This is a genomic window from Novosphingobium guangzhouense, from assembly GCF_002896965.1.
GTDB lineage: Bacteria > Pseudomonadota > Alphaproteobacteria > Sphingomonadales > Sphingomonadaceae > Novosphingobium > Novosphingobium guangzhouense.
Genome location: NZ_LYMM01000002.1, coordinates 115,343 through 171,405, shown reverse-complemented (window position 1 = coordinate 171,405; position 56,063 = coordinate 115,343). Strand labels below are relative to the sequence as shown.

Genomic DNA, 56,063 nt, shown 5'->3' with positions numbered 1-56,063 from the left:
CGGCGCCGTGTCGATGACGCTGGAAATGCCCTTCAAGGACCACAACCCTGCGGCGGACAAGGCGCAGGGGTGGAGCCCGGAGCGTTCGGCACAACTTGGCCGCGATTGCATGGCCGCGCTGCTTGAATGGCTGGTGGAGCGCGAAACAGCCTGATGAGGGTGGTCCCGGATCTGCTCCGGGACCACGCCAGGCCCTAGAACGCGGCCCTGCGCCGTTCCGCCTGCACTGCGCCGCGTGCCCAGTGCGGTTCGGCCAGTTCCACCCCCAGCGCACCGACGATGGACTGAAGCAGCACCCAGCCTCCGGCCCAGTCGCCGCGCGGCTCGTCCGCGATCGGGCAGGCGCCCCAGTCGCTCGCCAGCCGCAGCATCGAACGCTGCGCCGAACCGTCAAGGTCGGCGACAAGGAACGAAGTGAACGGCAGCACTGCGCGCGGGCAGGCCCCGAAGGCGGCAAGGCGCGGGTCGGCGCCGGCCAGGTCCACGTTCGGCGCATCGACGATCAGCGCGCCGATCACCGGGCTTTGTGCGTCGGCCGCCTCGAATTCCACCCACCATGCCAGAGCCAGCGCGGCGATATCGTCGGTCACCACCACCACCGGCCGGTCCGCGCGGCGGATCGCAAGGTTCAGCTTGTTGACCCAGGTATTGCGGTGCGGCTCGTCCCAGAGGCCGAGTTCCACCACGCGGCAGTCCTCGCTCCACTGCGCCCACCGGCTCATCCAGTGCCCCGGCGAAAGCGGGGTGCCGGGCACCAGCAGGATCAGCGGCGTGTCATGTTCAGGCGAATTGGGAAGGGTAGCCATGGGAATCTCCAGTTGATCGAAGTTCCGCCGGTCGACTCTGGATGAGTTCGAATGAGCTGGCCGACTGCCCTGGAGATTATCTCAACTCAAAAGATAGACAATAGGCCATGCGACGGACGGAGCCTGCCGCTGGATGTGTGGTCATGAGGGTTCAGGCAGACTCAGCCCAGGTTTGCAGGTCCAAAAGCATACGGCAGCAGTTCGGAAAGCCGCGTTTCCAACACGCCTTCGGCGCCGTCGCACCATACCACCGGGTCCGTGCCGCCAAGCTGCGCGATCTCGTTGATGACCTGACGGCAGCGGCCGCACGGGGTCACTTGCGGCCCCTGCCCTGCCGCGCCGGGGGCACCGCCGGTGACCGCCACGGCCTGCAGCTGCGGCCGGTCGCCCTTCGCCAGAATGCCCGCGATCGCAACCGTTTCGGCGCAGAGCGACAGGCCGTAGCTGGCGTTCTCCACATTGGCGCCGGTCACCACGGTGCCGTCACCCAGCAGCAGCGCAGCGCCCACGTGGAAGTTGGAATAAGGCGCATAGGCACCGCCAGCGGCGGTGCGGGCGGCGGCCATCAGGGTGTCGCGGGTATCGCCGTTGATCTCGGTCGTCATGGCAGCACGACTACCCAGCGCAGCCCCCCTTGCGCAACCTCGTTGGCAAGCGAATGGTTCGCCGTCCACATCGTCCACGGCCGCCCGGCATAGCCCGGCTCGAAACGGTCCTGCACCAGCCACAGGTTGCGGTCCAGCTTGTGCGCGATGGTGTAGCGCGACTGGAACGCGGGCGTGACCTTGAGGATCACCGGCTTGCCTGCGTGTGTCTCCACCTGGTTGAGAAACGTCATCAGCTCGCTCTCGACCCGCGCGTCGGAGACTTTCACCGGGCAATTGTCGGCCAGCATGTCGAGTTCGACGGCGGGCGGCAGCAGCTTGGCATCGCGCGGTACGGTGGTGACGAAGTTCGCCGCCTGCGTCCCCGCCGGCTGGCACGGATCGTAGCGGTGCAGCGCGCCCACCTGCATCCCGGCCGCCTTGGCCGCATCGAAATTGTCGACGAAAGCGGGATCACGGGCAAATGCACTGGCGCTGGCATCGATATAAGCGAAGTCGGCGCCGATCGCCTTCAGCGATTTCCAGCTGACTTCGCCGTCATCGACGCCGATTTCCACGCCCTGCAGCGGATAGATCGATCGCTCCGGCGTCCAGTGGCGCAGATGCCACCAGCCCCACGCCCCGGCGATCATCGCCAGCAGCAGCAACGCCCCTGCCGCGCGCCACAACAGCCGCCTGCCGCCCGAAGCGGTCCTTCCCTTGCGTGCCACGATATCCCCTTCAGCCGCGGATATGCAGGACGCAGATCAGCGTGAACAGCCGCCGTGCCGTGGGATGATCGGTCTCCACCTTGCCGTGAAGGCGTTCGAGCAGCAGTTCCGAAGCCTCGTTGTGGATCGCGCGGCGGGCCATGTCGATGGTTTCGATCTCCTGCGCGGTGGCCTTGCGAATCGCCTGATAATAGCTTTCGCAAATCGCGAAATACTCACGAATCGGACGCCGGAACCGGGCCAGGCCAAGCACCAGCGTCTCCAGCTGGGTGCCGTCCTCGGCCGTGATCTGCAGCGAAAGCCGCCCGTCCTGCACTGACAGGCGCAGCCGATAAGGCCCTTCGTTGCCCGCGTCGGTGGAACGCAAGGGCTTGAAGACATTGTCTTCTATGAGATCGAAGATGGCGATGCGCCGTTCCTGTTCGATATCGGCATTGCGCCACAGGATGGTCGCATCGTCGAGTTCGATATGGGATATGCGCGGGTCGGCCATTACGGCATGCCCTTTACGCGGTTGCAGCGGGCGCGGGCAAGTGGGCATGGCGCCCAGCGCCCCCCAAGCCGCGCCCCAGGCCGCCTCCCAGGCATCCCCCTGCCGTCCCGGCACCGGGCATGTCCCCACGCATCCACAGCTTGTGGATTAATATCCCGCCCCGTCCGACTTGTTCGCGCCACGCTGGCGGCGCATTGTCCCGCGCTTATGGTCCAGCCTGTTGCCCTTGCCCGCCCCGACGATGCGGAAGTCCGCACCCTGCCCGCAAACGTGGAGGCGGAAGCCGCTTTCCTGGGCGCCGTCCTGATCGACAACCGCGTGATCGAGGAACTGCAGACACAGCTTGGCCCCCAGCACTTCTTCGAGCCCGTCCACACCCGCATCTATGAGCGGATCCTGCAGCTGCTGGACCGCAAGGCCGTGGTCACCCCGGTTACCCTGCGCCCTTACTTCGAGGCCGACGAATCGCTCAAGGCACTGGGCGGCGTCGCCTACCTTGCGCGGCTGACGGCCGATGGCCAGGGCCTGCTCGCCCCGCGCGAACTGGCGGACCAGATCTACGACCTTGCGCTGCTGCGCGAACTGATCTCGGTCGGTCGCAACCTTGTGTCCGAAGCGATGGACACCTCCGAATCGGTGGAGCCGCAGGAGCAGATCGAACGCGCCGAAGCCGCGCTTTACAAGGTGGCCGAAGGCGCCGCGACCGCGAACGAAGCCAAAAGCTTCGGCTCCGCCACCCGCGTTGCGATCCAGGCCATTGAAAAGGCGTTCAATTCGGGCGGCCACATCTCGGGCAAGACCACCGGCCTCACTTCGGTCAATCAGAAGATCGGCGGCCTGCACGATTCCGACCTTATCATCCTTGCCGGACGTCCCGGCATGGGCAAGACCTCGCTCGTCACCAACATCGCCTTCAACACCGCGCAGCGCTACGTCGACGACACCGTGCGCGACGGCATGCCGCATGAAAAGTCGGTGGGCGCGCCGGTGGCCTTCTTCAGCCTTGAAATGAGCGCGGACCAGCTGGCCACGCGTATCCTTGCCGAACAGTCGAACATCAGTTCCGAAGCGCTGCGCATGGGCAAGATCAGCCGCGAGGACTTCCAGTCTTTGTCCTTCGCCAGCCAGCGCCTTGCCGAACTGCCGCTCTACATCGACGATAGCCCCGGCCTGACGATCGCCGGCCTGCGCACCCGCGCGCGCCGCCTCAAGCGCCGCCACAACATCGGCCTCGTCATCATCGACTACCTGCAGCTGCTGTCCGGTTCGGGCCGTGCCACCGACAACCGCGTGAACGAAATCTCCGAGATTTCGCGCGGGCTGAAAACGCTGGCGAAGGAACTGGGCGTGCCGGTAATCGCGCTTTCGCAGCTGTCCCGTGCGGTGGAACAGCGCGACGACAAGCGGCCGATGCTGTCCGACCTCCGCGAATCGGGATCGATCGAGCAGGACGCCGACATGGTCTGGTTCGTGTTCCGCGAAGACTACTACGTAAAGGCGACCGAGCCCAAGTTCCCCAGCGACACCGATGGTCCCGACGTCAAGGACAAGTGGGAAACCTGGCGCTCCAAGATGGAGGAAGTCACCGGCCTGTCGGAACTGATCATCGCCAAGCAGCGTCACGGTGCCACCGGCAAGGTGCGCCTGCGCTTCGAGGCGCGCATCACCAAGTTCTCCGACCTTGCGCCCGATGACATGCGCGCCGCGTTCGAAAGTGACTGACGGCAGGGTTATCCTCATCGCCGGCGGCTCGGGCTCGATCGGCAGCGCCATCGCCCGGCTTGCGCTGGAACAGGGCTGGAAGGTGGCGCTCCACGGCCGCGACGCCGAAAAGCTTCAGGACGTGGTCGTCGATTTATCCGATTTCGGCACGATAGACGGCTTCGCCGCCGACATCCGCGAAGACGATGCGGCCGAAACGCTGATCGCCGAAGTGGCCGAGCAATACGGCCGGATCGATGCCGTGATCGACTGCACGGCCACCGGCCCGCAAGGGATAACCGGGCTGTTTCCAGGCACTTCGCCCGAGGTCTTCGGCGATTTCCTCAGGGTATCGGTGGGCTGGACCCAGCGGCTGGCCCATGCCGCATACGAACTTCTGGCGCAGCAGGGCGGCACGCTGATCGCCTTCGTTTCGGATGCCGGCATCTACGCCGCGCCGCGCCAGACGCTGATCGGGGCGGCGCGGGCAGGGACGATCGGGTTCGTCCGCAATTTCGCGGTAGAGGCCGCACGCGACGGCATCCGCGCCCATGTCATCTCCCCCAGCTATGTCGAAGGCAGCGAAAGCGCGCGACGGATGGGGTCGGAACGGATGGCAAAGGCAGCACAACGCGCGGGCCTTGGCCTGCCCACCGCCGACGATATCGCCCCGCTGGCGCTGTTCCTGTGCAGCGACGGCGCCCGCCGGATGACCGGGCAGGTGCTCAGCATCAATGGCGGTCTTAACGCCTGAGAATTGAGGGTCTGACCAATCAGGCCGCCTGCGGCTCCAGCGTCAGCGGCGGCGCGGTGCGGCCGCGCATCATCAGCGCGTAGGACACCAGCGCAACGCCCACGCCCACGAACCACGCATACGTGTAGATCACGGACCACATTTCACCCACGCTGCCGAACAGGCCCGGCGCCGACACCTTGAGGAAGCCCGGCACATTGGGGGCAATGCCCAGCGCCAGCGCGATAAGCGCGCGCGGGTTCCAGCCGTTGCCGTAAACGTAAGGGCCGCTTTCGCTGTAGAGCCCCTCGACGTCCAGCTTCGTTTCGCGCACCAGCCAGTAGTCGGCGATCAGGATGCCGGTGATCGGGCCCAGCAGCGCGCCGTAGCCGGTCAGCCAGGTGAAGATGTAACCTTCGGTGCTGGCCATCAGCTTCCACGGCATGATGACAAGGCCGATCACCGCCGTGATCAGCGCTCCGGTGCGATAGGATATGCGCGAAGGGCTGAGCGAGGCGAAGTCATAGGCCGAACACACAAGGTTCGCGGCGATGTTGCACGATACCGTGTCTACCGCGATCACGATCAGGCCCAGCAACACGAACGGCCCCGAAAGCGTGCCCGCCAGCGCCACCGGATCCCAGATCGCATGGCCGTAGATGACGACGGTGGCAGACGTGGTCATGACGCTGATCAGCGCGATCAGGCCCATGGTCGGCGGCAGGCCAAGGGTCTGGCCGATCATCTGGTCCCGCTGGGTCTTCGCAAAACGGGTGAAATCCGGGATGTTAAGCGCCAGCGTACCCCAGAAACCCACCATCGCCGTCATCGAAGGCAGCCATACCGCCCAGAACTGCCCTTCCTTCGCCCCGCCCGGCCCGAAGGCGGACGGCGCGGAGAAGATCGGGCCGATCCCGCCCGCAGCGTCGATCGCCCACCACAGCAGCGCCACGCAGGCCACGATCTTGAGCGGCGCGGTCCAGGTTTCCAGCCGGCGGATCGTCAGCAGCCCCTTGCGCACGAACAGCAGCTGCACCAGCCAGAAGGCCATGAACGCAAGCAACTGACCGATACCGATGCCGAAGAACGGCAGCGGCGCGCCGCGCAGGTCCGCGCCAAGGAAAATGCCCAGCAGCGTCAGCAGCGCCTCGCCGCCGATCCAGGTCTGGATACCGTACCACCCGCAGGCCACCAGCGCGCGGGCAAGCGCGGGAAGCCGCGCGCCGACCGTGCCGAACGAAGCGCGTACCAGCACCGCGAATGGCACGCCGTAGCGCGTCCCGGAATGCCCGATCAGCAGCATCGGCACCAGGATCACGACATTGCCGAGAACCACCGTGACCGCCGCCTGCGTCGCCGACATGCCCTGTTCGATCAGGCCCGCCGCCAGCATCCAAGTCGGCACCGCAACGACCATGCCCACCCACAGCGCCGCGAAGTGCCACCAGCGCCAGTTGCGCTGCGCGGCATCGGTCGGGGCAAGGTCCGCATTCCAGAGCGTGTCGTCTCCGGCCGCGCCACTGACCCCGGCTGCATGTGTCTGAACGTGATCCATCCGGCCCCCACCTGAAACTGGAAAGGACGAAGGATGCCGCAGCGCAGCATGGCGTCAAGCCCCTGATTTCATCGCTCTCCGGCAGACGGTCAGGCGCTGAATCTGCGCAGTCAAAGCGCTCTGCGCATGTATCGCGCATCCGGCCCATAACTTGCCAGCTTGCGCTGCAGCGCGGCATCGGGCGGCACGGCGGCAAAGCCCTGCCCCTGCCAGAACGCTGCGGTGTCATTGACCGAAACCAGCGCCACTTCGTCCCCGCCAAGACCGCGCAATACGGCGAACAACTGCCTGACGGCGGGGGAAGCATGGCCCTGCCCGCGCACATCGGGATGGAGTGCCAGATCGTGCAGGTAGTATGCCGTCCGCGCCTGCGGCACGCTGCCCAGCAGGCTGTCGAGCGGCGGGATAGCGCCCAGCGGCCAGGGATAGGCGATGAGGTAGCCCCTGACCGCTTCATCCGCCGGGTCCGCCAGCACAGAACAGCCTTGCGCGAAGAGGGCCAGCCGTTCCTCGAAACAGGCGCGGGCCTCGAAGTGATCGGGGAACGAAGCGCGGGCCACGTCCACCACCCCGTCGATATCGGACGCGCGCATCGCCCGCCATTGCAGCCCGCTCACAAGCTGCGCACCCATGCCGCGATGCGGGTGAGCGCTTCGTCCAGCACCGCATCGGGCTTGGTGTAGCACAGCCGCACGATATGCGTCGGCGTCCGTTCGCTGCCGCCCGCATAGAGCGCGCTGACCGGCACCGTCGCCACCCCCGCTTCGCGCAAGGCCCTTTCGCTGAATTCAGCATCACTCAGCGCGATGCCCGATGCGGCAAGGTCGATGCAGAGGAACCACGTGGCCGCATTGGGCAGCACGACGAGGCCCGCCGCTTCCAGCCCCCGCTTCAGCCGATCGCGCGATGCGGACCATTCGGCATGAAGCGCATCAAGGATGTCCCCCCGCCCCAGCCCTTCGGCCACGGCCCATTGCAGCGGCACTGCCGTGGTGAAGGTCAGGAACTGATGCACCCGGCCCAGCGCGACGGCGAGATCTCCCTGCGCCGCCATCCAGCCGATCTTCCACCCGGTCAGCCCGAAGATCTTGCCCGCCGACCCGATCTTCACCACCCGCCCCGCCATGCCTTCGCAGGCCATCAGCGAACGGTGGGTCCTGCCGTCGAAGCGTACCTGCTCCCATACCTCGTCACATATGGCGACAAGATCGTGCGCGATGCAGAACGCGGCGATCGCCGCCAGTTCCGCCTCGCCGGCGACAGTTCCGGCAGGGTTGAGCGGGTCGTTGAGCATGATCACCCGCGTGCGCGGCGTAACCGCCGCTTCCAGCGCCGCCGCCTCGTAGCGGTAATGCGGCGGCTCCAGCAGGACGCTGACCGGAACGCCCCCGGCCCGGCGCACCATCGGCGCATAGGCATCGTAGGCGGGCTGGAACAGGATCACCTCGTCCCCCGGCGCCACAAGCGCAAGCACGGCTGCGGCGATCGCCTCCGTCGCGCCCGATGTGACCGTCACCTGCGCCGGGGCAAGGTCCAGCCCCTGTGTGCGGGCGTAATGGGCGCAGACCGCCGCACGCAGTTCGGGCAGCCCGGCGCTGGGCGGGTACTGGTTCGACCGTTCGTGCAGCGCGCGCGATGCGGCATCCAGCAGCGCGGCAGGCGGCGGCCCATCCGGAAAGCCCTGCCCCAGATTGATGGCGCCGACCTCCCGCGCCAGCGCCGACATCCGCTCGAACACGGTGGTCCCCATCTCGGCATAGACGGGATGGATGCGGCTGATGGTCTTCATCGAGGGGGCGGCTCCGGCACGGCTTCTCGGCAAGGGCGATAGCGGCCCCTTTCGCAAATTGCACGTCGCCCCGCGCGCTTTGTCGAGAAGCCCGCCGCCGCCGGACTTATTCCCGAACCGTCCGGGAAGAGGAACACACAAGGCATGTCCTACGAACTTAACCGCGCGCTGGCTGCCCGCCGCGCGCCGTTGCCGACCGACGCGCACGTCGATGCGGTCACCGCCGATATCATCCGCGGCGCGTTCGAGACGGTATGCTTCGAAAGCGCAACTTACCTTGGCCGCGCGGCATCTTCGCCGATCATCAACCAGTCCAACGAACGCAATGCCGCCATCGTCGATGCGCATGGCCGGCTGGCGATGGGCGCGGTGGGCACGCCGCACCTTACTTTCGTCAACCAGATGGAGACGCGCTGGGGCCTGATGAACCAGGAGCGTTACGACTGGGGACCGGGTGACGTCTTCCTTGCCAACGACCCCGACCATGGCGGTGGCCACCTGCCCGACTATTGCGTCTATGCGCCGGTCTACGATGCACAAGGCAAGCTCGTCTGCATCCAGACCCTGCAGGCCCATCAGGGGGACACCGGCGGCAAGGACCCCGGCGGCTTCTCGCTCGACGCGACGGACCTGTTCACCGAGGGCGTGATCTATCCCTGCCTCAAGCTGGTCCACCGGGGGGAGTTGCGCCGCGACGTGTTCGACGCGGTGGTGCGCAACAACCGCTTCGCGACCTTCGGCGGGGATATCGCGGCCATGATCGGCGGCGTCCAGCACGCCGTCGCCATGCTCGACCGGCTGGTGGAAAAGTGGGGGGCCGACGTCATCCGTGCGGCGATCAACCAGTCCATCGCGCAGACCGAGCGCCGCGTGCGCGAGGAAGTGGCCAAGTGGCCCGACGGCACGCACGAAGCCACCGTCTTCATCGACCATGACACCGCCGGCACCCGGGACGTGCGGGTCCACGTCACCTGCACGATCGCCGGGGACCAGCTGACCGTGGACCTCACCGGCACTGACGACCGGCCCGAACTGGTGGGCGTGTGGAACACCTTCGCCAACACCCGCAGCTACGTGATGTGCCAGGTGGTGGCCGCGATGGACCCCACCATCGTCAAGAACGAAGGCTACTTCGACGCGGTGGAGATCGTGGTTCCCGAAGGGTGCATCGCCCAGCCACCGCCGAACAAACCCGCCGCGCTCGGCTCCTTCCACCCCGCCTGCGAAATCACGGAAGCGGTGTGCATCGCCCTGTCCCACGTCGCGCCCGAACGTTCGCAGCCGCAGCTCTACAAGATCGGCATGCCCAACATGGTGGTCGGCTTCGACGATGACGGCATGATGTGGATGGATCAGGGCGTGGACTGCCGATCGATGGACGTGTCGGCGGTGGCCGGGCTCGACGGCTGGGGTTCATGCCCCAGCGCGCTGGGCAGCCTGATCCTTTCCGAAGCGGAGGACGCCGAAAGCCGCTTTCCGATCCTCAACATCAGCCGCGAGATGACCACAGACGGCGGCGGCGCGGGTCAGTGGCGCGGGGCGCCGGGATCGCTCAACGTCAAGCAGGTGCTCAAGCCCACGTCGGCCACGGCATGGATGGTTTCGGCCGAGCACCCGCTGAGCGGCATGTGCGGCGGCGATGATGCCATCCCCTATACCAACCGTTTTGAAGTGGGCTCCCCTGCGGAGCGGCCGATCCTCCACACCGCGCAGGACCTGCTGCCCGCGGGCGCCGTGATCGCGTACCAGCACGGCGGCGGCGGCGGTTTCGGACCTGCGCTGCGGCGCGACCCGGAAAGCGTGAAGGAAGACGTGCTCGACGAATACGTCAGCCCGGAGGCGGCGCGCGCGAAATACGGCGTCGTGCTGACCGGCAGGCTGGAAGACTACACGCTCGCCGTCGACCACGCAGCCACGCAAGCGCTGCGGGCGCAGATGGCGGCGTAGGAAAGGCGCCTCACCCCGAAACGGGGGAGGACAAGGGTCATAGTGCCGGGGGAGAAGAATGGCTTATCGCGTTGGTATCGACATCGGCGGCACGTTCACGGACTTCGCGCTGCTCAAGGGCGACGAAGTGGTGGTTCACAAGAACCTTTCGACGCCCGAAGACCGCTCGCTGGGCGTGATGGAGGGATTGGGCCGACTGGCGGAACAGGAAGGTCTGTCACTGCCGGATTTCCTCTCCCGCTGCGATGCGATCGTCCACGGCACGACGGTGGCCGACAACACCCTGATCGAGATGAACGGCGCGCTGACCGGGCTGATCACCACCGAAGGTTTCCGCGACGAGATCGAATACCGGCGCGGCTTCAAGGAGGATATCTGGGACGTCCGGCTGGAACCGCCCCGGCAGATCACCCCCCGCCGCCGCCGCCTGACGGTTCCCGAACGCGTCCTGCACGATGGTTCCGTCCACCGCGCGCTTGACGAGGACGCCCTGCGCGAAGCCTGCCGCAAGCTGCGGCTGCAGAACGTCGAGGCGGTGGCGATCAGCTTCCTGTTCTCTTTCGTGAACCCCGATCATGAACGCCGCGCGCACGAGATCGTGCGGCAGGAAATCCAGAATGCCTACGTCTGCGCCAGCCACGAAGTGCTGCCCCGCGCGCCCGAATACGACCGTACCTCCACCACCGTGGTCAACGCCTATGTAGGCCCGCGCGTCACCGGCTATCTCGAAAAGCTGGTCCAGCGGCTGGCCGATGGCGGCTATCGCAGGCAGCTGATGGTCATGCAGGCGTCGGGCGGGGTGATGAGCCGCGACTATATCGAGGGCGCGCCGATCCGCGTTCTTGCCTCCGGCCCGGCGGGCGGCGTAATCGGCTCTGCCCACTGCGGCGCGGCCAAGGGATGCCCCAACCTGCTCTGCGTCGACATGGGCGGCACCAGCTACGACATGTCCCTGGTGATCGACGGGCAGGCCCCGGCCGAAGCGGGCTGGAACATGCACCACCGCTACCTTGTCGGCGTACCGATGGTGAAAGTGGAGACGCTGGGCGCCGGCGGAGGCTCCATCTGTCACGTAAACGGAGGCATGCTGCAGGTCGGCCCGCGCTCTGCCGGGTCGGAACCCGGCCCGATCTGCTACGGGCGCGGGGGAACCGAGCCCACCGTGACGGACGCCCTTGTCATGCTGGGCATCCTTTCCACCGACCAAGGGTTCGCAGGGGGCAGCTTCACCCTATCGCGCAAGGGTGTGGTCGAGGCATTTCGCGCGCTGGCCCGCGATCTTGGCCATGCCAATGACAAACAGGGCGCCAACGACGAACAGGGCGCCGAACAGGCCGCATTCGACTGCTGGCGCGTGGTCAATGCCGCCATGAGCCAGGGCGTGCGCCGCACCACCGCCGGCAAGGGGATCGACCCGCGCGACCTCGTGATGCTGGCCTACGGCGGCAACGGCCCTGCCTTCGCGGCGATCCAGGCAGAGGAGCTGGGCATCGAAAAAGTGCTGATCCCCAAGGCATCGCCTACGTTCTCCGCCCTCGGCACGCTGGTCGCGAACCCCACCATCGACGAGGAACGCTCCTACATCGCATCCTCTGCCGCGCTCGATCTTGACCGCATCCGCGCCTTGTGGAGCCAGCTGTGCGAGCGGGCGGACCGGCACTTCAGCGCCGCCGGATTCTCCCCCGGATCGGTGCAGGCCAGCTACCAACTCAACATGCGCTATCCGGGCCAGAACTTCTCGCTCTCGTTCCCGGTAGAGGGCGATGCGCCTCTGCATGACCTGGGCTTCGTCGACGAAGGCTTCCCCGCCCGCGCCATCACCCTGTTCAACGCGCGGCACATGGCGGAATACGGCCACGTGCGTGAGAACGAGGTGCCGGAGATCTCCGGCGTGCGCCTTGCCGCGCGGGTGGAAACACCCTCGCCCAAAGCCGCCGGCGGCTTCGTAAGCAAAGGCCCGCCGCCGCCGCCGCAACGTACCCGACGCGCCAACCTTGGCCGTGGCTTTGCGATGGTGCCGATCCACTCCGGCCGCAGCCTGTCGCCCGGCATGGAACTGCAGGGTCCGGCCATCATCGAGGAGACTTTCACCACCATCGTCGTCTACCCCGGCTGGACCGCGCAAGTCGACGACGCGGGAGACTATCAGCTCGTCCGCTGCTGAACCATTTGCGCCGGATCGCAACCGCCGCCTCTTTCGCGCGTCTCTGTCATGCGATATCCCGCAATGGGCGCGGATCGCGCGAAGAGGTGATTGAGGTCCGCGTTGTACAGCCTGAGCCGATTCACCGAACGCCTCCCCTTCCTGCCGGACAGGCCGGGTGTGCGTTACACGGCAACCATCGCGCTGTGCCTGTTCGCGCTGTGGCTGCGCTGGGCGCTCGATAGCGCATTCCCGCCGGGCTATCCGTTCCTGACGTTCTTCCCGGCGGTGATCCTCAGCTCGTTCCTGTTCGGGCCGCGTCCCGGCGTTCTTGCCGCGATCCTTTGCGGCATCTTCGCATGGTACGTGTTCATCCCGCCGCGCATGACCTTCGGCTTCGACCACGGCACGATCACCGCGATGCTGTTCTACACCGGGGTCGTGGCGGTAGACATCGCGCTTGTCCATTTCATGCAGGCCGCCAACGCCCGCCTCCACCACGCAAGAGAGGAAGTGCGCACACTGGCCGAGGAACGCCGCCAGCTTGCAGAGCGGTCCGAACTGCTGTTTCAGGAAATGCAGCACCGGGTCGGCAACAACCTGCAGATGGTCGGCGCCGTATTGTCGCTGCAGATGCGCAACCTTCAGGAGCCGGTCGCCCGCCGCGCCCTGTCCGATGCCGCCGCCCGCCTGCAGGTGATCGGCAACATCCAGCGCCAGCTCTACCATCACGATGGCCGCCTGGTTCCGCTTGACCGATTCCTGCAGGAAGTCTGCGCCAAGACCATGTCCTCCAGCGCCCGCCCCGGCATCACCTGCTCCGTCGAGGCGCTGGGCGACATCGTGCTGCGGCCGGACAGCGCCGTACCCGTGGCGCTGATCGTGACCGAAGCGATCGCCAACGCCATAGAACATGGCTTTGCCGATGACCGTGACGGCACCATCACCGTGCGCGTCACCCGCCAGAACGGCGGCGTGGTTCTGCACGTGGAGGATGACGGGCACGGGCTGCCGCCGGGCTTCGACCCGGCTTCGGCCGACTCGATAGGGCTGCGCATCTCACGCGTGCTCAGCCGTCAGCTGGAAGCACGCATCGCCCTCGAAAATGCGCAAGCCGGCACCCGGATGACGCTGGAACTGCCGCCTTCCCGCCTTGCCGAAGGGGCATAGATGCGCGGCTTGCGCCTGTTATGGCGGATATCGCGCCGAAACGACCGAGGTTGCTCCCGCGCTAACTTGTGATTCAGCGCCATGCGCCTACATTGGAGCGCGAAAGGACGGATTCCCGCAAAATGAACGACGACCAGCCCAACGGCAACCCATGGGTCAAGAGCCTGCTTGTATGGGGCGGCATCTTCCTCGCCCTTCTGATGGTGGTCTCGATGTTCGGATCGCGCGCCACCACGGGCCCCGCGATTCCCTACTCCGATTTCCGCGGAAAGGTCGCCGAAGGCAGCGTCGCCTCGGTGGAGATTTCCGAAGACCGCATCGACGGCAAGCTCAAGAACGGGGACAGCTTCACCACCGTCCCGGTCCCCGGCGACACCACGCTGACCGACCTGCTCCAGCGCAACGACGTCAAGTATTCGGGCAAGGAAGCCGAACAGGGCAGCCTGCTGCTCTACATCCTTGCGCAGACCCTGCCGTTCCTGCTGATCGTCGGCATCGCCTTCTTCGCGCTGCGTCAGGTCCAGAAGGGCGGCGGCTCGGGCGCGATGGGCTTCGGCAAGTCCAAGGCCAAGATGCTGACCGAACGTTCGGGCCGAGTCACCTTCGATGACGTCGCCGGCATCGACGAAGCGCGTGAGGAACTGGAGGAAATCGTCGAATTCCTGCGCGATCCCACCCGCTTCTCCAAGCTGGGCGGCCAGATCCCCAAGGGCGCGCTGCTGGTCGGCTCGCCGGGCACCGGCAAGACCCTGCTGGCCCGCGCCATCGCCGGTGAGGCCGGCGTGCCGTTCTTCACGATCTCGGGCTCCGACTTCGTCGAAATGTTCGTCGGCGTTGGTGCATCGCGCGTGCGCGACATGTTCGAACAGGCCAAGAAGAACGCGCCCTGCATCGTCTTCATCGATGAAATCGACGCCGTCGGCCGCCACCGTGGCCATGGCCTCGGCAACTCGAACGACGAACGCGAACAGACGCTCAACCAGCTGCTGGTCGAGATGGACGGCTTCGAAGCGAACGAAGGCATCATCATCATCGCGGCAACCAACCGTCCCGACGTGCTCGACCCCGCGCTGCTGCGCCCCGGCCGCTTCGACCGTCAGGTCGTGGTGCCGGTGCCCGACATCGAAGGGCGTGAAAAGATCCTCGCCGTGCACATGAAGAAGGTGCCGCTGGCGCCTGACGTGAATCCGCGCGTGATCGCACGCGGTACTCCGGGCTTCTCCGGCGCCGACCTTGCCAACCTGGTGAACGAGGCTGCCCTGCTCGCCGCACGGCGCAACAAGCGCCTTGTCGCCATGCAGGAATTCGAGGACGCCAAGGACAAGGTCATGATGGGCGCGGAACGCCGTTCCATGGTCATGACCGAAGACGAAAAGAAGATGACCGCCTATCATGAGGCCGGTCACGCCATCGTCTCGCTGAACGAAGCCGCTTCGGACCCGATCCACAAGGCCACCATCATCCCGCGCGGCCGCGCGCTGGGCATGGTCATGCGCCTGCCTGAGCGGGACAGCTATTCCTATCACCGCGACAAGATGCTGGCGAACCTGTCGGTCGCGATGGGCGGCCGCGTGGCGGAAGAGATCATCTTCGGCTATGACAAGGTGTCTTCGGGCGCATCGTCCGACATCCAGTACGCCACCAGCCTGGCGCGTTCGATGGTGACCAAGTGGGGCATGTCGGACAAGCTTGGGCCGATCCAGTACGAAGACAGCCAGGAAGGCTATCTCGGCATGGGCGGCACCCAGCGCACGATGGGTTCGGGCGAAACGAACAAGCTGATCGACAGCGAAATCCGCGCGCTTGTCGAAAACGCCCATGCCCGCGCAACGCAGATCCTGAACGACCAGAACGAGGCGCTGCACACGCTGGCGCAGGCGATGCTGGAATACGAAACCCTGTCCGGCGACGAGATCAAGCAGCTTCTCGAAACCGGCAATATCGGCCGTCCTTCGGAACCGCGCGGTCCGTCGGCTCCGCGGCCGCTGACCGGCTCTGCGATCCCGAAGGCAGGCCGCCGCTTCAGCGGAACTGCACCGCAGGGCGCGTAAACCCCCGGTCCACGGGTTCTCCCCCAAGGGAGAATGCAGGAGGGGCGTCAGGGCAGGACCTGACGCCCCTTTTTTGTCGCCCGTCTTGCCGCCGCCCTACAGGCTGGTCTGGGCCATGATCATGGTGAAGAACATGGCAAGGGCCAGGCCCGAAAAGACAAGCAGCATTGCCCCGCGCCACAAGGCGCTGAACCGGCTGATGCCGTAGGCTCCACGCAGCTGGCGATACATATGCAAAGGCGGCACGAAGATCAGGAATGCCGCGATCTCTGCGGCACCCAATGCCCCCCCGATCATCGCCACGATGGCCAGCAGTGTCATGAAGCACAGCGAATACGTCACGAAGACGGTATGATCATACAAGTGGAAGCGGCGGCTGAACGGAAACAAAAGCCACAGGAACGGCACCGATATGGGGATCAGCGCCCAGCTGTATTTGTAAGCGTATGTCTGAAGCTTGTAGCTTGCGAGATCGGGATTGGACCGGAACTTCTTGATCGCCTTGTCCAGCGTGGGAATATCGCTGACCCGCCGGTCCGGGTCCACCTTCAGATCGACACCCTCTGCCTCCACGTCGCGCAACGTATTCAAAGCCTCGCGCTGCGCGCTCAATTGCGCGTCGACGCCTGCAATCGTCTGCCCCTTTGCCGCGGCCGCCTTCTGCCTCGCCTCCAGGGCGGCGATCTCACCTTCGATCCGCTTGATGCTGTGCTCCACGCCCTGCGCATTGCCCGTGTGCGTCGAGGGTTCCTCATGCCCTTCGGTCGCGTGAAAAACCGCGAACATCAGGAAGATGCAGAAAAGAAACAAGGCGATCGGCGACACGTAACTGGCGCGGCGGCCATCGATATACTCACGCGTGAGGCGTCCGGGGCGCCACGCCAGCAGCGGTAGCGTGCGCCAGATCTTGCCTTCGAAATGAAAAACGCCGTGTAGCAGGTCATGGAAGAATGCCCCCAGGCTTCGGTGCACGTGCGCTGCCTGACCGCAGGCATGGCAATGCGATCCCACAAGATGCGTGCCGCAATTCAGGCAGTCCGTTTCATGCGTGTGGCCATCCTGCGCCGCCCCATGCCTCGGTTCGACCGCCATGGCAGCTGCGGTGCCCTGCCCAAGCTCCGCCAATCCTTCACTGATCCCGCTCATCTTCGCCCCCCGTTTGAAGATCGACGAAACCTATGCCGGGATCGCCATCCGTGCAATGCGGACGGGGATAGCGCCTATCCGCGCTTCAACTGCGCTGACCGAGCTTCTTTTCAATCGCGCCCCACAGCCGCGCAAACGCCTGCGCTGCCGTGCTTTGCGGTGCCAGCGCCCCTACCGGCTGGCGCTGGACGGCGCATTGTTCGACGGCGCTGGCATAAGGGATGGCAGGCCAGTTCGGGTTCGTTTCATGCGCCTGCTTGTGCAACGCCCGGCGCATGTCGAGCATCGAGAGCACCGGCAGGATCGGCGGATGCCGCTTAGTGTTCCCGGCGATCTCCCGGACCACGAGGTCGAAGGCGCGCGATGAAAGCGGCGATGGCGGCAACGGCACGATCACAAGGTCCGCCGCGCGCACGACTTGCGCCGAAAGTTCATTCATCACCGGCGGGCAATCCAGGATGATGCGCGGGTAATCGGCCGAAAGTTCTTCGGTCAGCTTTGCCAGTCGCTTGCGCTTGCCGATCTTTACCAGCTGCGCATCGAGCGTGCGGATCGATTCATCGGCGGGAAGCACGTCGAGCCCGTCGAACGCGGTGCGCTGGATCAACCGCGTCGGCGGTCTTTCGCGCGCGAAGACTTCTTCTGCCAGCCGCGTTTCCTGCGGTTCGAGGCCATAGAGGAAGGCCGATCCGCCTGCTGCATCAAGATCCCACAGCAAGGTCCGATGCCCGCTCTGCACGGCAGAGCACCATGCCAGATTGGCGGAGAAGGTCGTTTTCCCGACGCCACCCTTGACGCTGTAGATGGCGATGGTGGCGCCGCTGCCGGCTGGAGAACCCTGCTCCCCCTCGGACGCACGAAGGGGACCGGCCCTTTTGGGCGGTCCCCCGGTCAATCCGATGATACGTGGCAATTTCGATTTAGCGGACACATCCGCATCGTTGCCTGCCGAAAGCCGGCAGTCAACGGTTACGATCAGCCGTCGTAATCACCGCCCAGCGACGTGTTGCGGGTCGGAGCCGACGCAGTGATGCGCAGGGCTTCGGCCGACTGGCTGAGCGAACCGATATCGTCCATTTCGTCATCATCATCGGGCAGCACGCGCTGCATCGAGGTGACGAGCGTTTCCTTGAGGTTGCTCGGCGTGACGGTCTGTTCGGCGATTTCGCGCAGGGCCACGACCGGGTTCTTGTCACGGTCGCGGTCGATGGTCAGCTCCGCGCCGCCCGAAATCTCACGCGCACGCTGCGCTGCGAGAAGGACGAGGTCGAAGCGGTTGGGGATCTTGTCGACGCAATCTTCGACAGTAACGCGCGCCATGGGCACTCCCGGTAAAGAATCTGTGGGATCGGAAAGGGCCGCAATTAGGGCCGCAGGCGGCGAAAGTCAAGGAAATGGCGGCGCCGGGCGGCATGGCCTAGAACGCCTCCGCAATTCCCAGATACAGCCCCGACGAATCGCGGCCCACGGCAAAGTCGAGACGCACGTTGATGTTCGTATCGCGTGATGGCTGGAACCTGAGCCCGGCCCCGGCTGCGGGCAGGAAGCGGCTATCGTCGATACGGCTTAGAGACGGCGCGATGCCTCCGACCCCGGCAAAGACCACTGCGCCCAGCCGTCCTTTCAGCCGTCTACGCAGTTCGCCTTGCATCGCCCAGCTGGCGCGATCACGATAGCGCCCGGTCTTGTACCCGCGCAGATCGTTGTTCTGGCCATACAGGCAAAGGCCATAGAACGGCGCATTGGACGAGGCCGCGCAAATTCCGGCATGAAACGCCAGAACCGACCTTTCCGCAACGGGGCGGTAGTAACTAACCCCCGCAGTCAGCCGGTTCGATCCGAAATCGCCACCCAGCGCCTTCAGGTCGAACAGCCATTCGGCATGGGCATAGAGCCCCGATCCGGGGTTGAGGCTATCATCGCGCGAGTCATACGTGACGACCGGACCAAGCTGCACCAATCGGCTGTCAGCCATGCGGTCCGGCACGACGAGGTCCGGATATTCAGGCTCGGCATCGCCTGACGCGTCGATATCGAGATACATCAGGCGCGCCCCCAGATACGTACGGTTGGCAAGCCGCGTCTGTGCCTGCAGACGGATCACCGTCATCCGCTGGTCCAGCTCGGTCGACACGTTCCGGTCACCGGCCTGCGCGCCGATACCGTAATAATCGGCCACGATCTTGCCCGTGGCGACCAGCCCGTTCAAGCGGATGCGGTCGTCGTCAAGCGACATGGAATGAAAGCCGCCCACCAACCAGTTGCCGTTGCTGGTCTTCATGACTGCCCCGCCCGAAATCCATGGCGAAGGCGCGCCGTTGGGATTGTAGAACGCCACCCCCGCCGCGACGAGGCCCGTGCCCAGCGACGGGCTGGTGATCGGCAACGGCACTGCAAGAATGTCCCTTCCAGGCGTTATGGCGATGTCCGTCGCCTTTGCTGCGGCTTCGATCTGCTCCTCGATCTCCGAAACGTCATCGCCGGGGCCTGCGGCGGATGCGGATGCGGCACTGCAAAAGGCCGCCAGCACAGGCAGAAACGCTGCGGTACGCCACGCAAAAGCGGACAGGAAGCGAGGCAAAGGCGAAAGTGCTTGCATGCAGGGCACAAGCCTATGTGCTTCGCGTTTGCAGTGTATCGGCAATTACCCCGAGAGATCGCGGCCCCTCGCCTCACCCCGAAAGGGTTACCCCCGCGTGAAGCTGAGCGCGAGCCTTGCCAGTTCGGGGAATGCCTCTGCCCGCTCCTTCGCCTGCGCGTTGGATGCGGTGCCCCGGATCACGCGGCCCTTGATACCGTGGAAGATCGCGGCGAGGCGGAAGAAGTTGAAGGCCATGTAGTAGCGGTAGTCCGGCAGCCCATCGCGCCCGGTGCGGCGGCAATAGGCGGCGACGTACTCCTCCTCGGTCGGGATGCCGAGGGCGGTGATGTCCGCCCCGCCCAGCCCCGCAACGATGTGCGGGGGCATGTGGTACATCATCGCGTTGTAGGCGAAGTCGGCCAGCGGATGGCCCAGCGTCGACAGTTCCCAGTCCAGCACCGCCAGCACGCGCGGCTCGTGAGGCGCGAAGATCATGTTATCAATGCGAAGGTCGCCGTGGATCACGCTGGAGGCGCCATCGTCCGCAGGCATGTTCGCCTCAAGCCAGGCGATCACCGCGTCCATATCCGCGTTGCGGCCCGCCGCCTCGTCCTCGAAGTACTGCTTCGACCAGCGGCCGACCTGCCGCGCGAAATAGTTGCCGGGCCTGCCGTAATCGCCCAGCCCGATCGCCTCAGGATCATGCGAATGGAGCTGTGCCATCGTGGCGTTCATCGCATCGAACAGCGCCGCGCGTTCGTCGTTGGAGACACCGGGGACGGTCGCATCCCAGAAGATGCGGCCTTCCACCATTTCCATGACGTAGAACCACGTCCCGATGACGCCATCGTCTTCGCACAGGCCATAGACCCGCGCCACCGGGAAGCCCGCGCCGTGGAGAGCCGTGAGCACCTTCGCCTCACGCTCAACCGCGTGGGCGCCTTTCAGCAGCTGCCCCGGCGGCTTGCGCCGCAGGACATAGCTGCGCGAAGGCGTCACCAGCTTGTAGGTCGGGTTGGACTGCCCGCCCCTGAACTGCTCGACCGTCAGCGGCCCGGCGAAGCCTTCGACATTGGCTTCCAGCCATGCGGTCAGCGCCGCCTCGTCGAAGGCATAGCCTTCGCGCACGGCAGTGGTGCCCGAGTTGGCGTCCGCGATATCGGGCGCAACGTCCGTCATGCCGGTTCGGCTTGCTTCGATGCCGCCGCTTCCTGCGCCTTGTGCCAGTCACGGCGGATCTTCTTGGCGAGGCTCCACTTGTGGACTTCGGTGGGGCCGTCATAGATGCGAAAGGCGCGCACTTCGCGGAACGCCTGCTCGACGATGGTGCGTTCGGTAACGCCTGTCCCGCCCATCACCTGCACGCAGTTGTCGGCGATCTTCATCAGCGCTTCGGACACCGAGACTTTCGCCATCGAGCTTTCCACCGTGCCCAGCGATCCGGTGTCGAGCACCGATGCGCACCAGTCGATCATCAGTTCGCACTGCTTGATGAGGATGGCATTCTCCGCCAGCATGAAGCCGACGCCTTCGTGCTCGATCAGCTGCTTGCCGAAGGCATGGCGGCGGCAGGCGTAGTCGCTGGCGATTTCATGCGCGCGCATGCAGGTGCCAAGCCAGCGCATGCAGTGCGAAAGACGCGCCGGGCTCAGGCGGACTTGTGCATATTTGAAGCCGTCGCCCGGATTGCCCAGCATATGCTCGGCGGGAACGCGCAAGTTGTCGATCGTCAGCGTGGCGTGGCCGCCCGGCATCGATGTGTCGATGGTGTTGGGAACCTCGTCGATGCGGATCGCGGCATCGGGCAGGTCCACCAGGAACATGCAGGCGCCGCCTTTGGTGTCCTCTTCCTCGGACGCGGCCATGACGATGCCCACCATCGCCCCTTGCGCGCCGGTGATGAAGGTCTTGCGGCCGTTGATGACCCAGTGGTTGCCGTCGCGGCGGCAGGTGGTCTTCATCATCGACGGGTCCGAACCCGCCCCGCCCCAGTCGGCGGGCTCGGTCATGAAGAAGGCAGAACGGCCCTTGCCCTCGACCAAAGGCTTGAGGAACCGCGCCTTCAGTTCGGGCGAGCCGACGTGGCCGATGAGGTACATGTTGCCCTCATCCGGCGCCATGGTGTTGCAGGCCAGCGGCCCCAGCGGCGAAAGGCCCGACTTGATCAGAACCACTGCCGTCTCGCGCTGGGTCAGGTGCGATCCGTCCGCCCTGATATGCGGGGTAAGCACGCCCGCCTCACGAGCCAGCGCGCGCATCTCCATGACCAGTTCGTCAGTCGGCGCGCCGTGATGATCGCGGCGCGGATCGTTCTCGTAAGGGACGATCTGCTCTCGCACGAAAGCCTCGACCTTGGCCGCCATGTCAGCTGCGTAGGGGGAAATCTCGGTCATCACTGCAGCACCCTGATCGGATCGGAGCCATCCCAGTCGCGGGCGGCGTCCTTCATCATCTGGAACAGACCTTCGGTGCCGGTAAGGGGCTGAAGGTATTCGATTACGTGGCCCGGTCCCTGGCCGGGATCGACATAGATCACCTCGCCATCGGCGCCCACCTTGCCTTCGACGATCACCTCTGCCCCGGCTTCGGCGCAGGCGCGGCGGGCTTCCTCGATCGATTCGACGAAGACGCAGACATGGTGCAGCCTGTCACGCACCGCATATTCGCCCGAATAGAGCGAAGGCGCATCGGAATCGGTCTTGATCAGCTCGATCTGGATATCGCCCCAGTAGGCGATGGCCATCGTGAACGTGGCCTCGGTAGGCTGGCCCTTGTACTTCATGTCATCGAGCCGCACGTCGTTGAGGACGAAGAACGGGCCGACGCCGACTGTCTCGATCCAGTACTTCATCGTCGCATCGAAGTCGGTCGGGAAGTAGGCCAGCTGGATCACGTCACCCAGCCGCTTGAGCGGGCCGGGTGCCGTTGTGGTCGTGTTGAGTGCCGTTGTGGTCATCGTGTGTCCTTTCAGGCGAACAGGCCCTCTGGCGCCTCGATCAGCCCCTTGAGCGTCTGCAGGAACTGCGCGCCGGCAGCGCCGTCGATGGCGCGGTGATCGACCGAGAGGGTGAACGAGATGCGCGTTTCGAAGGCCCAGGAACCGCCAGCACCGCCGTCATCCGTCTCCACCGGCTGGCGCAGCGCCGCACCCACGGCAAGGATTGCGCCCTGCGGCGGATTGATGATCGCATCGAAGTTCTCGATCCCGAACATGCCAAGGTTGGAGACGGAGAACGTGCCGCCCTCCATGTCTTCCATGCCCAGCTTTCCGGCCTGCGCCTTGTCGATCAGGCGGCGGGTTTCCACCGCGATCTGGTCGATCCGCATCAGGTCCGCCTGCCGTACCACCGGGGTGACAAGACCCTTGGGACTGGCCACGGCGATGGACACATCGGCGTGCGGGAAGCGATGGATTTCCTGCCCATGCACCTGCACATTGACGTCCGGGTGCTTCGCCAGCGCCATGGCCGAAGCCTTGACGATCCAGTCATTCACCGAAGCCTTGCAGCCCAGCACGACATTCGCCGTCTTGCGCATTTCCAGCAGCGCATCGGCGCTGGCCGACATGCGCAGGTAGAAGTGCGGAAGCTCCTGCTTCGCCTGCGTAAGCCGCTGCGCCACGACCTTGCGGACGCGGTCGAAGGGAACGACTTCGGGGCGGTTCTCACCCGCCACGAATTCAGGGGTGCCGATGGCGCCAGCGGAGGCCTTGGGCGCAGGCACCAGCGCCAGAACGTCGGCCTTGGAGATGCGGCCGCGCGGGCCGGTGCCGGTAAGTCCCTGAAGCGAAAGGCCGTGCAGCGCCGCGATGCGACGGGCGAGCGGCGATGCCAGCACCTTGAGATCGTCCACCTCGACCGGGACCGTACCCTTGAGAGACGGGCTGCCGGTGCCGCGAAGCGCCTTCACCACGTCCTGATGGGTGATACGTCCGCCGCGGCCCGAACCTTCGATCCCGGCGATATCGACGCCCTCCTCTTCCGCAAGGCGCAGGGCCTCGGGGCTGATCGGGCGGTTGGTGTCGATCTTGATACGCTGCTTCTCAGGGGCGGGCGCGGCGGCTGCAACCGGTGCGGGTTGCGGTGCCTTGGCCTTCTCAGCCCCCTTCGCAACGCCGCCCTCGGCGGGTCGGAATTCGGCAACGAAGGCGTCGATCTCGGCGTCCGAGTGCGCGCCTTCGTCGAACACCGCCAGCAGCGCGCCGACGGGTTCCTCGCCCGCGCCGCCACCCACGATGATGCGGCGCACGGTGGCTTCGTATTCGGCCTCGACCTCGTTGGTGATCTTGGCGGTTTCGATCAGGCACAGCGTCTGGCCGCGCTGGAAGGTTTCCCCCTCCTTCACCATCCATTCGGCGATTGTGCCCTCGGTCATTTCGATGCCCCACTTGGGCATCGTGAATGCGCGGATGCGGCTCATGTCAGCGCTCCCCTTAGCGGTATTCGAGCGTCTTGCGCACAGCGGCGGCGACCTTGGCCGGGCTCGGCAGGTAGGCGCTTTCCAGTTCGCGGGCGAAGGGCACCGGCGTATGCGGCGGCGTCACCATCTCGATCGGCGCCTTCAGGCTGGCAAAAGCCTTCTGGGCGACGAGCGCGGAAATGTCGGTGGCCAGCGAACAGCGCGGCGGGGCTTCGTCCACCACCACCAGACGGCCGGTCACTTCGACCGAATCGAGGATCGCTTCCTCATCCAGAGGCGAAGTGGTGCGAAGGTCGATCACGTCGCAGCCGATGCCGTCCTGCGCCAGATCGTCTGCCGCCGTTTCGGCGTAGCGGACCATCATGCCGCTGGCGACGATCGTCACGTCCTGCCCGGCGCGGGCAAGGCGGGCGTGGCCGAAGGGGATGCAAAAGTCCGGGTCGTCGTTCACTTCGCCGCTCATCGCGTAAAGGAACTTGTGCTCCAGGAAGACCACGGGATCGTCATCGCGGATCGCCTGACGCAGCAGGCCGCAGGCGTCTTCCGGCGTGGTGGGCATGACCACCTTGATGCCGGGCATTCCGGTCACGAACTGGCTGATCATCTGGCTGTGCTGCGCGGCGGCGTTATAGCCCGCGCCCACCGGCATGCGGATTACCGCCGGGCAGACCGACTTGCCGCCGAACATGTAGCGGAACTTGGCGATCTGGTTCCACAACTGGTCCATGCAAACGCCGATGAAGTCGGCGAACATGATCTCCGCCACCGGGCGTTTTCCGGCCAGCGCAAGGCCGCCCGCCGCGCCCATGATGGCGCTTTCGCTGATCGGCGTGTCGATCACGCGGTTCGGGCCGAAGGCGTCGTAGAACCCGGTCGAAGTAGACCAGATGCCGCCGATGGCTTCGGGCCCGCCCGCCGTGCCCATTCCCCCGGCAACGTCTTCGCCAAGCACGACGACGCGTTCGTCACGCTGCATTTCCTGGAAGATCGTGTTGCGGATGGCTTCGCGATACATCATTTTTGCCATGGGTCTCGCTCCTGCCGTCAGTAGCTGATGTAGACGTTGTCGAGGACGTTTTCCGGCTGCGGGCGCGGTGCCGCGCGCGAAGCCTGAACCGCGTTCTCGATGGCCTTGAGCGACTCGGTGTCGATCGTGTCGAGGTCCACGTCCTCAAGCAGCTTCGCGCCGGTCACGCTGGCGCGGAAGATCTTGAGGCAATCGCGCTCTGCCCGCAGACGATCGAGTTCGCCGTCGCCGCGATAGCGCTGCGGATCGCCCTCGAAGTGACCGAAGAAACGCTCGGTATCGAACTCAACCGCTGCCGGGCCGTTGCCGGGCGTCCGCACGTACTCAAGCACTTCACGGAAGGTGTCGTAGACGGCGAAGAAATCGGTGCCATCGGCGCGCCAGACCTTCATGCCGAAGGCTTCGGCGCGGCTGGCGATGTCGTTCGCCGTGCCCACCGCGTAGTCGACGCCCGTATGCTCGGAATAGTGGTTGTTTTCAAAGACGAATATGGCAGGCGCCTTGGTGACGACGGCCAGGTTCATCGCTTCGAACGTCGTGCCCTGATTGCAGGCCCCGTCGCCCGAGAAGGCGATCGAGACGGCCAGCTTGCCGTTCTCGTCCGGGCCGTCGATCTTGTTGGAAATCGCCGCGCCCACCGCGATCGGGGCGCCTGCCCCCACGATGCCGTTTGCGCCCATCATGCCCTTGTCGATGTCGGCGATGTGCATGGAACCGCCCTTGCCGTTGCAAAGGCCCTCCTGGCTGCCCCAGATTTCCTTCATCATGCCTTCAAGGTCGCAGCCCTTGGCAAGACAGTGACCGTGGCCACGGTGAGTCGAGACGATCTTGTCACGCTCGGTCAGATGTTCGCACACGCCCACCGCGACCGCTTCCTGACCGCTGTAAAGGTGCGTGAAGCCCGCGATCTCGCCGGTCTGGATTTCCTCATGGAGCCGTTCCTCGAATTCGCGGATCAGCTTCATCTGCCGATAGGCGCGGGTCAGCGCCTCGCGGTTCAGCTGCATTTCGGATTCCTCTCGTTGATGGCGTTGATACGCGGGGGCTTCGACAGGCTCAGCCTGAGCGGATTTGAGAGCCGGTTGCTCATCCCGCCCCGCTCATGCTGAGCTTGCCGAAGCATCACAGGCCCAGCACCGACTTGGCGATGATGGTGCTTTGAACTTCATTGGTGCCGCCGAAGATCGTCCAGGCACGACTGTTGAGATAACGCGCCGCTGCGACTTGCGCGGCGCTGGAATGAATTGCGGCGGGCGCGCCCTCTCCATAAAGCGGGCGTGTGGTTTCCAGCTGGAGGCCGGCGGCTCCGTAAAGATCCACGGCCAGCAGATCGATCTCCTGCCGCAAATTGGAGGCCAGCAGCTTGGTCAGCGATGTCTGCGGACCTGCCGGGCGGCCTTTGGCGATTTCAGAGATGATCTTCAGTTCGATCATTTCCAGCGCATTGACCGCAAGCCGGGCCTTCGCCACCCGGCGGCGCCAGTCGGTCTGGTCGGCCAGAATGCCGCCCTTGCCATCGCTCTCCCCCTTCGCGGCCGTCTCTATCTGGTCAAGATCGTAGCCCAGCTTGGGGGCATGGCAAGAACCGCCGCGTTCGTTTTCGAGCAGGAACTTGGCGATGGTCCAGCCATCCCCTTCCCCACCGACAAGGTTTTCGGCAGGCACGATCACGTCTTCAAGGAAGACCTGGTTGACCTCGTGGTCGCCCGCGTTGGTCAGGATCGGACGGACCGAGACGCCGGGTGTCGCCAGATCGATGAGCAGGAAGGAAATGCCCGCCTGCTTCTTCACTTCCGTATTTGTGCGGACCAGCGTGAACATGCGGTTGGCGTGATGCGCGTGGGTGGTCCAGATCTTGGAGCCGTTGACGCGGTAATGGTCCCCCTCCCTGATCGCCCGCGTCTTTAGGCTGGCAAGATCGGACCCCGCGCCCGGCTCGGAAAAGCCCTGGCACCAGTAATCCTCACCCGAAAGGATGCGCGGCAGCACTTGCGCCTTCTGCGCATCGCTGCCGAAGTTGTAGATCACCGGGGCCAGCAGCTTGAGACCCAGCACCGTCAGGTTCGGCGCGCCCGCCGCCGCGCATTCCTTTTCGAACAGGTAGCGCTGCAACGGCGTCCAGCCGGTGCCGCCGTGCTCAGCGGGCCACTGGTAGCCAAGCCAGCCCTGCTTGTGCAGCACCGCGTTCCACGCCTGCCCGATTTCCGGCTCGACGAAGACCGACGGGGTGGCCGCAGCGCCCGCCTTGACCTCTGCCGGAAGGTGATCGCGCAGGAAAGCGCGGACCTCTTCGCGGAACGTTGCGTCTTCAGGGGAAAGTTCGATGTCCATTCGCTTCAGCGTTCCAGAATAGTGACTGCGGACACGCCGGGTGCGCCATAGACGTGGCTGTAGGCCGTCTTCGGGGCACCGGGCACCTGACGACCGCCGCCGTCTCCGCGCAGTTGCACGACGTTTTCATAAACCTGGCGCAAGCCCGACGCGCCGATCGGCTCGCCACAGGCAAGGCAGCCGCCATCGGTATTGACCGGCAGCGCGCCGCCGATCTCGGTGCGTCCCTCGGCCAGCCACTGCTCCTGCTCGCCATCGGCGCAGAAGCCGTTTTCGGCCATGTGCATAAGTTCGGCGCCTGCTTCGGTGTCCTGCAACTGGGCCACGTCGATGTCGCCCGGCCCCATCCCGGCAAGGCGATAGGCATCGGCGGAGGCAATGCGCGAAGCCGTGCCCCGCGGGCCGCTGTCATCGGCCACCACGTCCACCGAGGGCGCGAACACTTCGAAGCTGCTGGGCGGACGGGTGCGCATGGTCGCCGCCTTGAGCCGGATCAGCGGCTTGCCCAGTTCGCGGGCCTTCTTCTCGCTGGCAAGGATCAGCGCCACGCCGCCCTCTGCCGGAGAGCAGAACATGTACTTGGTATAAGGATCGCTCACCAGCGGCGCTTCGAGGATCTCTTCCAGAGACACCGGCTGACGGCGCCATGCATGAGGTGCGTGGACGGCGTTGCGGAACGCCTTTTCCGCCACCATGCCCAGGCTCTTTTGCGAAATGCCGAAGAGGCTCATGTAACGCATGATCTTGGCTGCGAAGAATTGCGTGGTGACCATCTGGCCCACTTCGCCGTACCAGTCGGGAAGGTTGTATTCGCTGGGCAGCGCATTGAAGGCGCCGCGCGGATGCTTGTCGAAGCCGACCGCGACGCCAAGATCGAACTCACCCGACTTGATCGCCATCTGCGCGCTGAAAAGCGCCGATCCGCCCGCCGCGCAACCGTTGCGCACATTGATGAACTGGACGCCGGTAAGGCCAAGGCGGTCGACCATCGTATCCGGATTGCCCGCAGCATCCGAACTGCCATAGGCGAACTGGACCTGCGGCCATTCGACGCCCGCATCGGCCAGCGCCTCGCGCACGGCGAAGACGCCCTGATCGACGCCGGAAAGGCCATCGGTACGGCCGAAGCGGTGGATGCCGATGCCGACGATGCATACGTCGCCGCTCATGCTGCGCCTCCTGCTGCCGGAGCCGATACGGGTACGTAGGCGGGGATATAAGGGCTGTCCGCAAGCTCCGGGTTCAGCGGCGACGGCGCAAAACGCACCGCCATGCCAACCTTCACATCGTCGAACGCAACGTTGTTAAGCCGCGCCTCGACGATGACCTGCCCCGGCAGTTCGACATAGGCGACGACCCACGGCGCGAACGCTTCGGGCCCGGCATAAGGCGGCGTCTTGGGGCGGAAACGCTGGACGGTATAGGACCACAGCGTTCCTTCGCTTCCCAGCGCGACGGGTTCATAAGTTTCGGACGACGGGCACGGAAAGACGATGCGGCCGGTTTCCCGGTCCTTGCCGCCGATCAGACGCGGGGGCGTCTCTTCGGTAAACAGGCCTTCGGCAATCGCTTTCATCTCGCTCCCGATCCTTCAACGTTCGCCGGTACTTGAAAGTCCGGCCATGGATTCGGTTTAAGCGCGTCGCCGCAGCATTTGTGACTCACCAAAACGATAGGATAGCCATTGCGCTAGTTCGTGCGACGCCTTGGCCAACAACAGGCCGCGGGAGAGACGCACCATGCCGAAGCAGTGGGATTACATCATCGTGGGCGCAGGCTCGGCAGGCTGCGTCATGGCCGAAAGGCTGAGCGCGGACGGCCGGACGCAAGTGCTGGTGCTGGAAGCTGGCGGCGAAAACGACAGCTTCTGGGTCACGCTGCCCAAGGGCGTTGCCAAGCTGGTCAAGCGGCCGGAGCACATGTGGGCCTACCACGTCGCGCAACCCCGAGATCCCGGCGCCAACGAGCCGGGCGCGGGCGAAGTGTGGATTCGCGGCAAGGGCCTTGGCGGATCGTCCTCCATCAACGGGATGATCTGGAGCCGGGGCGAGCCTGCAGACTACGACGCGTGGGAACGCGAGGCCGGAGCAACCGGCTGGAACGGCGCCAGCATGACCGCCGCCTTCCTCGAACTGGAGGACCACAAGGCCGGTCCCGCGCCCATGCGCGGCAGCGGCGGCCTCGTCCGCGTCGATCCGGCCTGCTACACTTATCCGCTGGCCGAACGCATGATCGAGGCGGGCGAAGCGCAAGGGCTGAAGCGTGTCGACGACCTCAACGGCACTCCCGGCCCGCGCGTCGGCTATTACAGCCACAACATCCGCAAGGGCCGGCGCGATTCTTCCGCGCGGACGTATCTGGCGGTGGCGCGCAAGCGGCCCAATGTTACGGTCGTTACGGGCGCCATGGCCGATCGCATCGCCTTCGAAGGCACCCGCGCCGTTGCGCTGGAAGCCACCGTCAACGGCAGGCCCGAACGCTTCGCACTGGCGGCAAACGGCGAAATCGTGGTGAGCGCGGGCGCCATGGAAAGCCCCCTGCTGCTCCAGCGTTCAGGGATAGGCGATGCTGCACGCCTTGCTGCGGCCGGGATTCCGCTGGTGGCGCATTCACCGGACGTCGGCGAAAAGATGATCGAGCACCTTTCGATCTCGATGCCGTTCCGGCTGGACCGTGGCAAAGGCACCAACAAGAGCTTCTTCGGCATCGGCGCCGCCTTCGCCATGCTGCGCTATCTGCTGCGCGGCGACGGCGTGCTGGCAACCGGCCCGTTCGAAGTTGGCGCGTTCTGCAACGTTGCCCATCCTGACGGGCGCACGGACGCGCAGTTCTATCTTGGCGGCTACACCTTCAAGGTCGGCGACGACAAGGATCCGGTACCGCTCGACAAGATCGACCCCAAGCCCGGCGTCACCATCTACGGCCAGCTTCTGCGCCTGACGAGCGAAAGCAGCGTGCGTGCCACCGGGCTTTCCTCCAGTGACGCTCCCGAAATCCTGCACAACTTCCTGTCCACCGAGCATGATCGCAAGTCTGCGATCGCGCTGGTCCGGGCCATGCGCGACTATGTCCACGCAGGCCCGCTGGCGAACATGGTCGGTGAGGAGCTGGTGCCCGGCGCCCAAATCGAAAGTGACGAGGACGTGCTGGCGATGTTCCGCCGCCTGTCCAGCTGCGGCCTTCACGCCATCCGGTCATGCCGCATGGGGTCGGACCCCGACGCCGTGGTAGATCCGCGCCTCAGGGTAAACGGCGTCCAGGGCGTGCGCGTGGCGGATTGCTCCATCATGCCCTGGCATGTCACCGGCAACACAAACGCTCCGGCCATGGCCGTCGGGCTGCGCGGGGCAAAACTGATGCTGGAGGACCGCTGATCCCTGACGGATAAAGGTGGCGACCATCGCTCAATGCAATGTGTCGCCACCCTTGCGGGCTAGAACCCCACCGAATTGAGTATCCATGAACGAAGCGGGGCGAAGAGCGCCGCGAAGGCGGCAAAAATCACCAGAAGCTTGAATAGCAAGGCCGTATGCATCTTGCGTTCCATCGGCATCCCTCTCTTTATGTTGTGTCCCGAGTGTATCAACAAAATCGGGTTGCGAAAGAGGGTAACGCGACACGCATCGGCGATACTTCCCCGCCGCTACATCAGTTTTGAAGCGAGATGTAACCCAGCTGCGCAGCCTTGAATACGGTCTGGCTACGGTTGACGGCGTTCAGCTTGGTAGCGGCATTGTGAATGTGGAACCGCACCGTGGCGCGGCTGCGCGACATGATCATGCTGATTTCAAGGTCAGTCTTGCCGATGGCAGCCCAGCGCAGGCATTCGACCTCACGCTTGGAAAGGCGCGATTCCGGCGGCAGCGCCTGCGTGGACCCCATGATCTGCACGTAAGTTGCGATGAACGTGCGCGCATAAAGGCCAAGCGCATCGGAGTAGCGCACGAAGTCTTCAGAAAGATCGGTCTTGTCACGATCCAGCGGGTTGAAGCTGACGGCGCCGATCTGGCCGAACGGCAAGTGCACCGGCACCCCGATCGCCGCGCGGGTCAGCGCGCGCGTTTCGAAGTTGCCGATATCGATGGAGGATAGATAAGCGTTGGGCTCCAGCGTGCGGAAGCCTTCTGCATTGGCCCAGAAAGGCTGGCTTTCGAAGCGGCATGCGGTCGTCAGCGGACTGTCGAGGGCAATGCGCGAATTGCGCCACCACACCCGGTCCCCATCGCCCCAGCCGAACACTTCGGTGGCCAGCAGGTTGCCGTCTGCATCCACCGGGGTGCGCTTGTCAGCGATGTCATGAGCAGGGGCCGCGCGCATGCCGCATTCCAGCGCGATACGATGCAGCGCTTCGGCGGCCGGGCGGATGCCTTCGGGCGACGTCACGCGGACGGCGTCGATGTTTTCCTGTGACAGAAGTTGCATTGATGTCCTCTCGTGGCCCTTTCCTTAGCCCGCTGAATCGGGGGGCACAATCGCTTGAAGTGCCCAGATAGCGCGTTTTTATGACTAGTCTTTTGCCTAGCGGTCACGCTGCGTCGCTTGGTGGTAGACCCGGCCGAGTAACGGGGATCCCAAACGGGAATGCCCCGCCGGGAGTGGAATGTGAATTTCGATCTCAGCGAAGACGAAGAAATGCTCAAGGCCCTGACCGAGCGCTTCGTCACTGACCATTACGATCACGAAAGCCGTCGCGGTTTCCTGTCGGGACCGAACGGGTTTTCGAATGCAAACTGGCAGCTTCTGGGCGAACTGGGCCTGATCGCGGCACCATTCCCGGAAGAGCTTGGCGGCCTTGGCCTGGATGCCACGGGAATCGCGACGGTGTTCGAAGCGCTCGGCCGCGGCCTTGTGGTGGAACCGCTTGCCGAAGCGGTGGTCATGGCCGGACGGCTGTTCGCCGCCACCGCGCCCGAAGCGCTTCGCAACCTCTGGCTGGATGAACTGCTGGCCGGCAGCAAGCGCCTTGCGCTGGCGCATGTCGAGGCGAAGGCCCGCGACGGGCTGGATTGGGTCGAAACATCGGCTGCCGCTTGCGACGGCGGCTGGAAACTCGACGGTGCAAAGCCATATTGCGCAGCCGGCGGCGGGGCGGACTCCTACATCGTGTCCGCCCGGATTTCCGGTGAGCCCGGCGATCCGAAGGGCGTGGCCCTGTTCCTTGTACCGGCAGACGCTGCAGGAACGTCGCTGCATGACTGGCACATGGCAGACGGCAGCGTCGCCACGTCGCTCACTCTGGACGGCGTGGTCGTGCCTGCCGATCACAAGCTGTGCGATGACGGCCTTGCTGCCATCGCACGAACCAGCGACCTCGCCGCCCTTGCCCGCAGCGCGGAGGCGCTGGGAATAATGGAGCGGATCTTCGCCGAAACCATCGACTATCTGCGAACGCGCGATCAGTTTGGCTCCGCGCTCGGCTCTTTCCAGGCCATCCAGCACCGCATGGTGACGCAATACGCGGCGATGGAGCAGAGCCGTGCGCTGCTGAACCTTGCCCTGGTATCCTGGGGCAGCGACGATTTCGCCCATAACGTCCACGGCGCACGGGCCTACATCGCGGATGCGTCAGTAAGGCTGGGACATGAGATGATCCAGTTCCACGGCGGCATGGGGGTGACTGACGAACTGGCCATCGGCGGCGGCCACAAGCGCCTGCTGACGCTTTCGCGCTGGCCGGAAGGACCGCAGGCCGCACTCGACCGTTACGCCGGACTGCTCAATTGACCGCAACAGCGATCCAAGAAACCACAACCTGACGAAAGGGGCGGTCCCGGCAACGGCGCCGCCCCTCTTTTTCGCGGTGATCAGCCTACCGCGAGGCGAACCGGCTTTTCCATCTCCAGCCGATTGCGGCCCTTCGCCTTGGCGACGAAAAGCGCCATTTCCGCCCGTTCGATGGTTGAATCCAGGCTGGTGTCGACGGCGGCCACGCTGGCGCTTGCGGTCATCGCAAAGCTGCCGTCGCCGATCGTCTGCTTGAGATCCGCCAGCGTCGTCACGACGCGGCGGCAGATACCTTCCGCCTCAGCGGGCGTTACGCGCGGCAGGATGACGGCGAAACGCTCCGAACCGATGCGCGATATGATATCCTCGCTGCGAAGCAGTTCGCGAAGCAGGTCCGCAAACACGGTCAGCACTTCATCGCCCACGCTCTGCCCGTGCTGCATGTTGATCGTGCGGAAGAAATCGATGCTGAACAGTGCCAGACACCCGCCCATCTGCGAATCGAGCATATGTTCAAGCATCGAGATGAAAGCGGTGCGATTGGTCAGGCCGGTGAGCGGATCCGTATAAGTCGCAGTGAACAGCTTCTCGCTCAACGTGCGCAGTTCGTCCACGTTGCGCATCACGCCCAGCACGCCATAGGGCGCGCCATCGTGCCGCAGCAGTGCCCGCATCCGCAGTTCGAACCAGCGCTTGCGATCATCGCGGGTCAATGCGGGAAATTCGATCCAGTCGACATCCTCGCCCGCCATGGCGCGGGCATGCGCCTTGGAAATCTGCTGCTTCGCCTCGGGGGCAACAAGATCAAGGATATGGGGACCAACCAGCATCCCCGCATCGCCGCGTACCGCATCCCGGTGGGCATCCCGGTGGCCAAGATCGGCTATGCCTGACGTGGCATGCACGATGAAGCCTTTCGGGTCTGTCTTGAGAATCACGTCGGTCGTGCTCTCGGCAAGCATTCCGTAGAGGACGGAGCTTTCCTGGAATGTGAAATTCATGCCCATACCGAATGCGTCCCGGTGCCTGCTGTGAGCCGCCCGTTAACGACCGCAAGGCCGCATCGAATCTACTCACAGAACTTGCCTAAAACACTCCGCCAATAAAATTAACAGCTTTAACCATAGATATTTTGTTAATCATCATAGGCTGTTAGTTTTGTAAGTTAACAATACAACTGTTAAGAATTATTTAAGCCCAAATTTACCATTTAAATTTTGGATTGAGAATACAAAAATATATCGCGCGGACAGATCGCCCATCCTGCGCGATAGTTGGTTATTGTCGTTGCGGAAAAACGGATAGACCCTGAATCAAAGCTCTATCATGATGCGGACCTTGTCCGGCGTCGTTTCCACGGCGGCCGCGATCTGTTCCCGGCAGCGTGAAATCAGGTCCGTCAGACCGGGCACGGTCCTGCTTGGACGCAGTTCCGCCGTCTCGACGCCAAGCGCTTCTGCAATCGCATCCAGCCGTTCTTCGATCGGGCGGGCGCGCCCCTGCTCCCACGCCCATACGGTGGGTTTGCTGACGCCCAGACGGCTTGCGAGTTCGCCCTGCGTCAGCCCGCGCAGCTTGCGCAGCCGGTGGAGACGCTCACCAAGGCTTTCACCGCCGATCGCCCCTGCACCCACTGGCGCAGGCGCCGCGCCAAGGCCAAGTTCAGTCTGAACGGCACTGCGCAGCTGCGCGGCTCGCAATGTTGCACTGGGGATCGGGGCGTCGAATGCGCATCCGTATAGCGTGCCGCTTGCCCATATCACCCGTGCCCGCGCCAGCGGCGCTTCAGGAAGGTCAAGTTCCAGCACCTCGCCGATTTCAAGGTCGAGCTTGCTTTCAAGGAGCACGCCGGTTGCGGAGAAATTGTGGATTACCACCTGGGTCTGCACGCCCGATTCCAGCGCCCCCTGCGTTTCGAGCAACAGGCGTCGCCGCTCCGCACGAGGGCGGCCGTGTGCTTCAGGCGCTTCAAAATGGGCCGCAATGGGCATCAGTCCACCTCCGTTGGTGCAACGAACGTCCACTCGTTAGGTTAAGATTTGGTTAGTACCCGGACTAATGAAGCGCCGACGCCGATGGTGATATTTCGGAAATCCTGACTGATTTTCCCGCAATTGTGGTCGCGTAAAGCTGCCCTTAGCCCCCTCAAAGCCATTCTGGCTGGCATCCCGGCGGGATTGCGCCCATCTGCCGCAAACCATGACCGAGAATCCCTCTTCCCATGCCCACGCCAATGCGCGCCGGGGCAAGGTCCATCTTGTAGGCGCAGGCCCCGGCGATCCGGATCTGCTGACCCTGCGCGCCGCGCGCCTGCTGATGAGCGCGTCGCTGATCGTCCATGACGGCCTGGTCGATCCCGCGATCCTGGCCATGGCGCGGCCAACCGCCAGGCTGGTTTCCGTGGCCAAGGCCCGTTCGCGCCACACGATGAAGCAGGAAGATATCAACGCCCTGCTCGTGCGCGAGGCGCTGGCCGGTAACGATGTCGTGCGGCTCAAGGGCGGCGACCCCTTCGTGTTCGGCCGCGGCGGCGAAGAGGCGCAAGCCTGCAAGGCTGCGGGCGTGCCGGTTGAGATCGTGCCCGGCATTTCCTCTGCCCTTGGCGCTTCGGCCGCTGCGCAGATCCCGCTGACCCACCGCGATCACGCATCGATCGTCAGCTTCGTGGCCGGCCAGTGCAAGGGCCTTTCCGAGCAGGACTGGTCGGGCCTTGCAGGCAAGGGACGCACGCTGGTGATTTTCATGGGTCTCGCCACCGCCGCCCAGATTTCCGAAAAACTCATCGCCGACGGTCTTGCGCCCGACGTGCCGGTTGCCGTGATCGAAAAGGCGACCCGCCCCGACATGCGTGTCCTTCGCGCACCGCTGGCCGGCCTTGCCTACCTCGTGGACAGCGAAAGGGTGCAAAGCCCCGCGCTTATCGTTATCGGCTCAGTCGCCGCACAAAACCATGACGCGGCGGACAACACCATTCGCGCCCTGGCGCTGGAGGCAATGCAGTGAAGATCCTGACCGGCAACGACCTGAAAAGCGGCGCCGTCGTCTGGTGGACCGGCTTCGGCTGGTCCCTCGACGTGAACGACAGCGCCGACGTGGGCGACCATGGACCTGCGATCATCGCGCGTGAGGAAGGCGCGCAGAACGTCTTCGCGGCCTATGTCGTCGATGGCGAAAAGACCGAAGAAGGCGTGCGCCCCGCGCACATCAAGGAGCGTATCCGCGCGCTTGGCCCGACCGTGCGCCCCGATCTTACGCTCAAGCCTACCGACCCCGACGCGATCAACTGGGTGATCTGATGTACAAGTACGACGAATACGACCAGCAGATGGTCGACACCCGCGTCGCGGAATTCCGCGACCAGGTCCGCCGCCGCGTTGCCGGCGATCTGACCGAGGACCAGTTCAAGCCGCTGCGCCTGCAGAATGGCCTGTACCTTCAGCTGCACGCCTACATGCTGCGCGTGGCGGTGCCATACGGCACCCTCAACGGCACCCAGATGCACCTGCTGGGCGATATCGCGGACAAGTACGACCGCGGCTACGGCCACTTCACCACCCGGCAGAACATCCAGTACAACTGGATCAAGCTGGAAGAGACGCCCGACATCCTCGCCGAACTGGCAAAGGTGGAGATGCACGCGATCCAGACCAGCGGCAACTGCATCCGCAACATCAGTTCGGACCAGTTCGCCGGTGCCGCCGCCGATGAAATCGTCGATCCGCGCCCTTATGCGGAACTGCTGCGCCAGTGGTCCAGCTTCCACCCGGAATTCCTGGTACTTCCGCGCAAGTTCAAGATCGCCGTCATCGCATCCGAAAAGGACCGCGCGGCGATGCGCCTGCACGACATCGGCATCAAGATGGTGAAGAACGACGCCGGGGAAATCGGCGCGCAGTTCTACGCCGGCGGCGGCATGGGCCGCACGCCGATGATCGCGCCGCTGATCCGCGAATTCGTGCCGCTGGACCAGCTCATCACTTATTCCGAAGCGTGCCTGCGCGTCTACAACCGCTATGGCCGCCGCGACAACAAGTACAAGGCGCGCATCAAGATCCTCGTCCACGAACTGGGCCGTGACGAATACGTCCGCCAGGTCGAGGAAGAGTTCGCGCACCTGCAGACCCTGGCGATCGAACCTCCGCTGGCAGAGCTGGAGCGCATCAAGGCGCACTTCGTCGACCCCGCCTTCGAGACCGGCCTGTCGGACGATCTGGACCTGACCGATCCCGACTTCCGCCTCTGGGTGGAACGCAACACCACCGCACACAAGCAGCCGGGCTACATCATCGCCACGGTTTCGCTCAAGCCCGTGGGCGGCATCCCCGGCGACGCTTCGGCCGACCAGATCCGCCTGATGGCAAAGCTGGGCACGCAGTATTCGTTCGACGAACTGCGCGTCACCCATGCGCAGAACATCGTCTTCCCGCACGTGAAGAAGGCGGACCTTTATACCGTGTGGAAGGCGCTGGACGAAGCCGGCCTTGGCACCGCCAACCTCGACACCGTGGGCGATATCATCGCCTGCCCCGGCCTTGACTATTGCAGCCTTGCCAACGCCCGCTCGATCCCGGTCGCGCAGAAGATCTCCGAACGTTTCGGGTCGGCGCAGAAGCAGGCCGAGATCGGCGAGCTGAAGCTCAAGATCTCGGGCTGCATCAACGCCTGCGGCCACCACCACGCGGGCCACATCGGCATCCTTGGCGTCGACAAGAAGGGCCTGGAAAACTACCAGCTCCTGTTCGGCGGCAGCGAAGGTGCGGACACCTCGCTCGCCAAGATCATCGGCCCCGGTTTCACCGAGGACGGCGTGGTCGATGCGATCGAAAAGGCCACAGAGGTCTATCTCGCCAACAAGCAGGGCGAGGAACGCTTCCTCGACACCTATCGCCGTATCGGCATGGACCCGTTCAAGGAGGCCATCTATGGTTGATGTCCAGTTCCGCTTCCGTGACGACGAAGCCGTAAACGACCCCGCCGTCACCGTGGACGCGTTCTCCGAACAGTCCAACGCCACCGCCGTACGCATCGAACCGGGCGAGGATGCCCGCGCCCTGCTGCCGTACCTTGACCGTCTGGCGCTGGTGGAAGTCAACTTCCCGGCATGGACTGACGGGCGCGGCTATTCCGCGGCCCGCATCCTGCGCGAAGCCGGTTACACCGGCGAAGTGCGCGGCGTGGGCGATCTGGTGATCGACATGCTGCATCACATGCGCCGCTGCGGCTTCGATGCCTTTGCGCCCGACAAGGCGCTCAACCCCACCGATGCGAAGAACGCCTTCGAGCGGTGGGACAACGTGTACCAGGCCACCGTCGTCGACGGTCGCCAGGCCATCTGGGCAAAGCGCCACCCCGCCTGAGGGGCCGTACAAGTCCAAGGGCCAGAAGGGATATCCCTATGTTCCGTACCGAAACTGAAAACGAAGACCGTATCAGGGACCGCATCGACACCTCCGCCCGGTTTACCGAGGCGGACGCGGTGCGTCTCAACCGCCTGTTCCGCGGCACCGACACGAGCGAGATGCTTGAAACGCTGCTGAAGGAACGAATGGCGGGCGATGTGGCGATCGTTTCCAGCTTCGGCGCGGAAAGCGCGGTGCTGCTCCATCTGGTCGCCAGCGTGGACCCCGGCGTGCCGGTGCTGTTCCTGGAAACGGGCAAGCATTTCCCGGAAACGCTGGCCTATCGCGATACGCTGGTGGCCCGCCTTGGCCTGACGAACCTGATCAACCTGACGCCTGACGAAGCGGAAATCGCGAAGAAGGACGAAAACGGACTGCGCTGGTCGTTCGATCCGGACGGCTGCTGCGAAATCCGCAAGGTGAAGCCGCTGGCCAAGGCGCTGGCGCAGTACGACGCCTCTTTCACTGGTCGCAAATCATTCCAGAACTCGACCCGTTCGCATCTGCCGCGCTTCGAGATCGACACGACGGACGCGCAGGGTCGGTTGAAGATCAACCCGCTGATCGACTGGTCGGCCGAGCGGCTCGCCGCCTATATCGAGGAACACCAGCTTCCCGCTCATCCGCTGGTTGCCGAAGGCTATCCCTCGATCGGCTGCATGCCTTGCACCAGCAAGGTGGCGCCGGGCGAGGACCCGCGTTCTGGCCGCTGGAAGGGCTGGGACAAGACCGAATGCGGTATCCATGTCCCCGGCAAGGATGATGGCCCCGCAAGCGAACTGCCCCCCGGCTTCGATCCGGTATTCTGATCCGTTTCAGCGCTGCTTCTTCGTGATGGCGGCGTTGAAATCGGGATCTTTCTTCGCCACCCAGTCCACGAACTTGCGAATGTTGGGGTAAGCCAGCAAGGCATCCACGTCCGTGCCGTAGCGCTGGAGTTCGGAATTGGTGAAGTTGGCGATCAGCGTCTGCTGGCAGATCGGGTGCATCGGCACCACGTCCCGCCCGCCACGGCTCTTGGGCACGGGATGATGCCATACGATGGTTTCGCCCGTGGGCCGTCCGCATAGCCAGCACGGCACCGGCGCGGCCGGGGTTTCTTCTTCCTCGTCGCGGTAAAGGTCCTCGCGGGGGCCGTGTTTGGAATACTTGCGGGCCATGGGTCTGCCTGAATTGCCTTAAATCGCCATGGCCCCTACAGCGGCTCTTCGAAGGACGCCAGAGCTGGCATATATCCGCCGCCGGCGCGCAGTCCCTGATGCGAAATACTCACGGCAACGTTGCGCAATTTGCACCGCCCGGCGGGTAGCCCAATCGATTGAATGTTTCTATGTTGCAACGCAACATGACTCAGCACAATTCCGCCCCCACCCGCGCGACTCACCCCGCGCTCGTCATCCTTGCGCTTGCAATGGGTGCGTTCGCCATTGGCACCACCGAATTCGCGGCGATGAGCCTCGTCCCCTTCTTCGCCCGCGATCTGGGCCTGACGGAACCGCAGGCAGGCCATGCGATCAGCGCCTATGCGCTGGGCGTGGTGGTCGGCGCGCCGGTCATCGCGGTGCTGGCCGCAAAGATCGAGCGCCGCCGGCTGCTGATCGGCCTGATGGCGCTTTTCGCCATCGGCAACGGCATCTCCGCGCTGGCCAAGACATACGACCTGCTGCTGCTCTGCCGCTTTGTCAGCGGCCTGCCGCATGGCGCCTACTTCGGCATCGCCGCGCTCGTCGCAGCATCGATGGTGCCCGCCAACAAGCGCGCGCAGTCGGTAGCCATGGTGATGTCGGGCCTGACGGTCGCCACGATCATCGGTGTGCCTGCCGCGAACTGGCTGGGACAGGCGCTTGGCTGGCGCAGCGGCTTCGCGGTCGTGTCCGGCCTTGCGATCGTGACGATGGCCCTCGTCGCGCTCTACGCCCCGCACCAGCCTGCCGACGAAAGCGCCAGCCCCTTGCGCGAACTGGGCGCGCTGCGTCGTCCGCAGGTGCTCCTTACGCTGCTGACCGGCGCGATCGGCTTCGGCGGCCTGTTTTGCGTCTACACATATGTCGCTTCGACCATGATCGAGGTTACGCATGTTTCGGAAGCGCTGGTTCCCGCCGTGCTTGCGGTTTTCGGCGTCGGCATGACCGTGGGCAACCTGTTCTGGGCCTGGGTTGCCGACCGCGCACAGACGAAGGCCGCGATCTGCGCGCTGCTGTTCAGCGCGGCTTCGCTGGCACTGTTTTCGATCATGGCGGGCAACATCTGGACGCTGTGCATCGTGGTGCTGCTGATCGGATTCAGCGGCGGCCTTGGCACGATCCTGCAGACGCGCCTGATGGACGTTGCCGGCGATGCACAGGCACTGGCCGCCGCCGCGCATCACAGCGCCTTCAACACCGCCAACGCCATCGGCCCATGGCTGGGCGGCATGGCCATCGCGGCAGGCTATGGCCTGACGTCGACCGGCTGGATCGGTGCCTGCCTGGCGCTGGGCGGCCTTGCGGTGTTTCTGCTTACCGTCTCGCTGCACAAGCGCGAGACGATGGAAGCCTGCCCCGCCTGAAAGCCGCAAAAGGGCGCCTGAGGATCAGTGGATGATCAGGCGTCCAGCTTGCGCTCAAGGTGCATGTGGACGGCGTCTGCGGTGGTATCGAGTTCGGACACGAAGTAATTCTCTACCGGGATGCCGTCTTCGAACACGGCGGACCCTTTGCCCAGCGTGCGCGACATGAGGCGTAGCCAGATCTCGTCAGCCTCGCCTGATCGCAGCGCGGCGCGCACAGCTCCTGCCTCTCCCACGACAAGTACGGCGGCGTCTCCCGCCGCTTGCTGGGCGGCGGCGAAGGCATCGGCATATGTAGGCAGGAAGTGGAAGTCCCCGCGCGCCGGAATGCGCAGCGGCGCATCGGTGACGACGAATACCGGCGCCTTGCCCGAATAGGCATCGGCGATCCATCCGATATCGTCGGATTGTTCAAAGGAACGGCGGCTCATTACCACCGCGCCGAACACGCTGTTCAGCTTTCCGGACAGGCCCGACCCATGAAGGTCGCCCGCGCCCAGCACGCTTCGTCCGCGAGCATCCGCCCAGAACCCGTCAAGGCTGGAGGCGGCATCGACGATCAGTCTGCCCATATGTCCTACTCCCGCCTGCATTGTAATCGAATGCGGTGTGGTCGTAACGAGCCTAATCATCGACTCGAACGCTGGTTTCGCGGATTCCGGCTGAATGTTGCCCATTTGCGACAACACGAGCCGAAGCCGCCCAAAGCGGCTTCGGATTACGTGTTTTCACAAAGGGTTGTCAGCCGATCATCATCAGGCTGGCATTGCCGCCTGCTGCCGTGGTGTTGATGGAAGTCGAGACTTCTTCCAACAGCCATGCCCCGTTCGGCCCAATTCCCCGCTCATCCCAGACATGAACCGGCACGATCGGTCCCGGCATATCGGCCACCGAGTCGCAGGCGCGCAGCACCGCCTGCGCGTCCCCTTCGACGATGCACGCGGCGAATGGTTCCTCCTTGTCCGGCGCGAAACAGGCCGCGATTTCGGTGGGCAGGCCATCCGGCAATTTCACCCCTTCCACGGTGCCCCGGTTGCCGGTCGCCAGAACCGCCGCCATCTGGCCGAGCAGCCCCTCAGACGTGGCAGGCCGCAGAAGAATGCGCCCGCGGGGGTGAAGCGCGTAGATGTTGCTTTCACCCACCGGCCCCGGCAGCACGCTCTCCAAACCGAGCGACGATGCCTGTCCCAATGCGCGGGCAGAGGCGGCTGCGGCGGGTTCGCCCCTGCTTTCCAGCCAATCGATGAAAGTCGCAAGCACGGCGGGCGCCTTGCCCTGTGCCAGCACGGCGGGGGCCTGCTGCGTCAGGCGGCCCAGATAGAGCGGTCCGCCCGCCTTGGGCCCCGTGCCCGAAAGGCCCCGCCCGCCGAAGGGCTGCACGCCCACGATCGCGCCGATGGTGTTGCGATTGACGTACAGGTTCCCTGCGCGAACGGCGCCCGTCACCCGCGCCACCGTCTCGTCAAGGCGGGTATGCAGGCCGAACGTCAGGCCATAGCCGGTGGCGTTAATGCTTTCCACCAGCTTGCCAAGGTCGTCGCGGCGGAACCGCACGACATGCAGCACAGGGCCGAAGACTTCGCGCTCCAGCTGGTCGATCCCGGCGATCTCGATGATCGTGGGCGCAACGAAGGCGCCGTTCTGCGTGCCCGCGCCCAGCGCCAGTTGTTCGACGCCGCAGCCTTTCGCGCGCATGGCATCGACGTGGCGTTCGATGTTGGCCTGCGCTTCTGCGGTGATCACGGGGCCAATGTCGATGGCAAGGCGTGCGGGGTTGCCCACCGTCAGCTCCGCCAGCGCGCCCTTGAGCATGGTCAACGTACGGTCGGCGACGTCTTCCTGCAGGCACAGCACGCGCAGTGCGGAACAGCGCTGGCCGGCGCTGTCGAAGGCCGAGGCGATGACATCGGCCACCACCTGTTCGGCCAGCGCGGAACTGTCGACGATCATCGCGTTCTGGCCGCCCGTCTCGGCAATCAGCGGGATCGGGCGGTTTTCGGACGATAGACGGCCCGAAAGCTGGCGCTGGATCAGGCGCGCGACTTCGGTGGAGCCGGTGAACATCACCGCTGCGGTTTCACGCGCGGCAACCAGTGCGGCGCCCAGCTCTCCGGCGCCGGGCATGAACTGCAGTGCGTCGGCGGGGACGCCCGCTTCGTGAAGGATGCGCACCGCTTCGGCCGCGATCAGCGAGGTTTCCTCGGCCGGCTTGGCAAGCACCGGGTTGCCCGCAACCAGCGCAGCAGCGACCTGTCCGGTGAAGATCGCCAGCGGGAAGTTCCACGGAGAGATGCACACAACGGCACCCAGCGGCACCTGAGCGGCACCGAACGTGTCCCGAGCCTGCTGCGCATAGTACCGGAGGAAGTCGATCGCTTCACGCACTTCGGCAATGGCGTTCGGAGCCGACTTTCCGGCCTCGCGCATCGCCAGCCCCATCAGCGAACCGATCCGTTCCTGCATCGCATCCGCCGCGCGTTCGAGCATCGCGGCGCGCTCGGCCACCGGGGTCGTGCTCCAGTTCGACGCAGCGGCGCGCGCCACGGCGGCAGCGGCATGTTCGGCTGCCAGTTCGACCACGGTGCCCACGATATCGTCATGATCGGCCGGGTTGCGCACCGGCCTGCCCTCACCCGTCCCGCCTTCCGGTTCCGCGCGCCACTGAATCGCGGCCGAGGCTTCCAGCGTCTGCGCCAGCGCTTCAAGCGCGATCTCGTCAGTCAGGTCGATGCCGTCCGAGTTACGGCGGTTGGGGTAGAGCGCGGAAGGGCCGGCGATCAGATCATGCCGCGCGCCCGGCCGGGCTCCTTGAACTGCCATGGCGCGGACCGTCTCTACCGGGTCCGCTACCATGGAGGCCACCGGAATCGCGGGGTCAGCGATCCGGTTGACGAAAGAGGAATTGGCGCCGTTTTCCAGCAGGCGGCGCACAAGATAGGCCAGCAGCGTTTCATGCGTACCCACCGGCGCATAGATGCGGCAGGGGCGGTCCAGCTTGTCCTTGCCGACGACCTGCGAATAGAGCGGCTCTCCCATGCCGTGCAGGCACTGGAATTCGTACTGGCCCGGCGCGAAGTCGGTTCCCAGAATGGTCGGGGCCAGTTGGTAAATCGTCGCCAGCGACTGCGCGTTATGCGTGGCGAACTGCGGGAACACCGCGTCGGGCGCAGCCAGCAGCTTCTTCGCGCAGGCGACATAGGCGACGTCGGTGTGGACCTTGCGGGTATAGACCGGGAAATCGGCAAGGCCGTCCACCTGGGCGCGCTTGATCTCGGCGTCCCAATAAGCGCCCTTCACCAGCCGCACCATGATCCGGCGACCGGCGCGGCGAGCCAGATCGACGATCCAGTCGATCACGAAGGGGCAGCGCTTGCCATAGGCCTGGATCACGAAGCCAAGCCCGTTCCAGCCCGCCAGATCGGGATCGAGCGCCAGGCTTTCGAGCAGGTCGAGCGAGAGTTCAAGCCGGTCGGCCTCTTCCGCGTCGATGTTGAACCCGATGTCATAGCCCTTGGCCATCAGCGCCAGCGCCTTCACCGCAGGCACCAGTTCGCCCATCACCCGGCTGGCCTGCGCACGCGAATAGCGCGGGTGCAGGGCCGAAAGCTTGATCGAGATGCCGGGGCCTTCATAGATACCCTTGCCGGCGGACGCCTTGCCGATGGCGTGGATCGCGTTTTCGTAATCGGCGTAGTACCGGCGCGCATCGGCGGCGGTCGTCGCGGCTTCGCCCAGCATGTCGTAGCTGTAGCGAAAACCCTTGGCCTCCAGTTCGCGGGCGCGCTTCACGGCTTCGTCGATCGTTTCGCCGGTAACGAACTGTTCGCCCATCATGCGCATGGCAAGGTCCACGCCGCGCCGGATCACCGGTTCGCCCGCGCGCGCCACCAGACGGGTCAGCGCGGCGCCAAGGCCCTTGTCGTCCACCGATCCGACCAGCTTGCCGGTCACCACCAGCCCCCACGTCGCGGCATTGACGAACAGCGACTTGCCGCCGCCCAGATGCGCGCTCCAGTCGCCGTCGGCGATCTTGTCCCGGATCAGTGCGTCACGGGTGGCATGGTCGGGGATGCGCAACAGTGCTTCGGCAAGGCACATCAGCGCCACGCCTTCCTGACTGGACAGCGCATATTCCTGCACCAGCCCCTCTACCCCGGTGCCCTTGTGATTGGCGCGCAGCGTGGTGACCAGCGCCGTCGCCGTTTCACGTACCTTCGCCTTGAGATTCGCATCCAGCGTCGCGGCATCCAGCAGCGGGGCAAGGCATTCCGCCTCGTCACGGCGGCGGGCGTCGGCAATGGCGCGGCGCAGCGGGGTCATCGGGCCGACGGCGGGCGAGAACTGGGCGAAGGGAGATGTGCTCATCCGCCGATGCTATCCGATTTCCGCTTGTCGTTCTGCCTTTTCAGAGGCACGGGACGATCCATTCCGACTTATTCTTCGCACCCTTGAAGGCATATAGAATGGCAAAGCCCAGCCAAACGGTCGAACTGGACGAACTTGACCGCAAGATTATCGCAATTCTGCGCGCCGATGGCCGGATCACCGTGACCGACCTTGCCAAAGCGGTCGGCATGTCGAAAACGCCGTGCCAGGTGCGCTTGCGGCGCCTTGTCGAAAGCGGCGTCATCCGCGGCTTTCGCGCCGTGGTCGACCCCGCCAGCCTGGGGCTGGACCATGTCGCCTTCGCGGAGGTCAAGCTGTCGGACACCCGCGAAAGCGCGCTGACCGAATTCAACCGCGCCGTGCGCCGCATTCCCGAAGTGGAGGAATGCCACATGATCGCCAGCAGCTTCGACTATTTGCTCAAGGTGCGCACCGCCGATATCCGCCGCTATCGCGTGGTGCTGGGCGAAAAGATCTCCAGCCTGCCGCACGTCGCCAGCACATCCACGTTCGTGGCGATGGAAACGGTCAAGGACGTAAGCAGCTGATCGCCTGGACGGTGATGCGCGCGGCCGCGTTGACCGCCTGCGGGAGCCTCATCAGGGTGCCCACGCAGGGAGAGAGAACCAATGGCCGACCGTAAACCCGTAGCGATCGTGACCGGCGCCAGCCGCGGAGCCGGGCGCGGCATTGCCGCCGCGCTGGGATCGCACGGCTGCACGGTCTACGTCACCGGCCGCTCGCAGAAAGAAGGCGACGCCTCGATACCCGGCACCATCCACGCCACCGCGCGTGAAGTGACCGAGGCGGGCGGCAAGGGAATCGCCGTCGCCTGCGACAGCGGCGATGACGCGCAAGTCGCCGCCCTGATCGAACAGGTGATGGCAGAGCAGGGCCGGATCGATATCCTCGTCAACAATGCCTGCGCGGTGCTCGACAGTCTTTCCGCCCCCGGCCAGTTCTGGGAAAAGCCGGTGGAGATCGGCAACATGATCAACATCGGAGTGCGCAGCGGCTTCGTCACCAGCTGGCACGCCGCGCAGCACATGGTTCGGCAGGACAAGGGGCTGGTGCTGTTCACATCCTCTCCGGGGTCGATGCACTACTGCTTCGGCCCCGCGTATGGCGCACACAAGGCCGGGCTGGACAAGATGGCCTTCGACATGGGCGTGGACTTTGCGGATGCGGGCGCGAACGTGGCGGCGGTGTCGGTCTGGATGGGCTCGCTCACCACGGAACGGCTGATGCAGATGATGGAACAGATGCCCGAACGCTTCGCCCATCTGGAAGGCACACTGGAATCGGCGGGTTATACCGGCCATCTCGCCTGGGCGCTGTGGAACGACCCGGAGATGATGCGGCACAACGGACGCACCGTGATCGGCGCGGAACTGGGGCGCGAATACGGGATCACCGATATCGCGGGCCGGTTCCCGCCCTCCTCCCGCGACGGAACGGGAGCTGCCCCGCCGGTCTACGCGCGCTACAAGGTGAAGTAGAGGCCCTGCCCACGTTCATTTCACCCTGGCACCCGTCACTTTCGCAGAGCCGAACATACCCATCTTGCACTTGCCCGACACGGTATCCCCGGCGAAGACCAGATCGTATTTCAGGGTGATCTTCATCGGCTTTTCGACTTTCATCTCGAACTTCAGCTGATTGCCGCTCAGCACGCCGCCCGCGTAGTCCTGCCGCCCCTCCGGCGCTTCGAGATAGCCGGACACCGCATCGCCATCGCAATCGAAGTGCGCCACCATCTCCTGCGGCCCCATCGGCGTCTTGAGCACCATGGCCCAGTCGCCTTCGATACCGCCGTCGATGCTGGAAACCGGAGCTTCGGGTACAACGTCGATCGGCGCCGCGTCCTCGACCACAGGAGCCGCCTTTGGACCGGCGTGTCGGCCGGAAACATCGCGCTGCTCAATCACGTCAAGTATGCGCGCGGGCGTCAGCGGCAGCACCAGTTCGTCGATCTCCCCGAACGGACTAAGCGCATCGGCGATGGCGTTCACCAGCGTCGGCGGGCCGATGATGCAGCCGCCCTCTCCCACCCCGCGCATTCCGCCGATCGTCTGCGAGGGCGTGCTAGCGTGGAGATACTCGAAATCCGGCACGTCGAAGATCGTGGGCAGCATATAGTCCTTGAACGTGGCCGCCAGCGGGTTGCCGCGCGCATCATAAGGCATGTCTTCCAGCAGCACCTGCCCGATCGCCTGTGCCAGCCCGCCCGCAATCTGCCCTTCCACCACGCCGGGGTTGATGACGGTGCCGCAGTCCTCCGAACTGATCCAGCGCAGGATCTTCACGAAGCCGGTTTCCGCGTCGACCTCCACCATGCAGCAATGCGCGGCGCTGGTCATCGTCATCGGCGGCGGCTGGTAACGGAACTGCGCCTCCAGCCCTGTGGACGCGCCTTCGGGCAGGCGGCCGGGCTCCCCATAGGCGATCTCCGCGATCTCACGCAGGGGGCGCGACATTTCGGGTGCTCCGTCGATGTGGACCATGCCGCCCTCGATCGTCACCGTCTCCACGCTGGCATTGGACAAGTGCGCGGCGACGATCTTCACCTTCTCGGCCAGCAACTGCGCAGCCTTCCATGTTGCCCCACCCGCGATGACGCCCTGCCGGCTGCCCGCCGCGCCGGGAGAGAACGCCCCGATCGCGCTGTCCCCCTCGTACACGGCGACGTCCTCGTAAGGCACGCCAAGCTGCTCTGCGATGACCTGCGCCATCGTCGTCGCGGTGCCGTGGCCTTGCGAATGGGTAGAAAGCATGGCGACGACCTTGCCGGTCGGTTCGATCCGCAGATGCACCGTCTCGCCGGTCATCGGCGCCATCGATCCCGCAGCGCCGGTCGGCTCCACATAAGTCGCCACGCCGATGCCAAGATAGCGCCCCTCCTTGCGCGCCTGCGCCTGCTCGCGCCGGAACGCGGGGAAATCGACATGGGCGACCAGCTTATCAAGGCATTCGCCCGGCGTGATGTCCTCCACCGGGATGCCCAGCGTCGAGGTATGCGGCTGGTCGGTCAGATAGACGAGGTTGCGGCGGCGCAGTTCCACCGGATCGATGCCGATCCGCCGCGCGGCCTTGTCCAGCAGCGTCTCGCGTACCAGCGATTCCATCGCCCACGGCCCGCGATAAGCGCCAAGGCCCATGGTATTGGTATACCACCCACGCGTGACGAAGCCGTAGGCCGGCAGCTTGTAGCAGGGCCACATGAACATGTGCACCGCGATGTTCGCATCCTCGCCCATGGGCCAGGCGCCGTTGTTGCAGGCATAATCGCACCACGCCGCGGTTAGCCGCGCATCGGCATCGAACCCCACGCTCAGCGTCACGTCCTGTTCGCGCGCGTGGCTGGAGGCGGTCAGCGCCTCGAATCGGTCCTCGATCCACTTCAGCGGGCGGCGCAGCAGCTTTGCCGCCGCGATCACCGCCATCTCCTCTTTCCAGGGGATGTTCTTCAGCCCGAAGCCGCCGCCCACGTCCCTGGCGATGACACGGATCGCCTCTGCGGGCAGCTCCAGCACTTGCGCAATGTAGCGCGCGGCAAGGTGCGGGCTCTGGCAGCCGAGCCAGACCGTCATCTCGTTCGCGCCGTCCGGCGACACGGCGCAGGCCCGCGCCTCCATCGGCGACTGGGCGATGCGCTGGTGGCGCACGCGGGTGCTGACGACATGCGCGGAAGCATCAAGCAGCGGCTGGATCGCATCACGCGTGTCCTCGTCTCCCATCTCGGCCGCCACGTTATCGTCGCGATCGGGGTGGACGAGCGGGCCGGTCTTCGCATCCGCAATGGTGACGACCGGTGCTTCCTCCTCGATCGTCACTTCGACCAGCGATGCGGCGTCCTCCGCCTGTGCCCGGCTTTCCGCGATCACCATAGCGACCGGATCGCCCACACAGGCGACGCGCCCGTCCGCAAGCAGCGTCACCGGGGCCTCCATGGGGGTGAAAAAGAAAGTCTGGAACCGCACCGGCACCGCCGCGAGATCGGCCTGCGTGTAGATCGCATGGACGCCGGGCATCGTGCGCGCCGTTTCAAGGTCGATCGCAACGATCCGCCCCCGCGCCACGGCGGAGCGTACATAGGCGACGTGCAGCATTCCCGGCACCCGCACATCGTCCGTGAACTGCCCCCGCCCGGTAAGCAGCCGCCCGTCCTCCTTGCGCGGCTGACGCGTGCCGACATAGCGCGCCGCGCCGATACCCCTTGCCCCGGCGTTCATGCCCCCTCCCTCATCCCGTCACCTGCAAGCTGGCGGATTGCGCGGCGGATGCCCTGATAGCCGGTGCAACGGCACAAGTGCCCGGACATCGCGCTGGTCAGCGCGTGCTCAAGCCCTTCTCCCGCGTGGTCGCGCGTGACGGCGGCAAGCGTCATCGCGACCCCCGGCGTGCAGAAGCCGCATTGCAGCCCGAAGTTGTCCTTCAGCGCCTGCTGAACAGGATGCAGCGTGCCGTCCGGCGCGGCGAGCCCCTCCACGGTGGTCACCTGGGCCCCGTCCGCCTGCACTGCCAGCATCAGGCACGATCGCATGGCCACCCCGTCCACCATGACGGTGCAGGCGCCGCAGACCCCATGCTCGCAGGCCAGATGCGTGCCGGTATAGCCGAGGGTATCGCGCAGGAATTCGCCCAGCCCGGTGCGCGCTTCGACCCGCGCGGAATGGCGGTGGCCGTTGACGGTCAGATCGATGACATGCTCGCTCATGCGGCGCTCCTGATGCCCAGCGTTTCGGCAAGCGCCCGCGCGAAGATGCGCGCGCCCACGGTGCGGCGGTATTCGGCGCTGACATGGTGGTCATCGAACGGCGCGGTATCGGCAAGGGCAAGGCGCGCCATGGCCTGCGGGTCGATACGATCGAGCGCCGAGCCGACAAGTGCATCTTCGGCCTGTCGCGCCCGGATCGGCGTTGGCCCCATCCCGAACCAGCCGACCCCGGCGCGCGCGATCAGCCCACTCTCCAGCGCCAGCGCTCCGACAAGGCCGACAAGCGCGAAGTCCCCCGGCCGCTGCGCCACTTCGCGAAACAGCACCAGATGCCCGTCCGGCCAGTCGGGATAGACCACGCCGGTCACCAGTTCGTCCGGCTCCAGCACGGTCATGTAGGGGCCAAGGTAGAATTCGTCGGCCGGGACGGTGCGGGTGCCGCGCACCGACGCAATCTCGATCCGCGCTCCGAGCGCCACTGCCGTCGCGGGCATTTCCGCCGCCGGTTCGCCCAGCGCGACGGAACCGCCCACGGTGCCGCGATTGCGCGTCTGGTAATGCCCGACATGGCCCAGCGCCGTCACGAAGGCAGGGAGATGGCGCGCCAGCGTTTCATCACGCAGGGCATCGGCCTGCCGCGTAGCCGGGCCGACCCGCGTGCCCCCCGCCACGCGCGTCACGCCCTTGAGCGCGGCAATGTGGTTGATGTCCACAAGGATAAAGGGCTGGCTCATCCGCAGGGCCAGCAGTGGCATCAGCGTCTGCCCGCCCGCGATGACCGTGGCGCCGCCGCCCGCCTCAGCCAGCACGCGGCAAGCTTCCTCGACGCTGGAGGGGCGGACGTAATCGAACGGCGCGGGCTTCATGCGCCGCGTCCTTTCCCATGCCCGAAGCCCCGGCGCCCTGCCTCATAAGCGGCGGCGGCCGTCACCACCAGCAGGACCGCCACGACCACCATCGTCGCCGTGCCCGTCGCCGCCAGCATGTACCCCGTCACCAGCGCCAGCACGACGGCGGCCACCCAGCCCCACAGCGCGCCCGGCGCAGGCAGAGGCGGGGCCATGCGCGCAACCGCCGGGATCGCTCCCCCTGCGACCTCCGGCGGCGCGGCAGCATTTGACGCCGCCGCAACCTTGCCCTGTCCCCCGACGACCTGCCCGAACCGTTCGAAGAACTTGCCCGCAAGGTTCTTCGCCGTCGCATCGATGATCGGCCCGCCCAGTTGCGCCATGCGCCCGCCGACTTCGGCATCGACGTCATACGAAACCAGAGTGCCGCCTTCGACGTCGGACAGGCGCACCTTCGCGCCGCCCTTCGCCGACCCCGCGATGCCCCCGCTGCCCGATCCGGTAATCGTGTAGCCATTGGGCGCATCGAGGTCCGACAGTGTGACATTGCCTTTGAACCGCGCGCCGATCGGGCCGATCTTCACTTCGGCAACGGCAAGGAAGCCGCTGTCGCCGTCCCGCTCAAGGCTCTGGCAACCGGGAATGCACTGGGCCAGCACCTGCGGATCGTTCAGCGCCTCCCAGACTTGCGGCCGGGGTGCGGCGATGCGCTGCTCGCCCGTCATCTGCATTCCGGTATCTCCCCAGCCTCTTCTCGTTACCCCGGATTGAACGCCGGGAACGAACCGGATGCAAGAGGTTATGAGCGATTGTGTATCTCATGTTCCGGCAACCCGCGGGGTCAAGCCATGACGATACCGCCCCGGCGTTGCCTTTACGCCTCGTCGCACGGCGCCCCGCTGGTACCATCACCCGGCGCACGTCAGATGCGCGATGAGAGGGGATGCTGCCGATGGCCCAGCTTTTGCCGGGAGAATACGCCACGCTGGCGCAAGGCACTTATCTTGAAGGACTGGCGGTCGATCACCAGCGCAACGTGATCTGGTACAGCGACGTGGTTGCCGGCGGCATCCATGGCGTGACCCCGCAAGGCACCAAGGTCGCCGTGCTGGACCCGGATCGGATGTGGACCGGCGGCATCCTCGTCAATGCGGACGGCGCCGTCCTCTCCAGCGGTCAGGGCGGCATACGCTGGAACGATCCCGAATCCGGCCGCGGCGGCTGGCTGATCGACACGCTGGGCGGCTCCCCCGTCAACGGCATCAACGAGATGTGGCCCGACGGCGAAGGCGGCATGTTCTTCGGCACGCTGGACATCGAAAGCGTCATCGCCGCCCGTCCTGCGCGCCCGACCCAGCTGTGGCGACTGACGCGTGACGGACAGACGCACCTGCTTGCCGATGGACTGTGCTTCACCAATGGCATCGCCTGTAATCCCGGACTGGCGCAGTTCTATTGCTCGGAGACGTTCGGGCAGGCACTGGCATGGGATGTGACGCCGGATCTGCAACTTACCAACCGCCGCGTGCTGCTTGACCGCAACGACTGCGACGGGCTGGCGATAGACAGCGAGGATACGGTCTGGATACCCGGCGTATATTCGCCCGGCATCATCCGGCGCGTTACGCCAGCGGGCAAGGAATTGCCTCCCGTCACCACCCCGCCCGGCGCGACCACGCAAGTACGCTTTGGCGGCGTGGACGGATGCGATATCTACATTACCCTTGTCCCCGCCGACGCGGGGGAATGCCTGAGGACGGGAAGGCCGCTTTCGGGCACTTCCTCCCTCCGGCGCGGGCGGTCGGCTGTGCCCGGCATCAAGGTGGGGACGACCCGCTTCGACCTGATCTGACGCCGGGGCGATGACGAGACAGGAATGCTGTCACTCCGCCTTCCGCCAAGCTAGCACCTGCGCAAACAGAAGCCTTCCAAGGAGAGAGCATGACCACCGGAACCGTCGTCATCACCGGAGCGGCAGGCGGCATGGGACGCCCCGCCGCGCAGCGCTTTGCCGCGCAGGGACGCCCGCTTCTCCTGTGCGATCTGAACGCCGAACGGCTGGAAGCATTGGCCCAGGAGCTTCGCCCTGCTGCCGGCAAGGTGGACATCCTGGCCGCCGATATCGCCGCAGAAGACTTTCCGGCACAGATCCTCGCCACGCTGGGCGGCGCGCCGATTTCGGCCCTGATCCACACCGCCGGGCTTTCCCCCACGATGAGCGACGGCGCGCGCATCTTCGCGGTCAACTATGATGCAACCGAACGGCTGGTGGCGGGCCTGCTGCCGCACTTCGAGGCCGGCGGCTGCGCCGTGCTGATATCATCGGTATCGGCCTATATGCTGGGCGATCCGGCGCTGCTGGCATCGATCCGCGATTTCGTACTGACCGGCAAGCGCGATGGTATCTCCGGTTACATGGACCACCCCGGCATGGCCTATGCGATCTCCAAGCGGGCGGTCATCGGCATCGTGGAGCGTGATGCGACCGCCTTCGGTCAACGGGGCCTGCGCATCGCCTCGATCGCGCCGGGCTTCATCGCCACTCCCATGGGCAATGCCGAGGCGGAAGCGAACGAACAGCTGCGGGCGATGATCGGCATGGTGCCCCAACGGCGCATGGGCCAGGGCGATGAAATCGCGTCGGTGGCGGAATTCCTGTGCTCCCCCGCCGCGTCCTATGTCAGCGGCGTCGATATCCGCGTGGATGGCGGGATCATCGGGCTGCTCAACACGAAAGGCAGCGGCCAATGAGCGACCCAATGAGCGATCTGGCCGCCACCGTCGCCTACCTCAAGGACCGGCAGGACATCCTGGACTGCATCGTGCGTGAATGCCGCGCGCGCGATCGGCAGGACGTGGAACAGATCGCCTCGTGCTGGTGGGAGGACGGCGTGGACGAACACGGCGCCGTGGTGACTTTCGCGCCCGACTACCCCGAACGCGCCAATGCCGGTCATCGCTGGGGCTTTCAGGCGACCAGCCACAACATCACCAACCACCTGTGCGAGATCGACGGCGATACGGCCAATTGCGAAAGCTATGTGGTGGGCGGGCTGTTCTGGAAGGATTCCAGCCACACCTCGATCGCGTTCGGCCGCTATCTAGACCGGCTGGAGAAGCGCGACGGCGAATGGCGCATCCTGGTGCGCCGCTGCACGATCGAGATGACAGCGGATGCCGATCCGAACTGGGTTTTCTCGGACGCGGTGAAGGGCTTCCTCAAGCACCAGTGGAGCCGGGAAGACCCGTCTTACGAACGGCCGATCACGTGGAAGCCCAAGGAGGAAGGGTTGCGGTGGTAAGCAGCCGCATCCTCGCGCGCCGAACAGGGGGCGCCGCCAGCCCCCTCACCCCAGGTCCGTCTCCTGCTCCACCACCGTCGCGATGCGGAAGGATGCACGGTCGAACAGGTTCTTCTCATCCTCGACGATGATGTCGGGCATCAGGCTGGTGGTGATATAGGCCAGCGTGGCGCGAAAGATCTTCTCGTCCGCGAACCACAGTTCGGTGATGACGTCGGGGCCATCGGTGAACGCCCCCGTTTCAGGGTGCGGCTGCGCATCGATATAGCGGCGGATGTAGCGCGTAACCCCGCGCGAATACTTCGCGGCAAGCGGCGCATGATGCGTTTCGTAATAGTCGCGAAAGGCTTCGACCGATATGTCCGGCCTGCGCTTCATGAACAGCAGGATCTTGTGCATCCCGCCCCGATAGCACGCCGCCGAAACGGGCGCGCGCCGCCCCGGCGATGCCTCCCTCCGATCACTCCTTGTCGAGATATTTCACTTCAAGGAAACGGCCACGCGTGGCCAGGGCATCCACGTCATTGCGGGACAGATCCTCGCTCATCGCCTCGATCTGGTCGGCGATTACGCAAAGGCCATCCACCAACTGCTCTGACGGGGAAGTACCGCCCGCACCCTGCTTCCCGCGCAGCTGCGCGGGGATGCGGGTGTAGCTGTTGACCATTTCGGGCAGATGTTCGGTCAGCAGCTTGCGCACTTCGCGCGCTGCAGGCCCGCGTTCGTCGAGCACGGCCAGTTGCGGTGCCAGCTGTTCCAGCCGCACGCCGATCATGTCCACCGCATCGACAGCGGCATTGGGCAGCGCCTTGCGCTTTCCTTCCAGCCACAGTTCGGTGGACCCGGCCAGTTCGGGCAGGCTGGCCGCGTTCAGATCCTCCACATGCGTGCGCGGGGTGGCGGGGAAGATGGAGAGCACCACGAACACAGCGATGCCCAGCAGGAACGTCAGCATCGTCGCCGTGAAGGATACTCCACCCAGCGCCAGCGCCGCGACCAGCCCGGCGATGTAGATGCCCACCATCGCCAGAAACGCCCGGCGCAACCGGCGCATGCGAAAGCGCCACTGATCCTTGCGCGCGTTGTACAGCCGCGCGGCCCGCTGGCGACGGGCGGCGCGCACGATTTCCTGCGATACGCGTTGCGAGTTCTTGGCCGGAACCTGAGCCATCGTGGGTTAGTCCAGTGCCTCCAGCAATGTCTTCGCGGCGGCATCGTCGCCTGCCGCCAGCCCTTCGGACTGCCCCTGCGCGCGGGCGATATAGGCCTTGGACTTGCCGATCTCCCCTTCCAGCGAGGTCACCGTCTGCTTCATCGAATCCAGCGCCTTGAGCTTGAAGGTGTCGATCGAATCCATCGTGTCGTAGATATTCTGGAACGCGCGGCTGAGCGTTTCCAGCGGAATGGTGGAATTCGCCGCCTGTTCGTGGATGCGGGCGGTATTGTCCTTGAGCATCTGGCCGGTGCCGTCGATGATGTTAGCGGTCGTCGTGTTGAGCGCAGTGATCTGGTCCAGCACCAGCTTCTGGTTCGCCATCGCCTGCGCCACCGTGACCGCCGTGCGCAGTGCGCCGACCGTGGTGGTGGAAGCGCGGTCGACACCCTTCACCAGTTCGACGTTGTTCTTCTTCACAAGGTCCAGCGCCAGATACCCTTGCACCGAAACCGCCATCTGCGTCAGCAGGTCCTGCGTGCGCTGGCGCACATAGAACAGAGCCGATTCGCGCACCGCCTTGGCCTTGGCCGGGTCAGTATGATCGAGATCGTTGGCCTTCTGCTCAAGCGCGTCGTCAAGCGTGCGCGCCATGTAGATCATCTGTTCGAGCTTGCCCATGGCGGCCCACAGGTTCTGGCGTTCCACGTCGATGGCGGCATTGTCCATCAGCAGTTCGTCCTTGCCGCCCTGCAGGCGCGCCAGGATCGCGCTGATAT

At 65.2% G+C, this 56,063-nt stretch carries 53 protein-coding genes (2 of these 53 running past the window's edge); 20 read left to right on the top strand and 33 right to left on the bottom strand.

Features of this window, described 5'->3' with window-relative positions; translation table 11 throughout:
* A protein-coding gene (locus A8V01_RS02265; protein ID WP_103094335.1) for a M14 family metallopeptidase crosses the window boundary here: on the top strand, window positions 1–154 show its end. It extends 989 nt beyond the left edge of the window; only the last 154 of its 1,143 coding nucleotides appear in the window; its start codon lies beyond the left edge, outside the window; its stop codon occupies window positions 152–154.
* 40 nt (window positions 155–194) lie between these two features.
* Here the strand turns inward: A8V01_RS02265 and A8V01_RS02260 are convergent, their stop codons facing one another.
* From A8V01_RS02260 to A8V01_RS02245, 4 genes are all read right to left on the bottom strand, one after another.
* A complete protein-coding gene (locus tag A8V01_RS02260) occupies window positions 195–806 on the bottom strand; it encodes an RBBP9/YdeN family alpha/beta hydrolase (protein WP_103094334.1) in 612 nt (203 codons plus the stop codon).
* A gap of 161 nt (window positions 807–967) precedes the next feature.
* Window positions 968–1,411 (bottom strand): cytidine deaminase, encoded by a 444-nt coding sequence (locus A8V01_RS02255; RefSeq protein WP_103094333.1) that lies wholly within the window; start codon window positions 1,409–1,411, stop codon window positions 968–970.
* Window positions 1,408–2,124, bottom strand: coding sequence for a glycoside hydrolase family 25 protein (locus A8V01_RS02250; protein WP_425437253.1), 717 nt, complete (start codon window positions 2,122–2,124; stop codon window positions 1,408–1,410). The genes A8V01_RS02255 and A8V01_RS02250 overlap by 4 nt, the downstream gene beginning before the upstream one ends.
* A 7-nt stretch (window positions 2,125–2,131) precedes the next feature.
* Window positions 2,132–2,614, bottom strand: a complete 483-nt coding sequence (locus tag A8V01_RS02245) for a UPF0262 family protein (protein WP_103094331.1) — start codon at window positions 2,612–2,614, stop codon at window positions 2,132–2,134.
* A gap of 207 nt (window positions 2,615–2,821) precedes the next feature.
* Between A8V01_RS02245 and A8V01_RS02240 the strand changes: the two genes are divergently transcribed.
* Together A8V01_RS02240 and A8V01_RS02235 are read left to right on the top strand one after the other, a co-directional pair.
* Window positions 2,822–4,336 (top strand): replicative DNA helicase, encoded by a 1,515-nt coding sequence (locus A8V01_RS02240; protein ID WP_103094330.1) that lies wholly within the window; start codon window positions 2,822–2,824, stop codon window positions 4,334–4,336.
* Window positions 4,329–5,069 carry an SDR family NAD(P)-dependent oxidoreductase gene (locus A8V01_RS02235; protein ID WP_103094329.1) on the top strand — a complete coding sequence of 247 codons (741 nt, stop codon included), beginning with the start codon at window positions 4,329–4,331 and terminating at the stop codon, window positions 5,067–5,069. Before A8V01_RS02240 ends, A8V01_RS02235 begins: the two co-directional genes overlap by 8 nt.
* Window positions 5,070–5,088: 19 nt before the next feature.
* On the opposite strand, the gene A8V01_RS02230 is transcribed toward A8V01_RS02235, so the two are convergent.
* From A8V01_RS02230 to A8V01_RS02220, 3 genes are all read right to left on the bottom strand, one after another.
* A complete protein-coding gene (locus A8V01_RS02230; protein ID WP_103094328.1) occupies window positions 5,089–6,603 on the bottom strand; it encodes an NCS1 family nucleobase:cation symporter-1 in 1,515 nt (504 codons plus the stop codon).
* 110 nt (window positions 6,604–6,713) lie between these two features.
* Window positions 6,714–7,235 carry a GNAT family N-acetyltransferase gene (locus A8V01_RS02225; RefSeq protein ID WP_103094327.1) on the bottom strand — a complete coding sequence of 174 codons (522 nt, stop codon included), beginning with the start codon at window positions 7,233–7,235 and terminating at the stop codon, window positions 6,714–6,716.
* Entirely contained in the window at window positions 7,217–8,392 is a 1,176-nt protein-coding gene (locus tag A8V01_RS02220) for an aminotransferase (protein ID WP_211294935.1), read from the bottom strand. The genes A8V01_RS02225 and A8V01_RS02220 overlap by 19 nt, the downstream gene beginning before the upstream one ends.
* A gap of 144 nt (window positions 8,393–8,536) precedes the next feature.
* On the opposite strand from A8V01_RS02220, the gene A8V01_RS02215 reads away from it, so the two are divergent.
* The 4 genes from A8V01_RS02215 to ftsH all read left to right on the top strand — a co-directional run bounded on the left by A8V01_RS02215 (window position 8,537) and on the right by ftsH (window position 15,703).
* Window positions 8,537–10,339, top strand: a complete 1,803-nt coding sequence (locus tag A8V01_RS02215) for a hydantoinase B/oxoprolinase family protein (protein ID WP_103094326.1) — start codon at window positions 8,537–8,539, stop codon at window positions 10,337–10,339.
* Window positions 10,340–10,397: 58 nt separating this feature from the next.
* Window positions 10,398–12,503: a hydantoinase/oxoprolinase family protein gene (locus tag A8V01_RS02210; RefSeq protein WP_103094325.1), complete on the top strand. Its 2,106-nt coding sequence runs from the start codon at window positions 10,398–10,400 to the stop codon at window positions 12,501–12,503.
* A gap of 102 nt (window positions 12,504–12,605) precedes the next feature.
* Entirely contained in the window at window positions 12,606–13,652 is a 1,047-nt protein-coding gene (locus A8V01_RS02205; protein ID WP_103094324.1) for a sensor histidine kinase, read from the top strand.
* 122 nt (window positions 13,653–13,774) lie between these two features.
* Window positions 13,775–15,703: an ATP-dependent zinc metalloprotease FtsH gene (gene ftsH, locus A8V01_RS02200; protein WP_103094323.1), complete on the top strand. Its 1,929-nt coding sequence runs from the start codon at window positions 13,775–13,777 to the stop codon at window positions 15,701–15,703.
* 96 nt (window positions 15,704–15,799) lie between these two features.
* Here the strand turns inward: ftsH and A8V01_RS02195 are convergent, their stop codons facing one another.
* The 13 genes from A8V01_RS02195 to A8V01_RS02135 form a co-directional block, all read right to left on the bottom strand.
* Entirely contained in the window at window positions 15,800–16,849 is a 1,050-nt protein-coding gene (locus tag A8V01_RS02195; RefSeq protein ID WP_103094322.1) for a DUF3667 domain-containing protein, read from the bottom strand.
* 85 nt (window positions 16,850–16,934) lie between these two features.
* Window positions 16,935–17,744 carry a ParA family protein gene (locus A8V01_RS02190; protein ID WP_103094321.1) on the bottom strand — a complete coding sequence of 270 codons (810 nt, stop codon included), beginning with the start codon at window positions 17,742–17,744 and terminating at the stop codon, window positions 16,935–16,937.
* Between the two features lie 80 nt (window positions 17,745–17,824).
* Window positions 17,825–18,169 (bottom strand): DNA-directed RNA polymerase subunit omega, encoded by a 345-nt coding sequence (gene rpoZ, locus A8V01_RS02185; RefSeq protein WP_103094320.1) that lies wholly within the window; start codon window positions 18,167–18,169, stop codon window positions 17,825–17,827.
* Between the two features lie 97 nt (window positions 18,170–18,266).
* Window positions 18,267–19,448 (bottom strand): BamA/TamA family outer membrane protein, encoded by a 1,182-nt coding sequence (locus tag A8V01_RS02180; protein ID WP_146037157.1) that lies wholly within the window; start codon window positions 19,446–19,448, stop codon window positions 18,267–18,269.
* Window positions 19,449–19,535: 87 nt separating this feature from the next.
* Complete coding sequence (locus A8V01_RS02175) at window positions 19,536–20,609, bottom strand: phosphotransferase (protein ID WP_103094318.1); 1,074 nt, start codon at window positions 20,607–20,609, stop codon at window positions 19,536–19,538.
* Window positions 20,606–21,823, bottom strand: coding sequence for an acyl-CoA dehydrogenase family protein (locus tag A8V01_RS02170; protein ID WP_103094317.1), 1,218 nt, complete (start codon window positions 21,821–21,823; stop codon window positions 20,606–20,608). Before A8V01_RS02170 ends, A8V01_RS02175 begins: the two co-directional genes overlap by 4 nt.
* Complete coding sequence (locus A8V01_RS02165) at window positions 21,823–22,386, bottom strand: VOC family protein (RefSeq protein WP_103094316.1); 564 nt, start codon at window positions 22,384–22,386, stop codon at window positions 21,823–21,825. Before A8V01_RS02165 ends, A8V01_RS02170 begins: the two co-directional genes overlap by 1 nt.
* An 11-nt stretch (window positions 22,387–22,397) precedes the next feature.
* Window positions 22,398–23,849 carry a 2-oxo acid dehydrogenase subunit E2 gene (locus A8V01_RS02160; protein ID WP_103094315.1) on the bottom strand — a complete coding sequence of 484 codons (1,452 nt, stop codon included), beginning with the start codon at window positions 23,847–23,849 and terminating at the stop codon, window positions 22,398–22,400.
* A gap of 13 nt (window positions 23,850–23,862) precedes the next feature.
* Window positions 23,863–24,876, bottom strand: coding sequence for an alpha-ketoacid dehydrogenase subunit beta (locus A8V01_RS02155; protein ID WP_103094314.1), 1,014 nt, complete (start codon window positions 24,874–24,876; stop codon window positions 23,863–23,865).
* A 17-nt stretch (window positions 24,877–24,893) separates the two neighbouring features.
* Complete coding sequence (locus A8V01_RS02150) at window positions 24,894–25,883, bottom strand: thiamine pyrophosphate-dependent dehydrogenase E1 component subunit alpha (RefSeq protein ID WP_103094313.1); 990 nt, start codon at window positions 25,881–25,883, stop codon at window positions 24,894–24,896.
* 115 nt (window positions 25,884–25,998) lie between these two features.
* The gene (locus A8V01_RS02145) at window positions 25,999–27,207 is read right to left on the bottom strand and encodes an acyl-CoA dehydrogenase family protein (protein ID WP_103094312.1); all 1,209 of its coding nucleotides are present in this window, start codon (window positions 27,205–27,207) and stop codon (window positions 25,999–26,001) included.
* A 5-nt stretch (window positions 27,208–27,212) separates the two neighbouring features.
* Entirely contained in the window at window positions 27,213–28,376 is a 1,164-nt protein-coding gene (locus A8V01_RS02140) for a thiolase family protein (RefSeq protein ID WP_103094311.1), read from the bottom strand.
* Complete coding sequence (locus A8V01_RS02135; RefSeq protein ID WP_103094310.1) at window positions 28,373–28,783, bottom strand: Zn-ribbon domain-containing OB-fold protein; 411 nt, start codon at window positions 28,781–28,783, stop codon at window positions 28,373–28,375. The genes A8V01_RS02140 and A8V01_RS02135 overlap by 4 nt, the downstream gene beginning before the upstream one ends.
* A gap of 163 nt (window positions 28,784–28,946) precedes the next feature.
* On the opposite strand from A8V01_RS02135, the gene A8V01_RS02130 reads away from it, so the two are divergent.
* Entirely contained in the window at window positions 28,947–30,581 is a 1,635-nt protein-coding gene (locus A8V01_RS02130; protein ID WP_103094309.1) for a GMC family oxidoreductase, read from the top strand.
* A 274-nt stretch (window positions 30,582–30,855) separates the two neighbouring features.
* Here the strand turns inward: A8V01_RS02130 and A8V01_RS02125 are convergent, their stop codons facing one another.
* The gene (locus tag A8V01_RS02125; protein WP_103094308.1) at window positions 30,856–31,629 is read right to left on the bottom strand and encodes a helix-turn-helix transcriptional regulator; all 774 of its coding nucleotides are present in this window, start codon (window positions 31,627–31,629) and stop codon (window positions 30,856–30,858) included.
* Between the two features lie 180 nt (window positions 31,630–31,809).
* Here A8V01_RS02125 and A8V01_RS02120 point away from each other — a divergent pair, with 180 nt between their 5' ends.
* Complete coding sequence (locus tag A8V01_RS02120; protein WP_103094307.1) at window positions 31,810–32,931, top strand: acyl-CoA dehydrogenase family protein; 1,122 nt, start codon at window positions 31,810–31,812, stop codon at window positions 32,929–32,931.
* Between the two features lie 80 nt (window positions 32,932–33,011).
* Here the strand turns inward: A8V01_RS02120 and A8V01_RS02115 are convergent, their stop codons facing one another.
* Both A8V01_RS02115 and A8V01_RS02110 read right to left on the bottom strand, forming a co-directional pair.
* The gene (locus tag A8V01_RS02115) at window positions 33,012–33,932 is read right to left on the bottom strand and encodes a GGDEF domain-containing protein (protein WP_245892266.1); all 921 of its coding nucleotides are present in this window, start codon (window positions 33,930–33,932) and stop codon (window positions 33,012–33,014) included.
* A gap of 312 nt (window positions 33,933–34,244) precedes the next feature.
* Window positions 34,245–34,922, bottom strand: coding sequence for a helix-turn-helix domain-containing protein (locus A8V01_RS02110; RefSeq protein ID WP_103094305.1), 678 nt, complete (start codon window positions 34,920–34,922; stop codon window positions 34,245–34,247).
* 208 nt (window positions 34,923–35,130) lie between these two features.
* Between A8V01_RS02110 and cobA the strand changes: the two genes are divergently transcribed.
* From cobA to A8V01_RS02085, 5 genes are read left to right on the top strand one after another with little or no spacing between them, the layout of a single operon-like run.
* The gene (gene cobA, locus A8V01_RS02105) at window positions 35,131–35,934 is read left to right on the top strand and encodes a uroporphyrinogen-III C-methyltransferase (RefSeq protein ID WP_103094304.1); all 804 of its coding nucleotides are present in this window, start codon (window positions 35,131–35,133) and stop codon (window positions 35,932–35,934) included.
* On the top strand, window positions 35,931–36,227 hold the full coding sequence (locus A8V01_RS02100; RefSeq protein ID WP_103094303.1) for a DUF2849 domain-containing protein: 297 nt from the start codon (window positions 35,931–35,933) through the stop codon (window positions 36,225–36,227). Before cobA ends, A8V01_RS02100 begins: the two co-directional genes overlap by 4 nt.
* Window positions 36,227–37,861, top strand: a complete 1,635-nt coding sequence (locus tag A8V01_RS02095) for a nitrite/sulfite reductase (RefSeq protein ID WP_103094302.1) — start codon at window positions 36,227–36,229, stop codon at window positions 37,859–37,861. Before A8V01_RS02100 ends, A8V01_RS02095 begins: the two co-directional genes overlap by 1 nt.
* Complete coding sequence (locus tag A8V01_RS02090; RefSeq protein ID WP_103094301.1) at window positions 37,854–38,288, top strand: DUF934 domain-containing protein; 435 nt, start codon at window positions 37,854–37,856, stop codon at window positions 38,286–38,288. Before A8V01_RS02095 ends, A8V01_RS02090 begins: the two co-directional genes overlap by 8 nt.
* A 38-nt stretch (window positions 38,289–38,326) precedes the next feature.
* The gene (locus tag A8V01_RS02085; RefSeq protein ID WP_103094300.1) at window positions 38,327–39,139 is read left to right on the top strand and encodes a phosphoadenylyl-sulfate reductase; all 813 of its coding nucleotides are present in this window, start codon (window positions 38,327–38,329) and stop codon (window positions 39,137–39,139) included.
* Between the two features lie 6 nt (window positions 39,140–39,145).
* Here the strand turns inward: A8V01_RS02085 and A8V01_RS02080 are convergent, their stop codons facing one another.
* Complete coding sequence (locus A8V01_RS02080) at window positions 39,146–39,490, bottom strand: hypothetical protein (RefSeq protein WP_103094299.1); 345 nt, start codon at window positions 39,488–39,490, stop codon at window positions 39,146–39,148.
* A gap of 185 nt (window positions 39,491–39,675) precedes the next feature.
* Between A8V01_RS02080 and A8V01_RS02075 the strand changes: the two genes are divergently transcribed.
* Window positions 39,676–40,878 (top strand): MFS transporter, encoded by a 1,203-nt coding sequence (locus tag A8V01_RS02075; protein WP_103094542.1) that lies wholly within the window; start codon window positions 39,676–39,678, stop codon window positions 40,876–40,878.
* A gap of 35 nt (window positions 40,879–40,913) precedes the next feature.
* On the opposite strand, the gene A8V01_RS02070 is transcribed toward A8V01_RS02075, so the two are convergent.
* A complete protein-coding gene (locus tag A8V01_RS02070) occupies window positions 40,914–41,450 on the bottom strand; it encodes a dihydrofolate reductase family protein (RefSeq protein WP_103094298.1) in 537 nt (178 codons plus the stop codon).
* Between the two features lie 169 nt (window positions 41,451–41,619).
* Entirely contained in the window at window positions 41,620–45,243 is a 3,624-nt protein-coding gene (putA, locus tag A8V01_RS02065; RefSeq protein ID WP_103094297.1) for a trifunctional transcriptional regulator/proline dehydrogenase/L-glutamate gamma-semialdehyde dehydrogenase, read from the bottom strand.
* 98 nt (window positions 45,244–45,341) lie between these two features.
* On the opposite strand from putA, the gene A8V01_RS02060 reads away from it, so the two are divergent.
* On the top strand, window positions 45,342–45,812 hold the full coding sequence (locus A8V01_RS02060; RefSeq protein ID WP_103094296.1) for an Lrp/AsnC family transcriptional regulator: 471 nt from the start codon (window positions 45,342–45,344) through the stop codon (window positions 45,810–45,812).
* Window positions 45,813–45,893: 81 nt separating this feature from the next.
* Window positions 45,894–46,763, top strand: coding sequence for an SDR family NAD(P)-dependent oxidoreductase (locus tag A8V01_RS02055; protein ID WP_103094295.1), 870 nt, complete (start codon window positions 45,894–45,896; stop codon window positions 46,761–46,763).
* A gap of 15 nt (window positions 46,764–46,778) precedes the next feature.
* Here A8V01_RS02055 and A8V01_RS02050 read toward each other — a convergent pair whose 3' ends face one another.
* The 4 genes from A8V01_RS02050 to A8V01_RS02035 are packed head-to-tail and all read right to left on the bottom strand — an operon-like array spanning window position 46,779 to window position 51,560.
* Entirely contained in the window at window positions 46,779–49,496 is a 2,718-nt protein-coding gene (locus A8V01_RS02050; protein ID WP_103094294.1) for a xanthine dehydrogenase family protein molybdopterin-binding subunit, read from the bottom strand.
* Window positions 49,493–49,981, bottom strand: a complete 489-nt coding sequence (locus A8V01_RS02045) for a (2Fe-2S)-binding protein (RefSeq protein ID WP_103094293.1) — start codon at window positions 49,979–49,981, stop codon at window positions 49,493–49,495. The genes A8V01_RS02050 and A8V01_RS02045 overlap by 4 nt, the downstream gene beginning before the upstream one ends.
* Window positions 49,978–50,847, bottom strand: coding sequence for an FAD binding domain-containing protein (locus tag A8V01_RS02040; RefSeq protein ID WP_103094292.1), 870 nt, complete (start codon window positions 50,845–50,847; stop codon window positions 49,978–49,980). Before A8V01_RS02040 ends, A8V01_RS02045 begins: the two co-directional genes overlap by 4 nt.
* The gene (locus tag A8V01_RS02035; protein WP_103094291.1) at window positions 50,844–51,560 is read right to left on the bottom strand and encodes an SRPBCC family protein; all 717 of its coding nucleotides are present in this window, start codon (window positions 51,558–51,560) and stop codon (window positions 50,844–50,846) included. The genes A8V01_RS02040 and A8V01_RS02035 overlap by 4 nt, the downstream gene beginning before the upstream one ends.
* 221 nt (window positions 51,561–51,781) lie before the next feature.
* Between A8V01_RS02035 and A8V01_RS02030 the strand changes: the two genes are divergently transcribed.
* The 3 genes from A8V01_RS02030 to A8V01_RS02020 all read left to right on the top strand — a co-directional run bounded on the left by A8V01_RS02030 (window position 51,782) and on the right by A8V01_RS02020 (window position 54,131).
* Window positions 51,782–52,681, top strand: a complete 900-nt coding sequence (locus A8V01_RS02030) for an SMP-30/gluconolactonase/LRE family protein (RefSeq protein WP_103094541.1) — start codon at window positions 51,782–51,784, stop codon at window positions 52,679–52,681.
* 89 nt (window positions 52,682–52,770) lie between these two features.
* Window positions 52,771–53,580 (top strand): SDR family NAD(P)-dependent oxidoreductase, encoded by an 810-nt coding sequence (locus A8V01_RS02025; RefSeq protein ID WP_103094290.1) that lies wholly within the window; start codon window positions 52,771–52,773, stop codon window positions 53,578–53,580.
* A gap of 8 nt (window positions 53,581–53,588) precedes the next feature.
* Window positions 53,589–54,131: a nuclear transport factor 2 family protein gene (locus A8V01_RS02020; protein ID WP_245892264.1), complete on the top strand. Its 543-nt coding sequence runs from the start codon at window positions 53,589–53,591 to the stop codon at window positions 54,129–54,131.
* 45 nt (window positions 54,132–54,176) lie between these two features.
* Here A8V01_RS02020 and A8V01_RS02015 read toward each other — a convergent pair whose 3' ends face one another.
* The 3 genes from A8V01_RS02015 to A8V01_RS02005 form a co-directional block, all read right to left on the bottom strand.
* Window positions 54,177–54,530, bottom strand: a complete 354-nt coding sequence (locus A8V01_RS02015) for an EthD domain-containing protein (RefSeq protein WP_103094288.1) — start codon at window positions 54,528–54,530, stop codon at window positions 54,177–54,179.
* 61 nt (window positions 54,531–54,591) lie between these two features.
* Window positions 54,592–55,302 (bottom strand): hypothetical protein, encoded by a 711-nt coding sequence (locus A8V01_RS02010; RefSeq protein ID WP_103094287.1) that lies wholly within the window; start codon window positions 55,300–55,302, stop codon window positions 54,592–54,594.
* Window positions 55,303–55,308: 6 nt separating this feature from the next.
* Window positions 55,309–56,063, bottom strand: the 3' portion of a protein-coding gene (locus A8V01_RS02005; RefSeq protein ID WP_103094286.1) for a toxic anion resistance protein. Its footprint extends 466 nt past the window's final position; only the last 755 of its 1,221 coding nucleotides appear in the window; the start codon falls outside the window, past its right edge; its stop codon occupies window positions 55,309–55,311.

Excerpts from the sequence above, each read along its gene's own strand:
- A8V01_RS02260 (WP_103094334.1), bottom strand. The coding sequence starts at position 806 with ATGGCTACCCTTCCCAATTCGCCTGAACATGACACGCCGCTGATCCTG.
- A8V01_RS02255 (WP_103094333.1), bottom strand. The coding sequence starts at position 1,411 with ATGACGACCGAGATCAACGGCGATACCCGCGACACCCTGATGGCCGCC.
- A8V01_RS02245 (WP_103094331.1), bottom strand. The coding sequence starts at position 2,614 with ATGGCCGACCCGCGCATATCCCATATCGAACTCGACGATGCGACCATC.
- A8V01_RS02240 (WP_103094330.1), top strand. The coding sequence starts at position 2,822 with ATGGTCCAGCCTGTTGCCCTTGCCCGCCCCGACGATGCGGAAGTCCGC.
- A8V01_RS02230 (WP_103094328.1), bottom strand. The coding sequence starts at position 6,603 with ATGGATCACGTTCAGACACATGCAGCCGGGGTCAGTGGCGCGGCCGGA.
- A8V01_RS02225 (WP_103094327.1), bottom strand. The coding sequence starts at position 7,235 with ATGGGTGCGCAGCTTGTGAGCGGGCTGCAATGGCGGGCGATGCGCGCG.
- A8V01_RS02220 (WP_211294935.1), bottom strand. The coding sequence starts at position 8,392 with ATGAAGACCATCAGCCGCATCCATCCCGTCTATGCCGAGATGGGGACC.
- A8V01_RS02215 (WP_103094326.1), top strand. The coding sequence starts at position 8,537 with ATGTCCTACGAACTTAACCGCGCGCTGGCTGCCCGCCGCGCGCCGTTG.
- A8V01_RS02210 (WP_103094325.1), top strand. The coding sequence starts at position 10,398 with ATGGCTTATCGCGTTGGTATCGACATCGGCGGCACGTTCACGGACTTC.
- ftsH (WP_103094323.1), top strand. The coding sequence starts at position 13,775 with ATGAACGACGACCAGCCCAACGGCAACCCATGGGTCAAGAGCCTGCTT.
- A8V01_RS02195 (WP_103094322.1), bottom strand. The coding sequence starts at position 16,849 with ATGAGCGGGATCAGTGAAGGATTGGCGGAGCTTGGGCAGGGCACCGCA.
- rpoZ (WP_103094320.1), bottom strand. The coding sequence starts at position 18,169 with ATGGCGCGCGTTACTGTCGAAGATTGCGTCGACAAGATCCCCAACCGC.
- A8V01_RS02180 (WP_146037157.1), bottom strand. The coding sequence starts at position 19,448 with ATGCAAGCACTTTCGCCTTTGCCTCGCTTCCTGTCCGCTTTTGCGTGG.
- A8V01_RS02175 (WP_103094318.1), bottom strand. The coding sequence starts at position 20,609 with ATGACGGACGTTGCGCCCGATATCGCGGACGCCAACTCGGGCACCACT.
- A8V01_RS02170 (WP_103094317.1), bottom strand. The coding sequence starts at position 21,823 with ATGACCGAGATTTCCCCCTACGCAGCTGACATGGCGGCCAAGGTCGAG.
- A8V01_RS02165 (WP_103094316.1), bottom strand. The coding sequence starts at position 22,386 with ATGACCACAACGGCACTCAACACGACCACAACGGCACCCGGCCCGCTC.
- A8V01_RS02160 (WP_103094315.1), bottom strand. The coding sequence starts at position 23,849 with ATGAGCCGCATCCGCGCATTCACGATGCCCAAGTGGGGCATCGAAATG.
- A8V01_RS02155 (WP_103094314.1), bottom strand. The coding sequence starts at position 24,876 with ATGGCAAAAATGATGTATCGCGAAGCCATCCGCAACACGATCTTCCAG.
- A8V01_RS02150 (WP_103094313.1), bottom strand. The coding sequence starts at position 25,883 with ATGCAGCTGAACCGCGAGGCGCTGACCCGCGCCTATCGGCAGATGAAG.
- A8V01_RS02145 (WP_103094312.1), bottom strand. The coding sequence starts at position 27,207 with ATGGACATCGAACTTTCCCCTGAAGACGCAACGTTCCGCGAAGAGGTC.
- A8V01_RS02140 (WP_103094311.1), bottom strand. The coding sequence starts at position 28,376 with ATGAGCGGCGACGTATGCATCGTCGGCATCGGCATCCACCGCTTCGGC.
- A8V01_RS02135 (WP_103094310.1), bottom strand. The coding sequence starts at position 28,783 with ATGAAAGCGATTGCCGAAGGCCTGTTTACCGAAGAGACGCCCCCGCGT.
- A8V01_RS02130 (WP_103094309.1), top strand. The coding sequence starts at position 28,947 with ATGCCGAAGCAGTGGGATTACATCATCGTGGGCGCAGGCTCGGCAGGC.
- A8V01_RS02125 (WP_103094308.1), bottom strand. The coding sequence starts at position 31,629 with ATGCAACTTCTGTCACAGGAAAACATCGACGCCGTCCGCGTGACGTCG.
- A8V01_RS02115 (WP_245892266.1), bottom strand. The coding sequence starts at position 33,932 with ATGAATTTCACATTCCAGGAAAGCTCCGTCCTCTACGGAATGCTTGCC.
- A8V01_RS02110 (WP_103094305.1), bottom strand. The coding sequence starts at position 34,922 with ATGCCCATTGCGGCCCATTTTGAAGCGCCTGAAGCACACGGCCGCCCT.
- cobA (WP_103094304.1), top strand. The coding sequence starts at position 35,131 with ATGACCGAGAATCCCTCTTCCCATGCCCACGCCAATGCGCGCCGGGGC.
- A8V01_RS02095 (WP_103094302.1), top strand. The coding sequence starts at position 36,227 with ATGTACAAGTACGACGAATACGACCAGCAGATGGTCGACACCCGCGTC.
- A8V01_RS02090 (WP_103094301.1), top strand. The coding sequence starts at position 37,854 with ATGGTTGATGTCCAGTTCCGCTTCCGTGACGACGAAGCCGTAAACGAC.
- A8V01_RS02085 (WP_103094300.1), top strand. The coding sequence starts at position 38,327 with ATGTTCCGTACCGAAACTGAAAACGAAGACCGTATCAGGGACCGCATC.
- A8V01_RS02080 (WP_103094299.1), bottom strand. The coding sequence starts at position 39,490 with ATGGCCCGCAAGTATTCCAAACACGGCCCCCGCGAGGACCTTTACCGC.
- A8V01_RS02075 (WP_103094542.1), top strand. The coding sequence starts at position 39,676 with ATGACTCAGCACAATTCCGCCCCCACCCGCGCGACTCACCCCGCGCTC.
- A8V01_RS02070 (WP_103094298.1), bottom strand. The coding sequence starts at position 41,450 with ATGGGCAGACTGATCGTCGATGCCGCCTCCAGCCTTGACGGGTTCTGG.
- putA (WP_103094297.1), bottom strand. The coding sequence starts at position 45,243 with ATGAGCACATCTCCCTTCGCCCAGTTCTCGCCCGCCGTCGGCCCGATG.
- A8V01_RS02060 (WP_103094296.1), top strand. The coding sequence starts at position 45,342 with ATGGCAAAGCCCAGCCAAACGGTCGAACTGGACGAACTTGACCGCAAG.
- A8V01_RS02055 (WP_103094295.1), top strand. The coding sequence starts at position 45,894 with ATGGCCGACCGTAAACCCGTAGCGATCGTGACCGGCGCCAGCCGCGGA.
- A8V01_RS02050 (WP_103094294.1), bottom strand. The coding sequence starts at position 49,496 with ATGAACGCCGGGGCAAGGGGTATCGGCGCGGCGCGCTATGTCGGCACG.
- A8V01_RS02045 (WP_103094293.1), bottom strand. The coding sequence starts at position 49,981 with ATGAGCGAGCATGTCATCGATCTGACCGTCAACGGCCACCGCCATTCC.
- A8V01_RS02040 (WP_103094292.1), bottom strand. The coding sequence starts at position 50,847 with ATGAAGCCCGCGCCGTTCGATTACGTCCGCCCCTCCAGCGTCGAGGAA.
- A8V01_RS02035 (WP_103094291.1), bottom strand. The coding sequence starts at position 51,560 with ATGCAGATGACGGGCGAGCAGCGCATCGCCGCACCCCGGCCGCAAGTC.
- A8V01_RS02030 (WP_103094541.1), top strand. The coding sequence starts at position 51,782 with ATGGCCCAGCTTTTGCCGGGAGAATACGCCACGCTGGCGCAAGGCACT.
- A8V01_RS02025 (WP_103094290.1), top strand. The coding sequence starts at position 52,771 with ATGACCACCGGAACCGTCGTCATCACCGGAGCGGCAGGCGGCATGGGA.
- A8V01_RS02020 (WP_245892264.1), top strand. The coding sequence starts at position 53,589 with ATGAGCGATCTGGCCGCCACCGTCGCCTACCTCAAGGACCGGCAGGAC.
- A8V01_RS02015 (WP_103094288.1), bottom strand. The coding sequence starts at position 54,530 with ATGCACAAGATCCTGCTGTTCATGAAGCGCAGGCCGGACATATCGGTC.
- A8V01_RS02010 (WP_103094287.1), bottom strand. The coding sequence starts at position 55,302 with ATGGCTCAGGTTCCGGCCAAGAACTCGCAACGCGTATCGCAGGAAATC.